This is a genomic window from Vibrio sp. T13N, assembly GCF_032970445.1.
Lineage (GTDB): Bacteria > Pseudomonadota > Gammaproteobacteria > Enterobacterales > Vibrionaceae > Vibrio > Vibrio diabolicus.
Window position 1 is genome coordinate 1 of sequence record NZ_JAWJYE010000003.1, and the last position, 57,671, is coordinate 57,671.

Consider the following 57,671-nt stretch of genomic DNA (forward strand, 5'->3'; position numbering starts at 1 on the left):
GTTTATCCAAGATTAACTTGTAAAATTTTCACTGGAATTCCAGTCAATTAATGTGGCCGTTATTATAAAGAAATCTTTCCACATCTAACATCACAACTCACGTACTATCCTTGCAATCTCAACTGTATGGTTGATAATTAACCACTCTCAAAGTTATGAAATTGAAAACAATTATTGAACAGAGCTTAGTGCTATCAAACTGTGTTTAAATGCCAATTAATCTTATAAAAACAGTATGGTAAGGAATGATGACTTTTGCCTGCAAAATTTTTTCTGTTTCAAGATAAGAAAATGCTTTAATTTCACAATTTTGGTGATTATGATGCGCGCCTCAAAAGTGAATGGCTAGTGTCACATCAGCTGGGATTATCCCAGCTTGAACGTGGGGGAAATACAGACGTTGAACGCAAAACCGCAAGCAGGAAAGCCAGTTATTCGTTTATCTGGTATTAGTAAAAGTTTCGATGGTAAGGAAATCATCGGTAATTTAAATCTGGATGTTAATCATGGTGAGTTTCTGACGATTCTTGGGCCTTCTGGTTGTGGTAAAACGACAGTTTTACGAATGATCGCTGGTTTTGAAGCGGCGGATAACGGTCAAATCATTTTGGATGACCAAGATGTAACACAGGTTCCTGCTGAGCAGAGACACGTCAACACGGTATTTCAAAGCTACGCACTGTTTCCACACATGACCGTTTTTGACAATGTCGCTTTTGGTCTTCGTATGCAGAAAACGCCTGCAGCAGAGATTGAACCAAGAGTAATGGAAGCATTACGCATGGTTCGTCTAGAAAAAATGGCACAGCGTAAACCGCACCAACTTTCTGGTGGCCAGCAACAGCGTATCGCAATTGCTCGTGCAGTTGTTAATAAACCAAAAGTACTTCTGCTCGATGAATCGCTATCGGCGCTGGACTACAAGTTGCGTAAACAAATGCAGATCGAGTTGAAGCAGCTTCAGCGTCAACTTGGTATTACCTTTATCTTTGTAACACACGATCAGGAAGAAGCCCTATCGATGTCAGACCGCATTATCGTGATGCGTGATGGCGTTATCGAACAAGATGGCTCTCCGCGTGAGATTTACGAAGAGCCTAAGAACCTGTTTGTTGCTCGCTTTATTGGTGAGATCAACGTATTCAATGCAACCATGCTAGAGCGCATCGATGACAAACGCATCCGCGCAGAAATTGAAGGTGTTGAATCCGTCGTTTACTACGATAAGGAAGCACAGAAAGGCGACAAACTACAAGTACTACTTCGCCCTGAAGACTTGCGTATCGAAGAAATCAAAGAGTCTGAAGAAAAAGGCATTGTTGGTCACGTAACTGAGCGTACTTATAAAGGTATGACGTTAGATTCTGTTATCCAATTGGATTCAGGTATGCGTGTAATGGTAAGCGAATTCTTTAACGAAGATGATCCTGATGTGGACCACTCACTTGGCCAGAAAGTCGCTATCACTTGGGTTGAGAGCTGGGAGGTAGTACTCAATGATAAGCAAGAAGATTAATCTTCAGAACGCGATCATTGCCTTAATCGTAGGCTGGCTAACACTGTTTGTGTTGGTACCAAACGTGATGATTATTGGTACCAGTTTCTTAACGCGTGATGAAGCAAACTTAATCGAAATGACATTCACTTTCGACAACTACTTGCGTCTGCTGGACCCACTGTATGCGAAAGTGCTGATGCACTCGTTCTACATGGCAATTGTGGCAACGTTGTTGTGTTTAGTCATTGGATACCCGTTTGCTTATATCGTAGCGAAAATGCCTGAAAAATGGCGTCCGTTTATGCTGTTTTTGGTGATCGTACCATTTTGGACGAACTCTTTGATTCGAACTTACGGACTGAAGATTGTTCTCGGTACACAGGGCATTTTGAACAAGTCGCTGATGGCAATGGAAATCATCGACAAGCCGTTGCGTATTATGTATACCGAAACGGCTGTAATGATTGGTCTTGTATACATCCTACTTCCTTTCATGATTCTGCCGCTTTACTCGGCAATCGAGAAGTTGGACAACACTTACATCGAGGCAGCAAAAGACCTCGGTGCGAACAAGCTCCAAACCATTACTAAAGTAATTCTACCTCTGACAATGCCTGGCATTATCGGTGGCTGTTTGTTGGTTCTACTGCCTGCCCTGGGTATGTTCTACATCTCAGATCTTCTAGGCGGTGCGAAGAATCTACTGATTGGTAACGTAATTAAGAGCCAAGTATTGAACGCTCGTGATTGGCCATTTGGTGCTGCGACCAGTATCGCCCTCACCTTCGCAATGGCGGTCATGCTTTACGCTTACTACCGAGCAGGAAAATTATTGAATAAGAAAGTGGAGCTAGACTAATGGGACGCACAGTTAGATTTAGCTTTATGGCGTTGGTTTATGCATTTTTGTATCTGCCAATCGTTGTACTAATCGTAAATTCATTTAACGCTAATAAATTTGGTATGAAATGGGGTGGTTTCACCACGAAATGGTATGAAACCCTAGTCAACAACGACAGCCTAATGCAGGCTGCATGGCACTCATTGAACGTGGCGGTATTTTCTGCAACAGCGGCTACTATTATTGGTAGCTTAACAGCTGTTGCCCTATTCCGTTACTCGTTCAAAGGCAAAGGTGCTGTAAACGGCATGCTGTTTGTCGTAATGATGTCTCCAGATATTGTCATGGCGATTTCATTACTTGCTCTGTTCCTAGTATTAGGCGCACAGCTGGGCTTCTTTACTCTATTGATTGCCCACATCACCTTCTGTTTGCCATTTGTGGTGGTAACCGTATACAGCCGCTTAAATGGCTTCGATGTGAAGATGTTGGAAGCAGCAAAAGATCTTGGCGCAAGTGAATGGGTTATCTTAAAGCAGATCATCCTTCCTCTTGCAAAACCAGCAGTTGCGGCAGGCTGGCTGCTTAGCTTTACCCTGTCTCTGGACGACGTAATTATTAGTTCGTTCGTAACAGGTCCAACGTATGAAATCCTACCATTGAAAATTTACTCGATGGTTAAGGTGGGTATTTCACCGGAAGTGAATGCTCTTGCAACGGTCATGTTGGTGGTTTCTTTAATTCTTGTCGTAATTTCTCAGTTGCTTGCAAGAGAAAAAGTAAAGTAAAATCCACATCCGTTAACATCACGAAACAGAATGGTTACATGCCATTCTGTTTTTCTATCTACCGTCCAAAATGATTTGGACAACGTTTGGTTTGGAGCTAACGTCAATGAAAAAATGGGCTACTCTATTAGCTGGTAGTGCATGTGCGCTTTCTCTGTTCTCAGGTTCAGCGGCAGCGGACGATAAAGAATTGGTATTTATGAACTGGGGGCCTTACATCAACAGTAATATCCTAGAGCAATTTACCAAAGAAACTGGTATCAAAGTGATCTACTCGACTTACGAGTCGAACGAAACTTTGTACGCAAAGCTAAAAACTCATAACCAAGGTTATGACCTAGTGGTACCTTCAACGTACTTCGTAGCAAAAATGCGCGATGAAGGTATGCTGCAAAAGCTCGATAAGACTAAGCTTAAAAACTTCGGCAACCTAGATAAGAACTATCTAGACAAGCCTTACGATCCAAATAACGACTACTCTATTCCACACGTTGTTGCGATTACAGGTCTAGCGGTTAACGCAGACATGTACGATCCAAACGACTTCCAAAGCTGGGCAGACCTATGGAAGCCTGAGCTTGAAGGTCAAGTAATGCTGATGGACGACACTCGTGAAGTCTTCCACATCGCACTTCGTAAACTCGGCTATTCAGGCAACTCAAAAGACCCTAAACAAATCGATGAAGCGTACGCTGAGCTACAAAAGTTGATGCCAAACGTTCTAGTTTTCAACTCTGACAACCCAGGTGCACCTTACATGTCTGGTGAAGTGGGCGTTGGTATGCTTTGGAACGGCAGCGCTGCAGCTGCTCAAAATGAAGGCCTAAATCTTAAACTCGTATTTCCTAAAGAAGGCGGTATCGGTTGGGTTGATAACTTCGCTATCTCTTCCGGTGCGAAGAACGTAGAAGCAGCTCACAAGATGATCGACTTCCTACTACGTCCAGAAATCGCAGAGCAAATCTCTCGTGATACTGGTTACTTAACAGCGGTAGAGGAATCGAACGCTAAGTTTAAAGATGTTGCACCGCTATTTCCTTCTCAAGAAGATCTTGATCGAGTGGAATGGCAAGATGCGGTTGGTGATCTAACCGTTAAGTACGAAGATTACTTCCTAAAGCTGAAAGCGGGACAGTAATCGAGCTTGTGTAACAAGTCATCGACTAAAAGAAAATAGGCAGCAATACGCTGCCTATTTTTGTAATTGACTGATATAATTATGCGTTGCTAGGTTTATCTGGCTCGATGTCTAGTTTTATCTTCTCACAAAGCGGAGATACAGCCCTCGAGCTAAATAAACAGATTTGTGCTTACTGCGATTTGGATCAACTTGATAACTCCAGCTAGTATTGACTTGTCCAATCGCGAAACAAAACGGAAAACAAATGAAAAGTAAATTCTACGCAAGCGCTCTATGTGCAGCGACGCTCATCGCTACCCCTGCAATGGCTGCTGATCAAGAACTGTATTTCTACAACTGGTCGGAATACATTCCAAACGAAGTTCTTGAAGACTTTACAAAAGAAACTGGAATCAAAGTTATTTACTCTACATATGAATCTAACGAGAGTATGTACGCAAAACTTAAAACCCAAGGTTCTGGTTACGACTTGGTAGTACCGTCTACCTATTTCGTCTCTAAAATGCGTAAAGAAAGCATGCTGCAACAGATCGACAAAGAGAAATTGTCTCATTTTGCCGATCTTGATACTAACTTCCTTAACAAGCCGTTCGATCCGAACAACAACTACTCTATCCCTTACATTTGGGGTGCGACAGGTATTGGTATCAATGCTGACATGCTAGACAAATCATCTGTTACTAAGTGGGATGATTTTTGGGATAGCAAGTGGGAAGGTCAACTAATGTTGATGGATGATTCTCGTGAAGTATTCCACATTGCATTGACTAAGCTTGGTTACTCACCAAACACGACTAACCCAGAAGAAATCAAAGCCGCTTACGAAGAACTGAAAAAGCTAATGCCAAACGTATTAGTATTTAACTCAGACTTTCCTGCAAACCCTTACCTAGCGGGTGAAGTTTCACTTGGTATGCTTTGGAATGGTTCTGCTTACATGGCTCGTCAAGAAGGCGCGAACATCGACATCATCTGGCCAGAAAAAGGAACGATCTTCTGGATGGACAGCCTGGCAATTCCAGCTGGCGCGAAGAACGTTGATGCGGCTCATAAGATGATTGACTTCTTACTGCGCCCAGAAAACGCAGCTAAGATCGCACTAGAGATTGGTTACCCTACTCCAGTGAAAACGGCACACGAACTGCTACCGAAAGAATTTGCTAACGATCCAAGCATCTTCCCACCACAAGAAGTGATGGACAGCGGTACTTGGCAAGATGAAGTTGGCGAAGCGAGCGTAATGTACGATGAGTACTTCCAAAAGCTAAAAGTGAACAACTAATTCGTTAGTTTTAAAGATATGAAAAAGCGGCTCATGAGCCGCTTTTTTTGTTCTTAATGACAAGACAAAAGCTCTCCTCTGTGAGAATTATTACGCTCTTTCTTTTCCTTCTAGAGCCAGTATCTCGTCAACTAATTTTGGAACCTCGACGCTTGCTTTTCCGTAGCGTTTTTCCTCAAATTCACTTTCTACCGCACTAGGCTCGAGGTTAATTTCGATGGTGTGCGCACCATGCATTTTTGCATCATGAACAAAACCTGCTGCGGGATATACGACGCCAGAAGTCCCGATAGAAATAAATAAATCTGCTTCTTCTAATGCTGCGTAGATATCCCCCATTCGTAGTGGCATTTCACCAAACCAAACAATATGTGGTCGCATTTGTGAAGGGATCTGACAGCAATGACAAAGCTCACCAGTCTTAATGTCTTCACTATGTTCTATAACTTGGTTTGATTCACTGCATCTCGCTTTTAAAAGCTCACCGTGCATATGAATGACGTTATGGCTGCCGCCTCTTTCGTGAAGGTTGTCTATATTTTGAGTGATGACCGTCACTTTACCTTCTAACTCGGTTTCTAGGCGGCCCAGTGCCTTATGCGCGGCATTCGGCTGTATCGCATTGTCTTGAAGTTTCTTGCGGCGTTGGTTGTAAAAGTCTTGAACAAGGTCCGGATCGCGAGCAAACCCTTCAGGTGTTGCTACATCTTCAATACGGTGATTCTCCCAAAGGCCATCTTGCGCACGAAATGTTTGAATACCAGATTCGGCCGAGATACCTGCACCAGTAAGTACTACAATATTTCTATAAGGGAAATTCATAACTCATCCTTGCTGTTTTTTCATTAGCTTAACACTGAAAGAATAGCAACAGTAGTAATATGGATTAGACCATGGTCGTAATGGTCACTATTAGAATTACAATTTAAGAGGAACAGCAATGAGACAAGTATCTCTAGCGCTTATATTACTTACGACTTTAGCAGGTTGCCAACTAACCAATGTTGAAGGCGAAGTGGACGACGTAAAAGTAAGAGTCAGCACCAATGACGATAACCATCGTGGTAATGGAGATTTCTGTCCCCCTGGCCAAGCAAAAAAAGGCAATTGCTAAAAGAGCGGCTTTACGCCGCTCCCACATTGGCCTCAATCCTCGTTGGTAGAAGATATTTTATGAATGGCTAGGTCAGCGCCATTGAATTCGTCTTCTTCCGAAAGCCTTAGTCCCATACTGGCATTGATCGCGCCGTAGACTGCAAGCGCCCCAATCACTGCGATAGAAATGCCCAAAAGCGTTCCTAGAAGCTGAACGAGAAAGCTCACGCCACCTAGCCCACCTAACGCGCTTTGACCAAAGATCCCTGCTGCAATCCCCCCCCAAGCACCACATAAACCGTGTAAAGGCCAGACACCTAGCACATCATCAATCTTGGTTTTGTTTTGTAGGTAGGTAAAAAGATAAACAAATAGAACGCCAGCAATCGCACCTGTCACTAAAGCACCGATAGGATGCATTAAGTCTGAACCCGCACATACAGCAACCAAGCCAGCTAGTGGGCCATTATGAATAAAGCCGGGGTCATTCTTACCAGCCAACAATGACGCGACAATGCCTCCGACCATTGCCATCAATGAGTTCATAGCCACCAAGCCACTTATGCCTGACACGGTTTGAGCTGACATGACGTTGAAGCCAAACCACCCCACACATAAGATCCAAGCTCCCAAAGCCAAAAACGGAATATTCGAAGGTGCAAAGTTGGTATGCTTTCCTGCTCGAACTCTGCCTTTTCTCATGCCCAAAAACACAACGGCAACCAACGCTATCCAGCCGCCAACACCATGTACAACGACTGAACCTGCAAAGTCGTGAAAGCCATAGCCAAAGGTATTTTCAAACCAAGCTTGAACACCAAAGTTTCCGTTCCAGATCATTCCCTCAAATAACGGGTATACGATGCCGACAGTGAAAAATGTTGCGATTAGAATCGGATAAAAACGAGCTCGCTCTGCGATACCACCAGAAACAATAGCAGGAATCGCTGCAGCGAAGGTCAGCAAGAAAAAGAACTTCACCAACTCGTAACCATTGCCTTGAGATAACGTCTCTGCATCAGCAAAGAAGGTGCCGCCATAAGCGACCCAGTATCCAATGAAAAAATACGCAATGGCGGAAATACCGAAATCGGCCAAGATTTTAACTAAAGCATTAACTTGGTTCTTTTGGCGCACGGTTCCTACTTCAAGAAAAGCAAAACCAGCATGCATCAAAAAAACCATGATTGCGCCAAGTAGTAAGAAAAGTGTGTCGGAACTTTGCGTGAGAGTTTGTACAGCGCCGTGTACCTGATTGGCAGTTACACTCATTATGATTGTCTCCGTTGATCTGTAGCGCACTTATCCTGTGCATCAAAGTTAGGCTCATCACCAATTTGGTGAACTTAATTTATAGAGCGTCTAACAGAGCAATTCTCATTCCATAATTTACATTTCTAACACTTACACTTTAATTTATTGTTTTGTATGAACTTTAATAAAATTAGGCATTCTTGAAATGGTGCTTAACACGCTAATAAATGCACCAATATGGTTTTAGTGCACCAACATAATGCGCACCATATAGCTCAACAAAACGTAAAAGCCACCTCATGAGAGGTGGCTTATATACTGAATTGCTAACTAAAGGAGTTTATCGAGTGATCTTCCCTGCTTTTACTTCTTCTAGCCAACGCCCCTCGACGAGATAAGGAGGAAGCCAACCGGTTTTAATAGATAAACGGTTGCCTTTGTCGTACCACATACAGGCCATGCCAAGAAGAGGGACAGATATGAAAGTTTCTATAGAAATCAAGTCCTCTGGTTTATCAAGCCTCATTTGGTATTGCTCTTGGAACTGTAGGTTCTTAACTAATACCTCTTCAAAGTCATAACCGATGTCAGTTGTCAGGGCAGCAAAAGTTTCCAAAATACCCATGGCGATTTCTAACGCCCAATCATCACCCTGAGCAACTGCCGCGTCCATCGCGGCCACCAGTTTATCAGGATAGTCCGATGTGCGATTATGAAACGACTGGATGACATCTACTAACATGTAAGACATCTCACCCGCTTTAGTAGAGCTCTGTCTCATCAAAGAAATCGGAAAATTCGCCAATGCGTCTAAACTTGGCCAGTCACGCACAATTGCCGATATAAAATACATATCAATCCATCTATTAGGATTTATGCACCCCGTTTTTAAAATACCTTCCCCGTCCCACTTTACTTCAGGATAGTCGAGAATCTTTATAGTTAATTCATCATTGGGATTCCTAGCAAGTCGATGATAACAAGCGCCCATTAGAGAAGTTTCGTAAAGACGCAAGGTACATATTTGCTCATCTTCATGTGAGGCTTGAAACCAGGTATACCAGCGAACCTGGTCAATGGCAAAATCACCAAGACTCACCAGGTTTTCCCGCCTGATTTTAAGACCTTCTTTTCTGTTATCTAAGACCCGGTTTATAAATTTTTTCCGATTCACAATGGCTTGAGTGTCAAGTTCAGGATTTGCTTTGCGCTCTACAATTTTGACCGATTCTTTACTTTGCATTTTACTTTGGTCCTTGGGAATCAATTTTAAACTCTGCCACTTCTAGTTTTACGTCCGAGGCCTTTCCACTTTCAAGGATGCTCGCTTCAGTATGTATATATCGAATAGGTCTGCCGGAGAAAGCGGCGTATTGAATTTCGTCGGCAGCTAATTTTTCAGTCGTTCCTTCTTTATTCTCTGACATTAGCTTAACTATTTCCGCCGCATATTTACTTGTCCCTTGCTGATATGCTTCATTGCCAATTTTACGACTGCCGAGTGGGCTGCTGCCACCCTTAGCCTCGACGATGATGATTTCTCCGGGATCGGGCTCCTCTACAAGGTACACCATATCGAAATCGCCCGGTTGTAAGAAACACGCAATTATTCTTTAGGGGACAACTCATGGTTTAGATGTCATGCCGTGGAATTCTGGTCACAAAAATGCCAAGCGTAACGCGACAAAGCCACCGATAATGATGACCTTTGTTTATAACGTTCCCTTTGAGCCCTATCGGGTAATCTTTCCGGCTTTCACATCCTCCAGCCAACGTCCTTCAACGAGATATGGAGGAAGCCAACCGGTTTCAACAGATAAACAGTTACCTTTGTCGTACCACATACAAGCCATGCCAAGCAGAGGGAAAGAGATGAAGGTTTCGATTGAAATCAATTTTTTAGGAGCATCCAAGCGCATTTGATATTGCTCCTGGAACTGCAGGTTCTTAATGAGTACCTCTTCAAAGTCATAACCAATATCAGTTGTCAGGGCGGCAAAGGTTTCTAAAATGCCCATGGCGATTTCTAATGCCCAGTCATCACCCTGAGCAATTGCAGCGTCCATTGCTGCAACTAGCTTATCAGGGTAATCCGATGTGCGGTTGTGGAATGACTGAATTACATCCACTAACATGTAAGAAAGCTCACCTGCCTTAGTGGCGCTTTGCTTCATTAGAGAAATCGGAAAGTTCGCCAACAGGTCCATACTGGGTTTGTCACGCACAATCACCGAAGTGAAATAAGCATCAAGCCATCGGTTAGGGTGTAAACACCCCGTTTTTAAAATACCTTCACCTTTCCAGGTTACTTCCGGGTATCCAGGTAATTGAATACTTTGAGGCTCGTCAGGTCTCATGGCGAGCTGATGATAAAAGGCACGCATTAATGATGCTTCATACAGACATAGTGTACCGGTTTGTTCGTTTTCGATTGAATGTGGAAGCCATGTATACCACCTCACCTGCTCAAACGCTTCATCGCTTAAAGCAACTAAGTTCTCTCTGCGAACATTGATTACGTCTTTACGCATATCAAGGTCTCGATTAATATCAGAGCTGTAACCTTGGACTAACTCTGGGGTCAGTTTCGGATTAGCATTTCGCTCAATTCTAACTTTTCTAGACATTTATAACTCCCCTAAATCTATTTTAAATTCTTTGCCTTTAACCTTTGAAACCTGTCCCGCGTCATAGATTGCCGTTTGAGTATGAATGTACCTAATAGGTCGCCCTCTCTTTAACGCTAGTTTTATTTCCGTTGCCGCTTCCCACTCTGTTGTACCTCGCTCATTCTTAGACATCTCACCAATAATTGCTGCTGCATATTCAGTTGTCCCTTGCTGATATGCCATATTTCCAATTTTACGGCTGCCCAGCGGGCTGCTGCCTCCCTTAGCCTCGACGATGATTATTTCTCCGGGATCGGGCTTCTCTACAAGGTACACCATATCGAAATCGCCCGGCTTCGAAATTGATGTTCCAATATCTTTGGGATGAAGCAACTTAGCATTAGGGCGTTTACTCCGGACAAAGTCATCCGCGGCCAACTCACCAATTTTTGCAGATTGTTGGTTAATATTGCCGATTTGAGCGTTATATCCCTCTTCGCCAGCTCGAGCGTCCATAGCCTTTTGACGCTCTTTCAAACATTCATCAATTTTTGCTTTGTTTCTTTCTGTTAGCTCATAACCACTCGTATTGAGTTCAGAGTTTTCTTTATACTTTGCTTTGTTCAGCACAAGATCTTCAGTGAAGATCGTGCAACCTTCTTCCCCACCAACTTTCTCTGAGTCAAAAACATGCGCATTTACAAATTCCTCAATCCCAACAACATACTGCACTTCGTGTCTGCTGCCATCTGAATGATTGATATGACGATAAAAAGTAATCTCGTTTCTCTCACAATCAATATGGTCTAAATCGTATTCATATCGAATATGATTTTTACCTTTGGGTTTGCGGATTTTGACTTGCGAGCGAACACCATCTTCTCCGACGGATGACTCTTTTGCAGCTTCTAAAATCTGATCGCAAACCTCTTGGGGAACGTTGTTTTGCGCCTGATACTCAGCCAGCATTTGTTGTAAGCGTTTTAGCCCTTCTTCACACAAGAAGCCTGTTGGGTCAATCCACTGGATAGGGTTGACTGCATATTGGTAATGATTAATACCACCAGCAATAGATATCGGATCTTGTTGGATGAAACGTCCTAGCTTAGGGTCGTAATACCGAGCGAGGTTGTAGTGTAAGTCGGTTTCTTGATCGAAATACTGCCCTTGAAAACGCAATGGATTTGCGACATTTTCAATATGTACATGAGCAAAGCCGTGACCATCGTAACTGGCACTCCATACAACATTCCCCTCGCAATCGATCAGTCGCTCTGGTTTACCAACTTGATCGCACTGGTACCAATAAATAACGCCATTTTCTAGCAGTGCCACTGGCGTGTAGGTTTCTGGTTGATATAGGTACCAACGGAAAGCACCTGAAGAGCGTTCACCAATTAAACGTTCACCTTCCCACAGGAACTCCGTAACGCCTTGTTGTGTAATTTTCTTCGTTCTGCGCCCTAATGCATCATATTCATATTGACTGATACCATCGTCGGTGTGAACTTCAATGAGCTGATTTAACGCATCAAATACGCGAGTCTGAACGTGTCCTTGCCCCTCACGTTTTGTCTGATTTCCTTGCGCGTCATATTTGAACCGGACATTATCGTGTACTTCAATACGATCAGCGAATACCTCTGAAGATGGCAAAGTAGGATTGCCAAAACTATCGTATTCAAACTTAGTCACTTCTCCGGAAGCATTGACTCGTTTCAGTTGCCCTAAAGCATCGTACTGATAATGCGTTGCTCCTGCCGTATTATCAATGATTGATGAAATACGGTTTTGCGCATTGTAAACGTACTTTTTCTCTCTATCAGGCCAATGTTGTTCGACCAAACGACCAACACCATCATAAATGATGCGCTCATTAAAATGTGCCGTTTCAATTTGGGAAACTCGTCCTATTTCATCGTAATGAAATTTGATTTGAGGTAAATCTAGGTTTCCAAACCGAATCGCTGAAAAACGCCCATATCGATCATAAGAGAAGTTCAGCTCCGTATTATCTGGCAGTACCTGAGATACGCGTTGGCCAACTCTGTTAAACTCCTGCGCTATCTCAAACTGACCTTGAATGCGCTTTGTTAAATGCCCGAATGAAGAGTATTGGTATTGCAATGTTTGATGGCGATTGGATGCGAAAGTAAGTCGCCCACCAAGCGTATAATTGAAGTGGTTCTCTACAATACTGCGACCATTTCCTGCTTTGACGTGCTTGAGATAACCCGCAGCGTCATATCGGTACAGCACAGTCCTATCGGCGACTTGCTTACGATGGATCCGCCCCATATCGTCATAATCAAATTGGCTGTATAGATTATCAAACCCGACAGTTCCTGATAGCTGGCCTTCATCGTCATACAGAAATTCGAATTCTAAGCCGTCACTCCGAACTAATTTAGTCAGGTTACGTTGTTGATCGTATTCGTAAGAAATGTGGCTGCCATCGGGAAAGATGACTGCTTCTTGTTGTGCGAGTGCTCCCCATTGATACGAGGTAATGCCTGTTGGAGTTCGAATCTGAGCAACACGGCTGTGCTCATCGTAAGAATATTCTTCGCTATAACCGACTTTGTCTTCGTCGTTAAAATAACGAACCGATGTACGCCTGCCAAATTGATCATAAGCGAGTTGAGCAATACACCCATCGGGATAAGCGACGCCATTCACTAGATCGTCTTCGTTGTAGCTGTAACGAAGTAATATACCATCTATTTCATTCGCGATAAGTCTTTGTTGTTCATCCCACCACCACTGACTTTTCTTACCATCTTCAGACTCTTTTTTGACGACTTGACCGTGTTTATCGTAATCATATTCCGTGACACAGCCGAACTGATCGGTATCCCAAACTCTTTGACCGAGGCTATTGTAGTAAGCCTTCTCGATATCCCCGTCAGGTGAAACCGTTTTAACTAACTTACCTAAGCCGTCATAACCATATTGAACTTCTTTGCCAGAGGAATGAAACTTAGAAACTAATTGACCATGCTGATTATATTGATAATTGACCGTTGACTGATCAGGATAGATAGCTTGTGCTTTTCGTCCTAATTCATCATATTGCCATCGCCAAGTTTTACCTGTGGGGCTTATTTTCTCGAGCAAGTTACCCTGCTCGTCATGCAAGAAAGACCATTGATGATCTAACGAGTCAGAATAAGAAGAATGATTTCCCTGATAATGGAAGCGATAGTCATAAATTCCTGCGTCCCCAACGTTCCTGATGCATTTCGCGTTAGCACCTTCGCCATCCCATTCAAAATAATGAGTAAAGCCAGTTGGTCGTACACGCTTAACAATTAAGTGGCCGCGGTATTGATACTGTTCCTTCAAGCCCAAATGATTAGTTGCACTGACCAAATCATCGTGCTCATCATAGGTATAAGTTGTCAGAACTTTTTGGGACTTTGCATTAAGCAGTTCTACAAGGCGTCCTTGCTTATCATATTGACATTCAAGAACCGGACGCTTGTTGTATGCAATCTCGATCAATCGATGGTTTCGAGAATACTGCAGTTGAAACGTTGAAAACGTGCCATTTCTGACTTGTTTAACAAGCCAACGATCATCTTTCTGTTCAAATCGATATTGATGCCCATTAGCGAGCGTCACGATCCGAGTTGCTGAATTTAGGAAATAACAGCTCGCACCAGCGTATATCTGGTAACTTGTTGCTCCAGTATCTACTGGCTCAAATTCTGTGATATCTGCCTTATCGTCAACAAACTCCCAAGCGATAACGTTGTCTTTCTCGTCCGTCTTCTCGTGCAATTCAAACTGAAATGCATGTCTCCAACCAAAGCCCATTCCATGATTTACATCCGACTGCGAAGAGCGATAAGTACGCTGCCAAGTAGTACCTTGTTGTAGCGCGATATCATAGAGTTCGAGAATTTCTTCACCCGTCACAAGTGATACAGGATCACCGGCTTTCTCATGTTTTTCGCTACTTTGTTGCTGAGGCTTAGCAGATGCGGCACTTCTTCCACTCTTTTTATTCGACTTCCCCTTCGATGGTTTTGCATTGACGGTATTTTGAGCCGGTGGAGGCGTAACCGCTGACGAGAGTGCGTAGTTTTCTCCAGTCGGTAAAATTCGAGCGACATGCAAGTCACCGTTCACCAAAGCATTGGCAAACGTTGAATTATAGTGTTGGGAAGTAAGCTCACCGTCAGGTATGTTTGGCTTGAATTGACCAATCAAATAGAACAAGTCTTCGACAGAGCGAAGGTCAAGCTCACCAAAGCTCTCAAGAAACTCTATTGCCTCTTGTTTGGTCACGAATGTTTTAGGTTCGCCGCTAGTAAGTAACTGACCTGAGAAGTGATAGCTTTCGCCAAAGCGATTCGTGATAGGAATGACGAATTGAGGGATCATAGCCGTAACGTGTTTGTCCTTTTCTTACCTTGCCGCATCATTTAGTGCTCGTTTCGCTCTTCTTATTTGTGAGAGCAAGATGCCTTAATCAAACATCCTCCGATAGAGATTCATCTGTATGCGTAGACTGAATGTATTGATGGCAATTTTCACGTATGCAACTCTTTGAATTTCTGAGCGCAGCGTACTTTAACGGGACGATGAATCCTGAGTAAATGAACAATAGCGTGAGTGAGACTAATGTCTCATCGCGACGCGATTTTTTTACATGTTTCTTACTTAACTATGATTTTCTGCCCAGTTACGTAAATTCACTCAATAAGTTGCATCAAGTATCACTTGTGGGACTCAGTGCTTCATATTTGAGACATGACAGCAACAAAAAAACCGCCTATTACGGCGGTTTTGCTTAAAGAATACTGATTAAAGGTTTGGACCTGTCGATGGTCTGTGTGGTTGGTTATTGCTCAGTTGCTGCATCCCTTGAAACATTCGCATAAACCACACCAAGATGGCTAATGCAGCAAACACCATCCCTACCCAAGGAATAAAGTAAGCGATGGTTTCAAGCAAAGTACTATGCAACCAATAATCACTCACGCCAACGAGTACACCGTTAGAAGTCGCGACGGTGACGATCAACACAACAAAAAACGTCAGGTAGAGGAAGAAGGTGCGAATTAAACCGTAGTAATGAGAAATCACTACGTCGCTGTCTTCTCCCTTATCTAATCGGTAACCCGCATAGATAATTGCGATAACGCCTGAGATCAGAAACGTAAACGGGGTCAGACAGCTCAGGATGTACGCAACCCAAATCCCGTTATGAGGTTTGTTCATTCGCTTTCGCTCCTTTTGCTTCCGTTTGTGCCGTATTTGATTCGCCCATTGCTTCTTTGGACTTCACTTCCTCATACCAAAGATCGTGGTGTTCTTTCGCCCATGTCTCGTCAACTTCACCAGTCACCATGCCTTCTAACGCACCTTCCATACCGAATAGACCAATATAGATGTGGAAGATAAAGCCACAGATTAGAATCAGTGCCGAAATCGCGTGAACTAAGTTAGAAAGCTCCATGTCACGGCGAGTTTGGCCAAAGATAGGAAAATCTAGAACTAAGCCACTCACTGCCGCGATAGCACCAAAGAAGATCAATAACCAATAGATTGCCTTCTCGCCACCGTTTGAGAAACCAGCTGACGGATGTGTGCCTTTGTGTTTACCAACCATACCGCCCATTTTCATGAACCAACGAACATCAGTCATGTTTGGAATCGACTTGCGCCACCATTTAAAGAGCACGAGCATCAGCAAAATGAAGAACAATGGCCCCATGTAATTGTGGTACTGCTTCGCCAACATGACGATAAAACCCCAGAACTCAGTAGGAACATACGGTTTTAAGAAGTGCTTACCGTAAACCAGCATCAAACCACTGAATGCCAACGTTAAGAATGTAAACGCCATACTCCAGTGAAGCGCGCGGTCTAAACGAGACCAACGTTTCATCTTTTTGCCAGTACGCGGCTTGCTTAGCATCAAAGGGCCAACGAATACGTAAGCCATGATTACCATTGCAATACTGCCGAAAATCGCGACAGCACCCGCAGGAGACATCCATTTCTCTTTTAGAATGTACCAAGTCTCACCAGGTTTACTGATTAATACGCCATGTTCTGGCGATTGAGACGTGGTATAACCCTCTTGCCCCTCTCTGACCTCGCGCCAATAGTCTGCCCCGGCGAGTTGCGTGATCTCCTGTTGAATAACTTTAGAAGATTGTTCCTCTGCTGAAGCAGGCATTGCGAAAGTCAGCAGCAATGCCGTCATCATTGACAGCATTGCTAGAGACGCACGTTTAAGCGTGTTTAACATGTGCCTCTCCTTACTTAGCTTTTCGTCGCATCGTAAGAAAGATCGTTTCCGTCTGTCCAACCTGCGTTTTTCGCGCCGCGTTCTACCACACGTTGACGGAAAATGTCAGAGACTTTCTCTGCGTCACCCGCAAGCAGCGCTTTGGTTGAACAAAGCGATGCACACATTGGTAACTTGCCTTCTGCGATACGGTTCGCACCGTATTTTTGGCGCTCTTCCTCAGAGCCAGGCTCTGTTTCTGGGCCGCCCGCACAGAAAGTACATTTATCCATTTTACCACGTTCACCAAACGCTTCTTGTTTAGGGAACTGAGGTGCGCCAAACGGACAAGCAAACAAACAGTAACCACAACCGATACACAGATCTTTATTGTGAAGAACGATCCCGTCTTCGGTATGTTCAAAACAGTCTGCTGGACAAACTGCCATACAAGGCGCATCGGTACAGTGCATACAAGCAACAGAGATGGAGTTTTCACCAGCTTCACCGTCGTTCAGTGTTACCACGCGGCGACGTTGAATGCCCCATTCAAGCGCATCGTCGTTTTCGTTCTTACATGCAGTAACACAGCCGTTACACTCGATACAGCGTTTGGTGTCACATAGGAATTTCATTCGTGCCATTGTCAGACTCCTTACGCTTTACGAATGTTACATAGGGTTACTTTGGTTTCCTGCATCAAAGTAACAGGGTCGTAACCGTAAGTGGTTGCCGTGTTGGCGGCTTCGCCAACAACATAAGGTTGAGTGCCTTCTGGGTATTTAGGACGTAGGTCTTCACCTTCGAACTTACCGCCAAAGTGGAACGGAATGAACGCCAAGCCAGGTTTCACACGACGTGTAACCATCGCTTTCACTTTGATGCGTCCCTTCTCTGCACCTTCAACCCAAACATCATCACCATCTCTAAAGCCAAGATCGTTCGCGTCTTTCGGGTTCACTTCGACAAACATTTCTTGTTGAAGCTCGGCAAGCCATGGGTTTGAACGCGTCTCTTCACCACCACCTTCGTATTCAACCAGACGGCCAGAAGTCAGAACGATTGGGTACTCGCCCGATTTGTCTTGCTCTTGAATTGATTTATACAACGTAGGAACACGGAAGATTGCATCTTTGTCATCCCAAGTTGGGTAATCCGTTACAAGGTCACGACGTGGTGTGTACAGTGGTTCACGATGCAGTGGTACGCGGTCTGGGAACGTCCAAACAATCGCACGCGCTTTCGCATTACCAAATGGAATACAACCGTGCTTGATCGCGACACGCTGAATACCGCCAGAAAGGTCAGTCTTCCAGTTTTTACCCTCTGCTGCCGCTTTCTCTTCAGCAGTTAGATCGTCCCACCAACCAAGTTGTTTCAACAACTTGTCAGTGAACTCTGGGTAACCGTCTTTGATTTCACAGCCCTTAGAATAGCTGTCTTCAGCAAGTAGGTTCTTGCCTTCAAATTCCACACCAAAGCGCGTACGGAAGTTACCGCCACCTTCTGCAACCGTCTTAGACGTATCGTACAGAATGTGCGTGCCTGGGTGTTTCATTTCCGGTGTACCCCAACATGGCCAAGGCAGACCGTAGGTTTCACCGTTTACAGGGCCACCTTCCGCTTCCAATGTGGTTTTGTGGAACGTATGCCAGTTTTGTTGGTGCGCTTTCAAACGCTCTGGGCTTTGGCCTGTGTAACCAATCGTCCACATGCCTTTGTTGAATTCACGCGTTAGGTCTTCAATCACCGGCTGGTTGTTTTCAACACGGATATTTTTGAACAGAAGATCTGAATAGCCCAGTTTCTTCGAAAGCAGGTACATGATTTCATGGTCAGGTTTTGATTCGAACAAAGGTTCAATCACCTGATCACGCCATTGTAGAGAGCGGTTAGAAGCGGTAACACTGCCGTATGTTTCAAACTGTGTTGTTGCAGGAAGCAAGTAAACGCCGTCGGTACGGTCGTTCATTACCGCAGCAACAGTTGGGTATGGGTCCACAATCACCATCATGTCCAACTTCTGCATCGCTTTTTTCATCTCAACACCACGTGTTTGAGAATTCACTGCGTGACCCCAGTAGAACATTGCACGGATGTTTTCGCGTTGACGAATGTTGTCTTTGTTTTCCAGTACGCCATCCACCCAACGAGATACAGGAATACCTGCACTGTGCATTGGTTTTTGACCACCGTAAGCGTTGTCATCGAAACGACCTTTAATCCATTCGTAATCGATTTCCCACACTTTTGACCAATGACGCCAAGCACCTTCAGAAAGGCCGTAGTAGCCCGGTAGCGTGTCAGAAAGTACGCCAAGGTCGGTTGCGCCTTGTACGTTATCGTGACCACGGAAGATGTTTGCGCCGCCGCCTGATTTACCAATGTTACCAAGTGCTAGCTCAAGCACACAGTAAGCACGTGTGTTGTTGTTACCGGTAGTATGCTGAGTACCACCCATACACCAAACGATACAGCCTGGGCGATTTTCAGAAAGCAGTTTTGCTGTTTGGTAAACGTCTTCTTCGCTTACGCCTGTTACACGCTCAACTTCTGCTGGCGTCCACTTCGCTACTTCAGCACGGATTTCATCCATACCGAATACACGTTGACGGATGAACTCTTTATCTTCCCATTGGTTTTCGAAGATGTGCCACAACACACCCCAAATGAATGCTACGTCAGAACCAGGACGAAGTGATACATAGTGATCAGATTTCGCCGCCGTACGAGTACGACGAGGATCCGCTACGACGATCTTACAGTTGTTCTTCTCTTTCGCGATCAGAATGTGCTGCATCGCTACTGGGTGTGCTTCAGCTGGGTTTGAACCAATGAACAGCATCGACTTACAGTTGTGCATGTCATTGAAAGAGTTGGTCATCGCACCGTAACCCCAAGTGTTCGCTACACCCGCCACGGTTGTTGAGTGACAAATACGCGCTTGGTGGTCAACGTTGTTAGTGCCCCAAAGTGATGCCATTTTGCGGAACAAGTACGCTTGTTCGTTGCTGTGCTTTGCGCTTCCCAAGAAGTAAACCGAATCAGGACCCGACTCTTTGCGGATGTCCATCACCTTGTTACCGATTTCTTCGATCGCTTGATCCCAAGAAAGCTTTTTCCACTTACCGTTTTCAAGCTTCATTGGGTATTTAAGACGGCGCTCACCGTGGCCATGTTCACGTAGTGCTGCGCCTTTTGCACAGTGACCACCGGCGTTAAATGGGTGGTCGAATGCAGGCTCTTGACCCGTCCAAACACCATTTTGAACTTCTGCGTAAATACCACAACCCACTGAACAGTGAGAACAGATAGTACGTTTCACTTCTGTTTTCGCTTCTGGATCGACGGATTTTGCTTGCGCTTTTTTCATCATCCCCGGTGCGAATAGACTAGCACCAACCACTGCGCCACCAGCGGCAAGCGAAGTGTTTTTCATGAATGCACGACGAGATACGCCAAGCTGGTTTGTTTCTTTGCTCACACTGTCGGAGCGTTTGACAAGTTTCATCCGTTATCTCCTAAAGTGTGTCGTAGTAATCGCGAATGTGTTGAGTTTCACGATACCCTTTCTTCTTCACGTCTTTTTCAGAAGGCTCAACCGTTTCTGAAGCAACGGCCACTTTCGTGGTTCCCGCAACAACAGCACCAGCAACGGCAGCGGTTGTGAAGCCTTTTAGGAGATCCCTACGGCTTGTGTTTATTTCTTTATTATCTTTCATCATTGCTTCCTTACCTTACGGTAGATCTTTGGAGACTCATGCCTCTCTATCGATATGACCAAGTACTGCTCGATTACTCGTAATCAGTGACGTTTTTCACATCAATTTTTAATTTGCTCTTACTGCTTTTGGTGTTCACGCTAAAGCGCACTTGCTCTAACGTTAAAAACGCATCGCAAAGCTGTGCAGCTGGCTTGTAGAAGTTCACGCTTTCTGCGTTCTCTAGTTGGCGCGTAAAAGATTGGAACCAAGGGGCGATGTGTTTATTAAACACCGCTTGTTGAAGTTCTTCCTCTTCACCCGTCAGCATTGCCATCACTTCGCACAGTGCAGAAATATGGTCTTCAGGCTCTTTCACGTTCTCTTCTCGTTCGATGCCTAAAAGATCCAAATCGCGACGAATTTCCGCTAACGGTTTTTCCATCATCGAGCCAGTGCGATGCCAAGATCCGAATGGCACAACTTCACCACGTCCAATGCCAATAAACAGATCTTGATATTCTTCTTCTAACGCTTCTCGCTGCGCTTCGTTCGCGGCTTGTTGCAGTGCGAGCCAAGCTTTTTGCATCGCGCTCTCAGACGGTTCAATTTCTAGCGATTTCAGGAACGCCAGCATTTCATCACTTGGCGCACTACGAAAAAGTGCGGATAGAACGAGATAAATGTCTGTTCTCAGTGTTTGTTCTTGTTGTGTATCCACTGCGAGCTCCTAGTATTTCAATTGATTCATTGGATCAGCAGCCATCGATTCAAACATGTCGATCACACGACAGTCCTCACACATGGCGATGCGATTAATGGCGGCTTCATCAGAGAAATGAGAATGACCACGAAGCTTGTTTTGCAGCATGTCGATCATCGATTGCGGAGCAAAAGGCTTGTGACAGCGAATGCACTCGGCTGCCTTTTCTTCATGAATCACAACCGCTTTCTGGCGTTCTTCTTTCACCCAGTTCATACGAGGAGTAAGCGTCAGCACTTTCTCTGGACACGCTTTCTCGCACAGCCCACATTGAATGCAGTCTTGCTCGACGAATTTAAGCGACGGAGATTGGCCGTCCGTATGCAATGCACGTGTTGGACACACCGCCACACAGCTCATGCACAACGTACAATCTTTGCTTTCACAAGAAACCGTGCCGTAAGGTGCATTCGCTGGCAGTTCAACAATGTTCTCAACTGGAATACGCGATGCTGACAACGCATCCAACGCCGTAAATAGACGCTGACGTTTGTTACCTTGCAAATCACCTAATGCCAAATCAAAAGGCTCGGTACAAAGTGTCGGAGCACCTTCACGTAGTGATTCTAGATACAGAATGTCGATGGTTTCTTTGGCGATACCAAGCTGGTCGAGCAGCTCTTGAGCAATACCTACTTCGCTATTCAGCACACGAATAATGGTTTGAGGCATAAAACGCGAAGCCGCAAACAGCACCTGAGTGGCACCGTTCACAAGCGCGGCAAACCAAGTATCTATACCAACCGAAGGCAGTTCTTCCACCACAATGGGAATCACATTATCTGGCAGTGCTTTTAGTGCCATCACGTTGTAGCTCTCGTGGCGAGAACTACAAATCAATACGATAGGATCTAAACCACCCGCTTGCTCATAGTTGGCTAGCGTACGTTCAATAAACTTTTGCGTATCTTCGGGGTTTGGCAATGTGTAATGAATCGCTTCTGTCGGACACGCTGTAGCACAAGTACCGACGCCTTGACATAGGTATGGGTTGATCTCGATGCGATGGCCCGTTTTGTCGCTGCCTTCACTAGATAGTGCCCCTGCCGGACAAGCATCCACACACCGTTCGCAACCTTTTACGCCACGAGAGCTGTGTGCACATAAATCGGTATCTAAACGGAAGAATTTCGGTTTATCGAACGTCCCCATTAAGGTTGGAATCTCTTCCAACGCTTCAGCCAGTTTCGGATAGCCACGACCTACTGGGTAGTAGCCCGGTACTGGGACTTCTTCCGACATGCAGCTGTTAAGGCAAAGATCGAGTACGATATCGAAACAATCGCTATTGATCGCGACCTTGGCAAGATTGTTGGTCGAACCATGATTTTCAATCAGAACTTCAAACGTACCTAAGAACCCTGAAACCTGAACCGAATTGGCGTAATAAAGCTCGGGATTTGTGCCCTTTTCGCCATCGGTAGAAAGCAGCGTTAGGCTGTTCATTTGCGACAATTGCGCTGCCGCACTTTCGATGATTGCCGTTGGGCCCACAATCAAAGTATTACCGCCGCTTTCATAGCTTACGGTTGGTGGAATAAGATTGGTCAACTCTACGGTATTTTCGAAAGCGTACAGCCTCGCTTTACCGTTATTGGAAGTTGCTTGTTCTAATAATTGTTTCAGCATTGCTCAATTCCATTTATGAACATGGATAGTCTTTTCCATCTCTTAGTGTAGTTAGCGCCGGAGATTCTGCTGATTAACTTATCAATGAGCATTCTTATTCCGCCATCTATAGGCGATGAATACTACGCAGTGCGTCCGTGCTAACTTCAACCAGATTGGTATTGAGCAACAAAAAGCAAATGTCATGCCAATAAAATATCAATTAAAATTCAATCACTTAGATATTTTACCGACAAATAGTAGGGATAAAAAAACCGGTTGAGACATTTTGTCCCAGCCGGTTCATTGAGTGTTTAGTCAAAATGTACCTATTCTTTGTGTGGTATATTTTGTCTCACCTCGTTAGGCGGTGATTCCTCAGCAAAAGTATCACTTTCACCAGATACTGTATTTATATACAGTTCATTTTCATCTTGGGTAATTCCGGCACTTTTTTCGGCGTTTAGTTCTGAGTCTTCAACCACCTCAGATGCGATATCGTCAGCGTTAAGTTCAGATCCTTGCGCCGTTTCAGTGTCTGGTTCTTCTTCCACTTTTTCTTTAACCCAATCACGCAGCGTCTCTGCGACGTCTTTAGAAAGTGACTTTAAGTTACTGTAATCATCATCGTAATCGTCTAGGCCATCACGCACGTTAAATTCTTCGGACAAGAACATTTTGCGCAGCGCGGCTTTCTTAACACTTTCTGAAGCTTCAGAAACCAGCAGTTGCGCCACAGACATTTCTTCGGGCTTTTCAGTCTCTACACTCGCGGTAATGTCTGGTGACTGACTAACCTCGTTGACGTTCAAAGCGTCTGAGCTTTCGTCAGCGTTTGAAAGCGCTGTGACACTATCTTCGGATTGCTCCGTCTCTGCTATCGGCGTGATCTCTTCATCATGTTGGGAAGATTCTTCTAATTTACGTTTCGACCAACGGCTTAAAAAACTAGTTGCCATTTGCTCTGCCCGCTCCTTTGCGTTTCTTACGTCTTACTTCTAACAACTCACCGTGGCGACCGATGAAGGCTTCCATCCAAGCCTGAACGGCTAACGGCATATCGTTGGATAGTACAAGGTTGTCGCCATCCATATATTGCGCCGCGACAGATTGTGAAGCCGTTAGTAGCTGTATCGCTGGTTTTTCACCAGACTCGACGTTATCCATCACTAAAAAAAGTTTAGGTTGCTGAGAGCTTAAGTTAAAGCGGTAGTCTGTACGCTCGTCTTTGTGCAATTGCAACAGACAAACATCTGGAGTCTCTTCCGTCGGATTTAGCGCAAATCCCGTCAACTGCCATTGGGTTGTTACCCAAATCCCTGTACTGATCTCATGCTCAACAAGCTCTACGCCAATTGGCCATGCGTCTTCGGTCTTCTCGTAATTGTTCTCGAAATCTTTCTTATCCGACATAACTCACCCAGTTTTTCTATTTTGGTCTGAAAGCAATCAGGACACTTTGACCTTACTTTCGACCATTTTATTGACTTATAAGCAATAAACGAGCCACACTGATAAAGCTTAGCCTATTCATGTCCTCTGGCTATAAGTACCAAACTAGCCGAAACTCAAATGTACTGATGTGTCATTACTGCGAACTCGCAGTTTTAATGCATTGTTGACATAAAACCTCGCAATTTTTGTGGGAACCGCTATTTTGGAACGAGATTTGCTTTGCTAACCACTTAGCAAGCTAAATGCGTAGCAACCTAACGCTCTTAATCACTAGGACACGACTGTGCTGAAACCAAATATTATTAAAACCAGTGAAAATCCCCTGCAAACCATTGAAGTCGATGTGTACGACGAGTACGGCGAAAAGCTCACAAAGCAAATCGCTTGCGAGCGTCCTCTTACGGTCATGCTGAACTGGAAAGAAGTGGTCACGCTCATGACGCTAGGTTCGCGTCCAGAAGCGCTAGTACTGGGTTATTTAAAAAACCAAAGCTTCCTGTCCGATCCAGCCGCAATTGAATCCGTCATTATTGACTGGGAAACGCATTCCGCAGCGGTGATTACTAAAGAAAATACCGAACATTTAGAAGGCGCTCTGAAAAAGAAAACCGTCACATCTGGCTGTGGTCAAGGCACCATGTATGGCAACGTGATGAAACAACTTGAGAATTACCAAGTGCCTCAAGTTCCGCTTAAACAATCAGAAATCTATTCCGCATTGGAAGCGTTGACTCATTACAACGACACCTACAAAAAAGCAGGTGCGGTGCATGGCTGTGCGGTTTGCAAAGGCAATGAGGTATTATCATTTGTGGAAGATGTCGGCCGCCACAATGCAGTGGATACGCTTGCAGGTGAGATGTGGCTCAAAGAAGAAACAGGTGAAGATAAAATTTTCTACACAACTGGTCGCCTTACTTCAGAGATGGTGATTAAAGTGGCTCAAATGGGCATTCCTGTTCTGCTTTCTCGCTCTGGCGTTACTCAAATGGGGTTAGATCTTGCGAAACAATTTGGTATTACGACCATTGCGCGTGCGAAAGGTTTACGCTTCCAAGTATTTACCGGAGCCGACAAAATTGAGTTTGATGTGAAAGGCGAAAGTGCATCTCGTTAACGAGAAAATAATACAAAACCGTCGATTCGTGTAAACTTATAACAATTGGGATAAGTAAATCATCACGTTATGAAGGCTTAATTAAACGATATAAGTCAGAAATAGCAACATGTGTTGTAGCAATACAACGCTTGCTTTAATTGATGCTAACTACAGCTCATTCACAAAGGATGTGAACTATGGACAATGACCAACTGTGGAATTTTTTGCTCACGCCCAGTGGCATCATGCTCTCAATGATCATTACATTTGGTGTCGTCGGCATATATGCGTATATAACCGGTCAGTTTAAGGATTAAGACCAATATAAAAAGCCTCGCTAAATAGCGAGGCTTTTGCTTTTTAAACACTTCGCGAGTAATTACGCGTCAACGCCACGAGATTTTAGGAACTCAGAGTACGTGCCTTTGAAGTCCGTGATCTTGCCATCGCGGATTTCGATAATACGCGTTGCTAGCGAGTCTACGAATACACGGTCGTGAGATACGAAGAACAACGTGCCTTTGTATTGCTCAAGCGCGGTGTTCAAAGATTCAATCGATTCCATGTCCATGTGGTTGGTTGGTTCGTCCATTAGCAGCATGTTTGGCTTGTGCATCATCAGCTTACCAAGCAACATACGACCTTGCTCACCACCAGACAGTACTTTTACTGACTTCTTAATGTCGTCTTGACCAAACAGCATACGACCAAGGAAACCACGAACGACTTGCTCGTCATCACCTTCTTGACGCCATTGACCCATCCAATCCGTTAGGTTCATGTCTTCTGCAAAGTCATGCGCGTGGTCTTGCGCGTAGTAACCGATATTTGAGTTTTCAGACCATTTGTACTCACCTGCACGCGGTTCAAGCACACCAGCAAGCGTGTTTAGAAGTGTTGTTTTACCCACACCGTTCTCACCGATGATCGCAACGCGCTCACCCACTTCAAAAATTGCATTGAAGTCTGAGAACAAGTCCTCTTCGAAACCTTGGCTTAGGTTTTCAACAATCAGAGCGTTACGGAACAGCTCTTTCGACTGTTCGAAACGAATGAATGGGTTTTGACGGCTAGACGCTTTAACTTCATCCAGTTTGATCTTGTCGATTTGCTTAGCACGAGATGTCGCTTGTTTTGCTTTCGATGCGTTTGCTGAGAAACGTGCAACGAACGTTTGTAGCTCAGCAATTTGTGCTTTCTTCTTCGCGTTGTCGTTTAATAGACGTTCACGAGCTTGAGAAGCTGCTGTCATGTACTCATCATAGTTACCTGGGTAAATGCGCAGTTCACCGTAATCCAAGTCAGCCATGTGCGTACATACTGAGTTTAGGAAGTGGCGGTCGTGCGAGATGATGATCATCGTGCAGTTACGCGCGTTTAGCGTGTCTTCCAACCAACGGATCGTATCCATGTCCAAGTTGTTGGTAGGTTCGTCAAGCAGCATAACGTCTGGGTCTGCGAATAGAACTTGCGCTAGAAGCACACGAAGTTTCCAGCCCGGCGCCACTTCGCTCATCAAACCGAAGTGTTGTTCCATTGGAATACCCACCGCAAGAAGAAGCTCGCCCGCTTTTGCTTCTGCCATGTAGCCGTCCATTTCCGCAAACTGAACTTCTAGGTCAGCCACTTTCATGCCGTCTTCTTCACTCATTTCAGCAAGTGAGTAGATACGGTCACGCTCTTTCTTCACTTCCCATAGCTCTTTATGACCCATGATAACGGTATCGATTACCGTAAATTCTTCGTAAGCGAACTGGTCCTGGTTTAGTTTTGCAACGCGCTCGTTTGGATCGTAACTCACGTTACCGCTGGTTTGCTCAAGCTCGCCGCTGAGGATCTTCATAAAGGTTGATTTACCACAACCGTTAGCTCCAATTAAGCCGTAGCGATTACCTTCGCCGAACTTAACTGAAATGTTTTCGAATAGCGGCTTAGCGCCGAATTGTTGAGTAATATTCGCTGTGGAGATCAAAACCTTTACCTTAGCAATTGGGGTGTATTTAGAAAAACCGGGCAACGGTACTTGTTCATGCTACATACTGCAAGTGTTGTTTTTATTAATTCATCGCTAGTGAAACCATCGCAGTGCTTCTTCAAAGCAAAAAGCTTGAGCACAAATGCGTCATTGAATACAAAAAAGAGCCAGTATTATAACTGGCTCTTTCTTCCGTAATGCTTACAACAAGTGACTAAGCGATATTCGTCACCTCTAGGATCAGTTCGGCTTTTTTAGGTAAATAAATACTGAATTTACTGCCCTTTCCCCATTCCGACTCGGCTTTTAGCTCACCACCCGTTTGGCTGAGGATACTTTGAGAGACCGACAGCCCTAACCCTGTACCTTCTCGCTTCGTTGTGTAAAATGGTGAGAAGATTCGACTCAAGTTTTCTGGTTTAATACCGCAACCCTCGTCGATAACATGAATCGCAGCTCCTTTCACTTCGCCCTCGTCAATCCAGTCTTCACTGACTACTGTTAACGTGCCTTTGCCGTTCATTGCGTGAATGGCATTCATTTGCAAATTAACTAAGATTTGTAGCAAGTGGTGACGGTTTATCTCAACGGACGTATGCGCTTGTAGATCAGTCACAAACTCGACGTCTCGTTTCTTGGTGCCCGTTTTAACCAAGGTGATGCTTTCATCAATGATAGGATTGACATGTTGCCAAGTGATTTCATCTTGAACACCACCTTGGCGACTGTATTGCAATAAACTGCGCGTGATATTGCGAATACGATCGATTTGCGCGTGAATCGCATCAATCTCTTCTTGTACTCGACTTGCATCGTCACCCAATTCAAAATGGATCAATTCTACGTTGCCAAGGATCACGGCGGTTGGGTTATTAATTTCGTGAGCAATCCCCGCGGTGAGTTCTCCCAGTGCTGCCAGTTTTTCATGAACAACGAGTTTGTCGCGAGTTTGGTTGAGCAATTGAATATGCAGCTCTAGATCTTGGGTTTTTTCTCTAAGGCTTGCTGTGCGCTCTTGAACTTTGCATTCAAGTTGCGCTGCGGAGTTTTTCAGTTCAATTTTGCGCTCTTCTAGCGCGTCTAACATATCATCAAACTGTCTGGCTAACTGCGCAAGTTCATGATCTGCATCTAAGCCCAACGGACCAATCCGTTTTTCTTTTCCTTGTTGGACCTGCTTCACCACTTTATGGATGCGTTCGATCGGTCGAAACAGATCATAAGAACCGCGATATACCATCACGCCGGAAACCAGCAATAACATAACCGTAATCAAGCTAATTTCTGCAATGTTGGTCATGTAGGCTTTAACGAATGGCCACATTAGGTAACCGGTATAAAGCATACCAATGACGTTGTCGTATTGGTCTTTGATCGGTTGATACGCCGTAATATACCAAGCGTCATACACATAGGCTCGGTCAACCCACTGCTCACCTTTTGAAAGTACTTTGTTATACACTTCTGCGCTCACGCGAGTGCCTATGGCGCGCCCTAACCTATGCTCGCTGTCTAGAGGAACGTTGGTGCTCACACGCAAATCATCAAGAAATACGGTCAATGTGCCAACCGGACGAAGGCGATCATTATCGCTGAGATAGATTAAGTCGCGAATTTGATCTACCAATACAGTGCTGTTATTGAGAAGCAAACCACCATCAAGAAAGCCGATCAAATCATTCGTTTGGCTATGCACAGGAATCACGGTTCGACTGACTAGCCCACGTGCTTCCATGCCCCCATCGGCAAGAATAGGCACTTCCGCTCGTTTAGCGAGTTCAGGATCGAGGCGTTCGAGTTCTTCTTTATTGAGTACATCAAAAAACGATTCTCGCTTAGTGAGATCCATAAAGCGGAATTTGTTTTCCATCGAGTTGACGCGTTGGAAAGAGAGAAAATCTAAAGCATATCGTTTCTTCTGCTCAGTGACCCACTTTTGCAGCTCATCTTGCGGTATCCCTTGATTGATGCGAATACGAAAATCGTATGAGTCAGCAAACGCACGTACGTAATTCGATTGCTTTTGCTGTAACAACGTTACGCTGTTATTCGCAACACCAAGACGTTCAGAGACATCCAGCAGTGCATTCTGCCACGTATAATGGATGGACCAATAAATGGTAATCCCGATCAGGGCTATCAAAGTGAGGAAGATAGGTGCGGAGGTTAAAAATAATAAGCGATAACGCACCATGGTTTTAAAACGGTGCGTCCATTTCGACAATCCTTTGTGCTGTGGGCCGTTAGTCGGCATATTCCTCATCCTCAGAATCCCATTCTTTATACTTACGTTCTAAGGTCTTACGCGCAACGCCTAAGTCACGAGCAGCGGCTGATTTGTTGCCTTCGTGCAAGTTAACGACCTGTTTTATATGGGCTTTTTCGACTTCTTTCAATGTCCAGTTGTTCGGGTACCCCTCACCTGTGAACTCTCTACCTTCTTTAAATGTCGGTAGTTCAGCAGAATGAGAAACAGTAATCGACACATTAGGCAATGAGTGTCCACCATTTAGCTCCCGCCAATAATGCGCAGGCGGTTTCCCAAGCAAAATGCATCGCTCAATCAAGTTTTTCAGTTCACGAATATTGCCTGGCCAATCGTATTCGCTCATCGCTTCCATATCTTCATGTGCCCATTTGGGCGCAGGCATACCAAGCTCCCGCGTCAGCATATTGCTGAAAAATGGCACGAGCTCAAACAAATCGGTTTTGCGCTCACGCAGAGGACACACTTCAATTTTCAGAACGTTTAAACGGTAATACAGGTCACTGCGGAAGTTGCCTTGATTGACCTCTTCTTGCAGGTTTCGGTTGGTTGCTGCAACAATACGGACATCAATGCTGATTTCTTTTTCTGAACCAACAGGACGGATAGTACGCTGCTCCAAAACGCGTAACAGCGACGCTTGCATTGCAAGTGGCATTTCCCCGATTTCATCGAGGAACAAGGTGCCACCGTTCGCAACACGGAACAAACCTTCACGAGATTTTTTCGCACCGGTAAACGCCCCCGATGTATGACCAAATAACTCACTTTCAAGTAGCTCTGGCGCAATGGCGCCACAGTTGATTGGCACAAATGGGCCCGTTCGCCCACTCGCTTGGTGAATACCTCGCGCAACCAGCTCTTTACCCGTACCCGACTCACCTTCCACCAAAACAGAAGCACGCGACGGTGCAAACTGGTTAATCAGCTGCTTAAGCTGACGCGTTTTTTCTGAGCCACCGATGATCTCGGAGGTATTGTGACGTTGGTAATCGCGCTTCATGGCGTACTGCATGCGCTCGTTCAAGCGACGATCCATGCAGCGACTGACCGCTTTTAGCATTTGTTCTAGGTTGAAGGGCTTGAGGATAAAGTCAGAAGCACCAAGTTGAAGTGCGCGAATAGCAATCTCTAAATCCGCATAGCCCGTCATGAAGATCACATCGGCACGTTTGTCGTCATCTTCAAACGCTTCTTCCCACTCAATCCCAGAGCGCCCCGGCAGATTAATATCCAGTAAAATCAGATCATAATGTCGAGAATTACGCAGTTGCTCTGCTTCTTCGATGCTGCCAGCAGTGTCGACATGTGAGAAAAGCTTCCCCAATGCCTTTTTCAAAATGGCTTGCATGCCCAATTCATCATCAACGACCAGTACGGAAAAGGCATTATATTGTTGGTTTGTACTAATATGGGATTGAGTAGACATATTTACCCCAGATGGCTTCGGATGGGACAGAGTGTACCAAGTTTAAACAGAGATACCCTACAAAAAGTGCGACATTTTGTACCAACGCAAACTTTTGTGCAAATAACCCCATGATTTAGTGCATAAATCGAGCACTTTTCGCTTGTAAAAGGTTGGCATCTTGTTTGCTATAAGGTAGCTACAGGGCGTATTCAAGTGATCTCAGGATGTTGGTGTTTGTTATTCCAACACCCTAAGACAACTTGCACTTTGAACTAATCGCTCTCGCCCAAGAGGCCTCTCCCAATGCATCGGGAGAAAAGCCAAAGAATCATTGGAAAGGAACACATAAAAATGAAAAAAATTGCGCTAACTCTGGCTGCGACGTCAATCACGCTTGTAAGTTACTCTGCGTTTTCCGCTCAAGATGGCGAGCACGTTCGCCTAGCAACCACTACCAGTACTTACCATTCAGGGTTACTTGATTACCTGCTTCCACAATTTGAGAAAGACACGGGCTACAAAGTCGATGTTATCGCTGCGGGTACTGGCAAGGCCTTAAAAATGGGCGAAAACGGTGACGTAGATTTGGTGATGACACACGCACCAAAAGCCGAAGGCGCATTCGTTGAGAAAGGCTACGGCGTTCTACCTCGTAAACTGATGTATAACGACTTTGTAATTGTTGGCCCGAAAGCTGACCCAGCAAAAATCAAAAATGACGAAGGCGTGTTAGATGTATTCAAAGAGATCGCAAACAAAAACGCAACGTTCATCTCTCGCGGCGATGATTCTGGTACGCACAAAAAAGAAATGGGCTTCTGGGCTCAAACTAAAATCGAACCAAACTTTGGCGGTTACCGCAGCGTAGGTCAAGGTATGGGCCCAACTCTGAACATGGCGTCTGAAATGCAAGGCTACACCATGACAGACCGCGGCACATGGTTGGCTTATCAAAACAAATTGGATCTAGAAATTCTGTTCCAAGGCGATGAAAAACTGTTTAACCCGTACCAAGTTATTCTTGTTAATCCTGAGCGTTACCCAACAATCAACTACCAAGGCGCGAAAGCATTCAGTGATTGGTTGGTGAACCCTCGCGGACAGGAACTTATCAATGGTTTCCGCCTAAACGGTAAACAACTGTTTGTTGCGAATGCTGAGAGCAAATAACGCAATATGAATCTTGCTGATACAACACTGGAAGCGCTTCGCTTACTGGTGAATTTTGATGCAGACTTATGGGAGATCGTTGCGGTCTCCTTTAGTGTTTCTATCACGGCAATATCCTTAGTGGTATTGCCGGCTATTTTGATGTCATTTGTACTGGCGTATACCGACTTTCGCGGTAAATGGTTTTTGCTGTCGATCGTGAATACGCTGCAAGCGGTCCCTACCGTCGTGATTGGCCTGTTGCTGTACATGTTGCTATCACGCGCTGGCCCTTGGGGAGACTGGCAAATGCTGTTCACTCAGAAGGCGATGATCTTCGGCCAAATGGTGATCTGTTTCCCTGTTTTGGTATCGATGATGCATGGTGCATTGCAATCTAGCGACCGTCGTGCAGTGGAAACCGCCATCACCCTAGGCGTCTCCATTCCGCGCGTGGCCGCTACGATGATTTGGGAAACCCGCTTTCCTCTACTTGCAGCTATCATTGCAGGGTTCTCTCGTATCGTAACCGAGGTGGGCTGCTCAATGATGGTAGGCGGAAACATTATGGGCGTGACGCGAAATATTCCCACTGCTATCGCAATGGAAAGCAGCAAAGGTGCTTTTGCGCAAGGAGTTGCATTAGGAATTGTATTACTATCTTTAGCGTTGGCACTAAACTTCTTCTTATCAAGCATGAGAGGCAAAGGCTACCTCAGAACATAGAACATGAAGCAAACAAACGACTCACCATTAACCCCATGTAGAGGCGCATTATGACTATAAAAATCACCGCCGAACAGTTATCCATGCGCTTTAAAGAGCGTGTGCTTTTCCACATCCCTGAGTTAGCCATCGGCCCAAATGATGCCATTTATCTCAAGGGGGACAATGGTGTGGGCAAAACTACCCTACTCAAAATCCTTGCCGGCTTGCTCAAACCTTCTACTGGCGATGTTGTTGCGCCAAAAGATACGTGGCTGAAAAGACTGACGCGTCGCAATGGTCGTGTCGATGTGATTTATCTCCATCAATCTCCTTACCTTTTTGACGGCACTGTTTATGAGAACGTAGTTTATGGAGTGAAATATCAACAAGACACACCAAAAGATAAGCGAGCTCAAGTTATTCACGCGCTGCGCATGGTAGGTTTAGAAACCTTAGCGGACGAACATATTTCCGTGTTGTCCGGCGGTGAAAAACAGCGCGTTGCCATGGCAAGGGCTTGGATCTTAAAACCGTCGATTTTATTGATGGATGAGCCAAGTGCGTCTTTAGACCAAGAATCCATTGAACGATTGGTGGTGATGGCGAAAGATCTTTTGGATCGTGGTTCCAGTATCGTGGTGACAAGCCATCAAACCAACGCACTGACCGACTTATGTAAAAAACAGTGGTGGATTAAAGACAAGACTTTGATAGAGTCTCCTCTGTTGTATGTCATACCAAAAGAAACATCCCAAGAGAATGCATATGCTTCAACCAACACAAACTAGTTGGGTCATTTTGGCTGGTGGCCAAGCCAGCCGTATGGGTGGAAAAGATAAAGGTCTGATTGAATTAAATCAGAAGCCACTCATCGAACACGTTATTGAACGTTTATCTCCACAAACACCACGCATTTTAATTAATGCCAACCGAAACCAAGATGCGTACAGCAAATTTGGTTTCGTATTTAGTGATCAATTCAAAGATTTCCCTGGACCTATGGGCGGTATTCACGCGGGTTTGATGCATGCTGAAACTGACTGGGTTGGATTTGTACCTTGCGATAGCCCACAAATTAACACCGACCTTGTCGAGCGTTTCTGCCAAGCCGCCAAAGAAGACAGCGATATTTTGGTCGCTCATGATGGTGACCATCAGCAACCTGTTTTCACGCTCTACCACAAGCGCGTACTGCCAAAACTCACTGCATTTTTAGAACGTGGCGACCGCAAAATCATTCTGCTCTACAAAGAGTGCAACACCAGTTACGTTGACTTTAGCGACTCACCAAACTGTTTCGTCAACTTGAACACTCCGGAAGAACTGGCGCAATTTGGACAATTAGAATCATGAAACACACGCTAAACATTCCTATTCTTGGTTTTGCAGCTTATTCAGGCACAGGCAAAACCACGCTACTTGAAGCCCTATTGCCAAAGCTGACTGAAGCAGGTTTACGCATTGGCATGCTAAAACATGCGCACCACAACTTCGATGTCGATAAGCCGGGTAAAGACAGCTACCGTTTACGCAAAGCCGGCGCGTCTCAAATGCTGATTGCTTCTCGCAACCGTTTTGCGTTAATGACAGAAACGCCAGAAGCCGAAGCAGAGTTTGAATACCTATTAACACGTTTTGATGAAGACAAGCTCGATGTAGTTTTGGTCGAAGGCTGTAAAAACATCGCGTTTCCTAAAATTGAATTGCACCGTGAAGAAGTGGGTAAACCTTGGCTTTACCCTCAGGATGAAAACATCATTGCTATCGCTTCCGACAGTGCGGAGTTAGATTCTGAGCTCCCTCAAATGAACATCAATGATTTGGATGCCATCGCTCAATTTGTTCTTCAATACGTTCAAGATGCAAAAGCACCAAAATCTAAAGAGAAAGACGCCGCATGTTGCGACACACTTTCTCCGGCTTTCCTTTCTGTGGTTCAAGGCCAAGAAAAAATCCTTTCTTTGGTGAACACGGTTTCGGAAATAGAAGCATGCAAGATTGAAAACGCCTATGGCCGAGTTCTCGCGGAACATATCATTTCACCAGTAAACGTGCCGCAGTACACCAACTCCGCGATGGACGGTTATGCCATCCGCAGTGATGATGTTGACCGCGATAGCTACCAAATTGTCGCAGAAGTGATGGCTGGCCATGCCTATGATAAAGCTTTAGAAGTCGGCCAAGCGGTGAAGATCATGACCGGCGCACCAACACCACTTAACGGCGACACAGTGGTCATGCGTGAGCAAGCCTCTCAAGAGGGTGACAATGTCACCTTTAACGGTGCGAATATCAAAGCAGGCCAAAACGTTCGTCAAGCAGGTGAAGATCTCGCTATCGGCAGTGACGTCTTTACCGCAGGCACTCGCCTAGCCTCTCCAGAAATGGGCATGATCGCTTCTCTTGGTTTTGGCGAAGCGAATGTGTTCCGCAAATTGAAAGTTGCCGTGTTCTCCACCGGTGACGAAGTACAAGCACCGGGAACAGAGCAAAAAGCGAATTCTATCTACGATTCCAACCGTTTTACCATCATGGGCATGCTTGAAAAGCTCGGCTGCGAGATTTTGGATTTCGGTATTCTGGAAGACAACGAACAGTTAATGATTGAAGCGTTGGAAAACGCATCGGCGCAAGCGGACGTGGTTATGACTTCTGGTGGCGTATCCGTTGGTGATGCGGATTACATCAAACTTGCCTTGGATAAACTTGGTCAAATCGATTTTTGGCGAATCAACATGCGTCCGGGACGCCCACTCGCGTTTGGTCAAATCAACAACAAGCCGTTCTTTGGTCTGCCGGGCAACCCTGTTGCCGTGATGGTCTCTTTCATTAATTTTGTTGAGCCTGCACTGCGTAAGATGCAAGGCGAACAAGGCTGGAAGCCTCTGAAAGTGAATGCCATCGCGACTGAGAATCTTCGCTCTCGACAAGGTCGTACCGAGTTTAGTCGAGGAGTCTATGAACTGGATGACACTGGCCGTTTAACCGTTCGTACAACAGGCAAGCAAGGCTCTGGCATTTTGCGCTCAATGAGTGAAGCAAACTGTTTAATCGAAATCTCCCCAGCTATTGATACAGTAAAAGCGGGAGAAAGCGTGACAATTATCCCACTTCAAGGCAGAATCTAGCCCAAACTAGAAATTCAAAGGTCAGCGAGTCTGGCCTTTTTGTTTAATACAGAAACCTTTCAGAGAGACAGCTATGGCTCGCACCATTCTTTACACTTACAAAGACCAAGACAAAGAACTGACGTTCTCATACCAGCAGCACCGCAACATTCAAGAAGCGGTTGCAGAAGCAGAAGGTATCGATATCACTGAGTTCCTAAAGATGGAGCAACAAATCGAAGCAGTGTCTGACACTAAAGCAGTGCGCAACTATCGCGATAACTACTTCAGAAAATTAGGCTTTAGCAAAATCACCCTAGCTCAAAAAGAAAACCTGGGCGTAGGCAAAAAGAACAAATAAGCTTAGCTGAAAACAGAAAACTCGCGACAAATCGCGAGTTTTTTTATGCATGTTGCCGATTCTTGATTTAGACCCACTAGTTCTTTAAATCGCCGCCTCGTCTACAAACCAAGTTATTTTCGCTGACCCAAGCATATCGAAATTACTTGGGTATATAAGTAAAACGCCCCGTTTTTACCTTGATGGTCTAAACGGGGCGTAGATTTCTTCTTACTTTATATCGAGTAACGTTTCAGTCACTACTTGATGTTTAGGAACGCAGCACCGCGTACACCGCCTGAATCACCGTGTTTTGCTTTGATGATCTTAGGACACTTAGCCACAGACAATAAGTGTTTAGGGATGCGTTTTGGCATCTCTTCATAAATCAATTCGAAGTTTGAAAGACCACCACCCAGCACAACAACATGTGGGTCAGTCGCTGTAAAGATGTTTGCAAAACAGATAGCCAGCAACTCCATAAAACGCTCAACGTGTTCAACAGCTTTCGCCTCACCTTCTGCGTGCGCTTTAATGATGTCGATCGCTTTCTTCTCTTCACCGTAGTAATGGGCGTAGAGCAGCTCGAAGCCTCGACCAGAAAGGTAACTGTCTAAACAACCTTTCTTGTCACAACCACAGCCCAACAGAGGTGCGTTTTCGCCTAAGTGGAACCAAGCATCGATAGGTAAACGAGTATGGCCCACCTCACCTGCTACGTGGTTACGGCCAGAGAAAACTTTACCATCGTAGATAAAACCGCCACCAAAGCCAGTACCTAGGATCAAACCAAGTACAGAAGGCTCATCTTGAAGCTCTTCGTCCCATGCTTCTGATAGCGCAAAACAGTTCGCATCGTTTTCAATCTTTACGCTGCGACCGATTTTCGCTTCAAGGTCCGCGCGCAGTGGTTTGCCTTTCGCCGCAGGAACGTTAACCGTTAATACCGTTGCATCGTCTGCGTCTTCCATGCCTGGTAGGCCAAGACCAATTGTGCCTTCGCAACCAAACTCTGCATCGTATTTGTTAACCAATTCCGCAATGGTATCAACCAGCAGCTCGTAGTTGTCTGTTGGTGTAGGTACACGTTCCGTCGCTACACGCTCAAGCTTCTCGTTAAATGCACCAAATTCAATTTTAGTGCCACCGACATCAAAGCCGTAATACATGTATTTCTCTCCTAAAAAATGCTTAAACGACTCCAAAAATGGCTGGAGTCAAAAGTATAAACTAGTGGCATTATCCATATCTGTACGCCTGCAAACCGTGACCGAATGCAGATTTATCCCCTCACCGCAGCCAGTTGAACAACATGCCATCAACAAAAGTTCATTCCTTAGAGTCAGCTCTCGGTTTTCACCCACTCTTTGAAACGTTTTAAATGCGGTCGGTTGGGATCGTTTTTGACTCGGGTCTTGGTCAACATGTAGGTTTCTCTAAAGGCTTCAAACCACAACTGAAGGCATTCCGATGCTTTATTCTCACCGGCTTGTTTCAAAACTAACGTCGCGACTTCGGCGGTTGAAAGATGCTGCTCATTCTCAGAACGGCGCATGATGTATTCAGACAGAGATTCTGGCTCAATAGAAAGCACAGGCAAAGATTTAAGAAAGTCAGAACGACGGAATATCTTTCGTGCCTCACGCCAGCTACCATCAATAAAGATCAGCAACCATTTTTTGTTCTGAGCCTCTTCGTTTATTAATCGCGCAGGCTCCAGATCTTCAATTAAACGAGATGGGTCATCCACATAGTCTGCAGGAAATACAATCACTGGTCGGTAGTTGTCATCCTGTAGTAGCTCCAGCATCTCCTCAGACGGTTCTGTTCGGTTCCATTGATACACGTAAGTCTCTTGAATCGTATCAGCAATTAGGCGACCGGTATTACTTGGTTTAAATACTTCGTTTTCAGAAACAATCAACATACATGCAATATTAGCCTTGATGTTTGGCTGAAGATCGCACAAACAGTGTTGCTCAGAAACCTGGCAATATTGGCAACGAACCACTTTACATCCACGCGCGTTGAARGGCTTGGTTGAGATAGATTGTCGGTACTGATATAAACGGTGGAAAGCGTGAATTCTCATGGTAAGTAATGCCAAGTAAAAAGTAGAGCGCGATTCTACTGACATTATGGTTTCGCCTCAAGATAAGCCCTTCAACGCACCTTACTGTTTCACCCTTATCTCGGTCATAGATAAAGTAATAAATAAGGAAATGACAGTGACAGAAACGACGTTTCAAGATCCCTCGTGGATAAGATTAGGCTTTTTTCTCGGCGTATTATTACTTTGTGCCCTTTGGGAAAACAAACTGCCGAGAAAAACACTTACCGCTTCACGCGGGTTTCGCTGGGTCAATAACTTATCACTGGTTGCTGTGAATAGCTTGATTGTTGCGTTAGTCATGCCTATCGCCGCCTTTCAAGCTGCAATTATCGCTCAGGAGCAACAATGGGGACTATTTAATTTGCTCTCCCTGCCCGCTTGGTTAAACGTGCTTCTAGCGGTTATTCTGCTTGATTTCGTCATTTACGTTCAGCATGTGGTCTTTCACTATGTAAAGCCACTGTGGAAGCTTCATCGAATGCACCATGCCGATCTCGACATTGATGTCACTACTGGCGCACGTTTTCATCCCATCGAAATCATCATCTCGATGGGTGTCAAAATTGCCACTGTATTTATCTTAGGCGTTTCTCCTATCGCTATCGTGGTATTCGAAATAGTGCTCAATGCCAGTGCGATGTTTAATCACAGTAATGCAAAACTGGCTTTATCAGCGGATCAGAAACTGCGAAACGTCATAGTGACGCCAGACATGCATCGCGTTCATCATTCCGTGATAGCAAAAGAAACCAACTCGAATTTCGGTTTCTTCCTTTCTGTTTGGGACCGACTTTTTGGGACATATCGAGCTCAGCCTGAACTTGGCCATGATGATGTCGTAATTGGTATACCGGAAATTAGGAATGAAGCAGAACAACGATTAGACAAGCTGTTAACTCAACCTTTTCGCTATAACCGAAGAAGACGCAACAGTTGAAGAAAAGTTTTTGTGGATGAAGTGCGTAAACAAAGCGAATAGACTAAACCTAAACACCAACCAGTTAAACACCACTTCATCCTTGCGATGCTAGCTAGTGGATTCACTCTCCGTTAGTTGACGTTTTTTGTTTAACTGAGTAATACCAACAAATAAACCAACCACACCAAGCACCGTGCACACCAAAGCATTAGTATTCATTGCTTGTTGTGCTTCTATTGAGCTGTATAGAAAAGCCAGACTGAAGAAAGTGGTACCAAAGCTTAAACCTGTCAGTACGCTGAAACCAGCGAAACTGGCCAAGTCTTTAAAATCGTTCATAACGAATCCCTGTTTACTATCCTTAATTGAGTGATGAAAAGTGAAAGTTAACGAAATATCTGGCGTGATTGTCGATGTTTACGCGCGTTCCATAACCAGATAGATACGCCGAATGTAAAACCTAAAAAGAGTGTTTTCATTTGAAGTGCGGCATTGTTGTCCAATATTTCTAATGTATAGTGAGCGTGCGAGCTAAAAATAACATTGGTCGTCAGAATCAATAGCATAAGTACTAATCCGGAACGACGGTGCTTCACCAACAGATACACCGCTAGTAAGTCTAACAGCCCCAACGAGCTCCAATAAATATTCAACCAGCGTGGCGCAAAATCATAAGGCAAAAAACCGTTAGCAATGTTGTCATAAAGATGAACCACACCGCCAACTGTCATAAAAAGGCATAAGAGAAACACGACGAATTTATCCATTATCGTTTCCTTATCTGAATGAATGCGCAAAGCATATAGAAGTCAGTTAAACATTTGTAATCTCATAGCCATTTTTGAGATCGACAGTGCCTTTAAACAGTACGTGAGGCGTGCGAAAGAAATTTATTCGCTCCTGATAGAAGCATAGTGTTAGCTTTGGCATTTCGCTCAAATACACCAATGTTAGAACAGAAGTCTCATTCAAACCGCTCCTTGGTCTATCAGTTTTCGAACTTTTTCCAGTGCGTTCTGAAAAACGGTATGCGCTTGTGAGGAAATATCGCTCCCTATATCGTGCCAAAAGAACGCAAAATCATGTCCGCCATCGTCTTGCGTATGAAACGTCCATGAATCCGCTAGGTCAGCACACTCGCACGAAACAAAGTGCCATACTTGATTTTGAAAGCCACTGTCCCATGAGCATAAATACCGAGCGGAGATAACGTGCGTAATTCCAGACTCTTCAGCAAGCTCCCGCTTTGCAGCCGTTATGTAACTTTCATCAAACGTCTCAATAGTGCCCTTGACGAGCTGAATACCCGCCAACGGATGTTTAAAAAGTAGGATCTCTTGGTTTTGCTTACGCAGAACGACGGGACAAACTTTATCGATGATCACAAAACCACTCCTCGTTGTTTAAGCAGAAAGCTTTGGCTTGTTCTGGATATAAAGGAATCGCATGAAGTTGCTCTACACGCACCCACTTTAAATGGTACTGATTAGCATCTGATTTTCTGATTTGCTCTGGCCCAGCCCCCAGTTTCACTTTTGAGTTCCCGACATAAGAGAGAAAATAGGTTTCTAAGCGCCCTTGATTTTCGAGTTCAAAAGCCTTCTCAACCCAATTGAGTTTCAATGAGGTTTCTTCCAGCGCTTCTCTTTTCGCGGCTTCAACAGGCTGCTCTCCTACCTCAACACTGCCACCGGGGAAAACCCAATAGTGTCTATCGTTTTGAAAACGCTGAATAAGCAAAAGTTCTTGCTGATGATTAACCAGTATAAGGCTAGCTCTTTGTAATAATTGCATGATTCATTCCTTTGAATTCGGACAACATTCTAGTCATCTTGTTTCACCGAGATACCATTAACACCACGTAGTGATAACTCAGCCCTTAAGAAATGAGCAAGATGCGATATAACTCACTTTTGCGATTTGAATAGCAATCAGAGGGTACGTAGAAGCAACAAAAAAGCAGAACCGAAGTTCTGCTTTTAGAAGATGAAAACATGTCACTTATGCGGACTGATGTAGCTCGTATTTATGCAACATCGCTTGTTGATGCCCTGCAATTTCCGCCACTTGCTCAGAACTCTCAACCATAGACTCAAGCTGCAGCTTTGTACGTTCGCCAAGGTCAGAAATATGGGTAATGGATTGAGATACATCTGCCGTCGCACGTTCTTGCTCTTCCGTGGCAACAGAGATCTGCTCAACACGCTCTTGAATGTGCTTAACCGCGAGGTTGATATCAGAGAATGTCGATTTCACTTCATTGCTGGACTGCAGTGCGTGGGCCATTTCTTCTCTTGAATCATTAACTGCTTGGCGCGAACGCTCTGCGGCAGTAATAAGCTCGCTCATCATTTCTCGGATGTTCGTAGTTTGTTGAGAGGTATCACTTGCAAGTTTGCGAACTTCATCAGCGACAACCGCAAATCCACGCCCTTGCTCACCAGCACGGGCAGCTTCTATTGCCGCGTTGAGAGCAAGTAAGTTGGTGTTGTCCGCGATCCCACTGATCATATCCACCATTTCACGAATCTGTTTAACACGCTGGTCTAGCTCTAACATTGACTGTTCATTTACATCCAAAGAGCTTTCTAATGACTCCAAACGTTCGCGGTTTTGTTCCACGACTTGAACCCCTTTTTCAGTGTGTTGGGTTGCAAGGAGCGAGTCCTGTGAAGATGCATTTGTCACCATTGCTATTTCACGAATAGAGGCTTCAAGCTGCGTTATGGTCGTGATCATACTCGACAACGCTTCATTTTGTGTTGCCAACCCATCACTTGTTTGTTCGGCTGCACTGTGACTTACTTCTGCCGTCTGATAAAGCGTTTCACAATTGCGCGTCACCGTTTGAATGGAGTCATGTGTGGAATCGATTACTTGATTCAACTTTCGTGCTACTTCTTTCAGCTCATAAGGGCCGACTTCTTCTGCCTTGTCACGAAAATCATGTTCAGTAAGTGCTGAAAGACGCGTTAGTACATTCCTTAACCCTCGGTTTGTCCATGACTTGAGACTAAACCAAGTAACCAGAATAATGAAAGAAATCACACACGCAGCAAAAACGATCATAACACTCACTGACTCAATGGTCTCATTGACCACCCGCTCTTTTTCATCGATCAACTGACCAGCGGTTTGGGAGATTTGATCAAGTAACTGCATGGTTTCATCCGCAAGAATCGAAGCCTGTTTAAACTCTGAACGTTGCAGTTCCCCTTGTTCTAGTTTGGCGAGGATCAAACGCAGCACGCCCTTTTCACTAAAGCCTTGCTTCACCATCTCGTACGGTGCCGTTAGGCTTGCGTATTCGCTTACTTCTGGATGTAAAGACTGGAAATCTTCATAGGCGAGATTAATACCTGCAATACGGTTACGCATTTCTCGGTATTCTTTTTCGGCTTTGCTCAGTTCAGAATGCATCATCATTACTAAGAACGTGCTTTCCATTGAGCTCGCTGAGGCAATAAATCGGTTGGCGGCATCACTCGATTCAGGATTTTCGGCACTAAGAAACGAGCTAATTCGATTCATTTCCGGGCCGATAGAGCTGAGTCCATAGCGGAACCCACCAACTCCTGCATCAATATCCATTTGAATTTTTATCACTGAAGATTGCTTCAGTAAAATGGACTGCGTGATGTTATGTAAACGCGCTAAATTTGTATCTAACTCCTCAGAGAGTTGCTCAGCAACACCAGAAGCTTCTCCAACCAAACTTTTACTTTGAGTCGCAAGTGAATCGATTTGCTCTTTTATTAGAGGCAACTCTTTTGGCTCAGTAATTTGCATACCATGGTTGAGTAGCTTAACCATCTCCAATACATTCCTGGTTAACTTTGCGTTCGCCATCGCGATTGGTAACGCTTTTTGCGACAAATCTTCAAATTGCTCTCCTACCTGTTCCATTCCTTTGAAACTTGAGACAGAAAGGGCTATAACAAGAGCTATGATAGTTAAAAATGTTGCACTAACAGCCTGAATCAGTGAAAGTGATGTGCGTGAGCGTTTTCGCTTTGCCATAATCAATTTTTATTCTTTCTTAAGGTTGAATCGGTTTTGCAGTGATTCCGTCACATTTGTGAGACAAAACCGTGATTTGCAGCCCATACTATGGATTGGTTATGACACTAATATTTCAGTTGTGAGTCGTAGAGATGACAGGTGGTGATTTGCGTCGAGTATATTTTCCTTTGATAATCAGTGTGCTACTAAGCGCCTGCTCTTCTGGGCCTGAACCTAGCGAGCAAGTGCAAGTGACAACACCTACAAATCAGTTATTGGACAATAACCCTGACTTGTTCCAGTTTTATACAGAATGGCATGGCACACCTTATCGCTTAGGCGGCACACAAAAATCTGGTATTGATTGCTCGGCATTTGTGCAAAAAGCCTTTGTCGAGGCTTATCAGCTATCGTTACCCAGGACAACGAGACAACAATCGAAACAAGGTGTGGAATTAAATTGGACGGACGCCAAACAAGGAGATTTGGTGTTTTTTAAGACAAGACGGACGACCTATCATGTAGGGATTTACTTGGGTAACAAGCAGTTCATGCATGCGTCAACGTCTAAAGGTGTGATCATTTCAAGAATCGACAACCCATACTGGGCATCTAAGTTTTGGCAAGTAAGAAGAGTTACAATGTAACTCTTCTTACTTTTAGAATTGGAGATGACTGGTATCAAACAATATCAATCGTAAGTAGCAACGGCAGTATCGAATAGGTTTTTAACCAAAGCGATGTATTCATCAAGGAACGTGATCTGTTCATTAGTCGCTTTTTTATGCCATACACCAGCCAATATCTCACCAAGATCTTCAACAACCGCATCCGCTTCTTTTAGTAATTTGAAGCGTACGCTTGAGTGAAGCTCTGGGTTTTGCTCAAAGATCGCCATGATGTTTGAAGCCACCATATCGGTGACGACATCTTCGATGCTTTCGGATCCAGTGTCGCCAATTTCAGTCGTGAAAATATCTAGATTTAGCGACAAGTGCTCGATAAGAGCGAGATATCCATCGGTTTCTAAAACCACTGTTTTTCTCCGTTTATTGCAAGCCTTCGAAGCTGAAAGCGGAATAGTTTCAATAGTAAGACATGCCGAGAAAATTTCATTAACTTATTTCATATTAACAAACATTCACGAACCAACTGGATGTTTTTCAAACAATTGCGCTTTGCCTCACTGCGTTCGGATACAGGGTTTCTTCAAACCTTTTTGTATTTCAGTCATTTTCATGCAAACAAGTTTGGTTACGACCGTTTTCTTTTGCACGATACAACGCAGCATCGGCACTCTTTAACCATTGAGTGTGAGTTTCAAAATAAGGTTTATACTCGCAAACACCAATACTTATCGTGTAATTAATCAAAAAATCTTCCACTTTCACGATCTCTTGCTCAATTCTTTTACGTAAACGCTCCGCGAAATAGCAAGCTTGTTCTTGATTCGTATGAGGAAGCAATACCGTAAACTCTTCTCCGCCAAAACGACCGCACACATCACTGCTTCTTGCTGTCTTTCTTAATAACGAAGAAGTACGACGAATGACTTCATCTCCCGTCGGGTGACCATAGGTATCATTCACTTTTTTAAAGTGGTCGATATCAAATATTACTAACGAGCATGGTCCGTCGATAACTTTTAGGTGAGCAAACTCTTCTTTCAGCGATTGCTCCCAATAAGCACGATTAAATAAACCTGTTAAACCATCTTTGCGACTGATTTCAGACAAATGTTGATTTGTTTCTTTCAAATGAATGCGATTTCTTGCCGTTTCAGAGACATCATTCACTTGAATAGCAATGTGGCTGACCTCTCCTGAGAGCCCGATTAACGGGGTGATTACGATGTCTTGATACATGAAATCACTGCTGTTTGAAACCGGAGAAAAATTGTTGAATTTAAAAAGGTACGGTCGGTTTTCCCAGCTAGAGAAGGAACGAGTTTCCAGATCGGCGGCGGTTTTTATCTTGGTTTCTAGCCAAGTTTTTGGCAGCTCTTCAAAATGATCAAATAAACATTGGCCAAGGATTTCTTGTGACAGAACGCCACTGTATGACTGCATAAAACTGTTCCACACACAGACCTTATACTCTTGATCCAACACGATAAGCCCTGAGTCCATCGTATCGAGAATTTGTGTGACCCAATGAAAGTCTGCTATGTCCAGCGTAATATCGGACATTAGATTAGCTCCATGATTTCATAAATAATTTCTACGGATGGTTTATCAATTAAAAACAGTACCTCACACTCAAAATCAAGCGCTTCTGCCATGTAGGTGTATTCGATAGTAAACAGCTCACCTAATTCACCCTGCTCTTCACAGTAAGGCGTTAACGTATCCACAATGCCTGGCTGACGAAGTGAGAATTGCTTGTCGAGCTGATCCCCTAACGATGTGAGAAATGACGAAACCAGTAAGTTCGAGATATTCAAAATGATTTCATTATGAGGTGTAAACTCAAGCAGATAGCCTAACTTCTCGCCAATTTGATTGATGTCTCTACCTCGTAGACACACCAGAGCTTCACCATGAATACCGCCACCAACAAACCTCTGCGCAACCGCGACGGAGCCATCACGCCCAACAACGTCGACAAGCGTCATATGAAGTTCGCCATAGGATAACGGACCAACATGTGGAACAGGAAGTTGGATGAACTCGTGTAAGTGGTCTGCCATAATCGCAGCCCCTTTACCAAGTGCAATGTTTGCAATCTCGCGGAATTTGGCTAATGAGGAGAACTCCTCGCAAATCTGGCTTTTAGGATCAATCGAATGGCTAGGCTTGAACGCATAGTGCAGCCCCAATTGTTCATAGAGCGGTATCACCTGCTCTTCTGTCAGAGGCTTAGCGATAAAAGCTTGAGCACCTAGCTCTATGCAGCGCTGTTTTGCCTCTTGTTGAACATCTCCAGAAATAATGACGATTTTAGTCTGGTAGTGACTAACAGGTAATGACTCGAGGACTTCAAAACCGTCCATGATCGGCATCGTTAAATCGAGAAACAAAATATCGATATTTTGCTCCGCAAGAATATTTAGCGCCTCATACCCATCTTGAGCTTCGATCAGGTGCAATGATGTATCTTGTACGATGGAGCGCGCAATGAGCTTTCTTGCAACCGCTGAGTCATCACATATCAGTATTTTCATGTCACCAATGGAACTAACGTCAAAAAAATAATAATACCTGTTGTATACGTTCATCTCCATATGCTATGCCGACAAATCAGAGGCTTATAAGCGATTTGATTCACATTTATACAAATTGACTACACTGAGAGGAAGGTTTCTTTACGAAGTATGCTCAACGTAGCGCCAACACCTTGCTTTTTATCCTAAACTGTTGGTGGTCAAATAGATTCGCGAGGTTTTGTATGTGGCAAGCAATATCGCAACAGCTTTCTGATACTTTATTATTCGAGTACCAGATCACGGAAAAAGTAAGACTGTCTGGTGGGGATATCAGTGAAAGCTACATGATCAATGACGGCGAACAGCGCTATTTCGTGAAAATTAACGATCGCGAGTTTTTGTCTAAGTTTGAAGTTGAGGCAGAAAGTCTGCATCTTTTGCGTGAGACATCTACCCTATTTGTTCCAGAGGTTGTGTTGGTTGGTAAAACCAAAAATGCCTCATTCCTAATTCTTAACTACCTTCCAACAAAGCCATTAGAAGATGGCCCAAACAGCTTTAAATTAGGACAGCAATTAGCTCACCTTCATCAATGGGGCGAGCAAAAGGAATTTGGTTTTGATACGGATAACTATCTCGGATCCACTCTACAACCCAATAAGTGGCACAAGAAGTGGTGTGTCTTCTTTGCTGAACAACGCATAGGATGGCAATTACAGCTCCTTAAAGAAAAAGGCGTCACTTTAGTTGATATCGACGACTTTATAGATGTCGTAAAACAACTGCTAGCAAACCATGCTCCAGAGCCTTCCTTGCTGCATGGCGATTTATGGAATGGGAATGCGGCTCTCACGGCATGTGGCCCTATCTGTTACGACCCCGCCTGCTACTGGGGTGACAGGGAGTGTGATATTGCGATGACTGAGCTGTTTGGTGGATTTCAGCCGGAATTTTATCAAGGTTATGAATCTGTTATGCCACTTTCTGCTGGTTATCAAGAGCGTAAAGATATCTATAACCTTTACCATGTTCTCAACCATTGCAATTTATTTGGCGGCCATTACTTGGAGCAGGCTCAACAAGTTATTAATAAAATTATTTCTTATTAATTTGGAAGCCACTACATATTTCAAAATGTAAAACCTCGAGGCACATCACTACAGAAAATGACCCTAAGCTCAAGGTTGAGTTTGGGGTCAAGTTTTATACTTATTTCGACTCAATTAGCAACAACTCCACCTAATATCAAAGGAGACTTAACTTTGGATTGTGCCTATTTTCCTTGTAGGCAAAGTAAGTGAAGGGCTGTACTTCCTTAAAGAATAGAGTGTTTAAAAGCCCTGCGATATTAGGAGTTGTTGTATGAAAAATTATACCGAAAGGCATGTCAAATGCCCCCATTGTGGACATTCAATCGGCATTACACTAGATGCAAGTAATGGTGACCAAGAGTTTTATGATGATTGCCCAGCTTGTTGCCATGCCATTCACTTAAATATGCGAGTAGATGAGTTGCAAGATAAAGTCGAACTGTTTATCGATGACAATTACGAATAACAACTCGAGCATGTAAGCGTTGGAAACACAAAGTCACTTGAATTAAAAAGGAGCGCTTGGCTCCTTTTTATCATTCTAAAGCTGTTTTGCTGCGAGAACTCGCTCAACAGTATCAACTATGGCTTGAGTCTGAGGGTCAAACTCAATATTAACGCGGTCCCCTACTTGTCTTACTCCAAAGAGTGTTCGTTGCAAGGTTTCTGGAATTAGATGTACTGAAAAACGACACGCTTCAACCTCACCAATCGTCAAAGAACAACCATCCAAGCCGATATAGCCTTTCGCTAACACATATTTCATTGATTCTTGCGGCAGTTGGAACCAAATAGTGCGGTTATTAGGCGTATCGATGATCTCGACAATGTCAGCCATCAAACTAATATGGCCAGACATGCTGTGTCCGCCAATTTCATCACCAAACTTGGCAGCTCGCTCAATGTTTACGCTGTCACCTTCAACTAGCTCGCCTAAGTTGGTGAGAGCCAATGTCGCTTGCATTAAATCAAAGCTGATAAGGTTGCCATTAATATTGGTCACGGTCAGGCAGCAGCCATTGTGAGCGACAGATGCCCCTATTTCTAATCCTTTACAAAGCTCATCGCTTAACTCGACAACATGCGTTTGAAAGCGTTCTTTTTTATCAATTTTAACGACCTTAGCCGTACCCTGAACTATTCCTGTAAACATTCTTTTTACCTATTGATTTCATACAAGCTGCAATCGATGACAGAGCCTTAAGCACAGCACTGTGTATCGAGATCAAACCTGTAGATTATAGAGCAACGACCTATTGAAAAATGGAGCCTTGTTCTCATACATGCCTCTAACATTAACATGATTTATTACAGCTCTCAGTATTAGCGTATCCTGAGCTTAGCAAGCATTAAGTTAGTGTTATCCACTATTCTCAACCTAACTATGGAATATAAACATACAATTGTTTATCATTTGCGCGGAGTTTCTCCGAGGCATTTTTTCACCTTATCGTGACTAAAATCAACCATCAGATCAGTTCACCACATCTTTTGTCCTCGAGCGCTCTCATTCTTTCAACTTATTGTTCCGCTCTGGAGTATTTTTCGTGCATCGCTATAAAGAAGAAGCATCAAGTCTCATCAAATTGGCGACCCCGGTATTGATCGCATCTGTTGCTCAAACTGGTATGGGGTTTGTTGATACCGTTATGGCCGGAGGCGTTAGTGCCACCGACATGGCTGCGGTTTCTGTCGCTTCAAGTATTTGGCTTCCATCCATTTTATTTGGTGTGGGTTTGTTAATGGCGTTAGTCCCTGTTGTCGCACAGTTAAATGGCTCTGGTCGTCGAGTAAAAATCCCGTTTGAAATTCAACAAGGCGTCGTTTTGGCATTGTTGATCAGTGTGCCGATTATTGCAGTGCTGCTTCAAACCCAATTTATTCTCGGATTTATGGATGTTGAAACGCTGATGGCAGAAAAAACAGTGGGGTACATTCATGCTGTTATCTTAGCAGTCCCTGCCTTCTTGCTTTTTCAAACGCTTAGAAGCTTTACGGATGGTATGTCATTGACGAAACCAGCAATGGTCATTGGCTTTATCGGTTTACTGCTCAACATTCCCCTAAACTGGATTTTCGTGTATGGCAAGTTTGGAGCACCTGAATTAGGCGGTATTGGCTGTGGTGTCGCAACCACGATTGTTTACTGGGTCATGTTTGCCCTACTATTGCTTTATGTAATGACATCAGATCGACTTAAAAGCATCAACTTATTTGGTGAATGGCATCGACCACAATGGAAAGCGCAAGTTCGTCTGTTCAGACTCGGCTTTCCTGTTGCAGCAGCGCTGTTTTTTGAAGTGACACTATTTGCTGTCGTTGCACTATTGGTCTCACCACTAGGACCAATCATCGTTGCGGCGCACCAGGTTGCGATTAACTTCTCGTCGCTAGTATTTATGCTTCCAATGAGTATCGGTGCGGCAGTAAGTATTCGTGTTGGACACCGACTTGGCGAAGAAAACGTTGATGGCGCTCGCGTTGCTTCACGAGTGGGCATAATGGTTGGTCTAGGTTTATCTGTTCTTACAGCGATATTAACCGTATTGTCTCGTGAATGGATTGCCGAACTTTACACTAGCAACCCAGAGGTCATCACTCTAGCGATGCAACTGCTCGTATTTGCTGCTGTTTATCAATGTACGGACGCAGTTCAGGTAATCGCGGCAGGTGCACTGCGTGGCTATAAAGATATGCGAGCCATCTTCAACCGTACTTTTATCGCCTACTGGATTCTTGGTTTACCAATGGGTTACGTCCTTGGCCGCACAGACTGGATCGTCGAGCCAATGGGTGCGCAAGGTTTCTGGCTAGGCTTTATCATCGGCCTTTCTTCTGCCGCACTTATGTTAGGGGTAAGAATGCGCTGGATGCACCGCCAAGAACCAGAGGTGCAATTGAACTTTTCAGTTCAGTGATAATAAGAAAAAAGCCAGCACACGCTGGCTTTTTTGATCGAATAATAACGCTGTTGAGTATACTTATAACAAGCTTGTGAGCCAGTTCAGCCTGCTCTTTTGGTGACGAATACGAAGTTATAAAAAGGATATTTGTGCGGTCTATTTTATTGTTTTTAGTCTTGTTTCTTAACGGTTGCGATAACTGGTTCAACCCAGAAAGAGCAATGTTTGACAAGTATCACCAACGTGTCGCCAATGTGTTGGACGCTCCTACTCTTCCAATCGAATCGCAACCTACGGTGACCATACCTGCAAAACGCGACTTATTCGAGCCACTTCCCAGGCTATCGATTGGTTTACTAGAAAGCTACCAATTACGCCAGTGTGGATTATTCAATCTACTTGCCGAGAAAAACTCGCAACTTGGTAAGGTGCAGGATGCATTTCATGATTTTGATTACCAAACTTCACTGTTACGAGTCATGAATCGATGTCTATCCGAATTTCAGCTCAGCGATGAAGAACGTACTACATTGACAGAGCTTTATTCGACTAAGTGGCAACATTTAGACATTCATCTCGACAACTTACTACTCGCGAGTGATGCAATGCAAAAGCAGCTAACGGCGTCGGATTGGCTATCTCAAGAAACGACGAATGATATTGCACGTCTTAATGACGTCTATCGCCTTTTCAGTGAAATGTACGGCTTGCCTCATCGCGCCATTTCACGTCTGCCCGATATTGAGATTGTGCAGTATCAAGAAGAGCTAGAGAAATCTCGTTTAATCGGACGGCTTTACTATTCGATGATAAACGCTTCTCACTGGCTAAAAGCTACGACTCAGTTACTTGAACAACATCAGAATAATGTATTGTGCGGGCCAAACCGAGACACCACCCAGTTCCGCTACCTAAGAAATGTCTTCCAATCTATTTACGTTGAAGAAGTGCAACCTTACTTAGCCTATTTAGACAGTACCTATCAGCAACTTCATGATGGCGCCACCTTGATAGAAAAGCGTATGCAACTTCATGGTCATCAATATGGCATAAAAGAAGCACACAAAACCTTTAGACAAGAAACCCTAAACCACGTTCAGTTTTGGCAGGGTCTCTTCAAGCGGTGCGGCGTAACCGTTGGCAACTAGTAAGTGCAGAGCGTTCTATTCCTTCAGCCTCTCACGCAAAAATCGGGCAAAACGTGGTTTACCAGTATGAGTAAAACCATTGTACCTGAACGTGACGGTTGAACCTATTTTCGGGGGCTGACGGCGTACTTCATCGGTAAACCCACTACCGATGTAAAACTCTGTACCATCTGGTAAGCGAACTAACATCGCCCCCATCATACCCAATAAACGCCCCGTGCCTGGTTTATAGCCCACGACTAGCGCTTCATCATCCGCGTATCGTTTCAGTTTAAGTAAATCACTACCACGTCCAGCTTGATAACGGCTTGATACCTTACGTAGCATCACCCCTTCACCATCGGATATTGAAATCTTATCCAATTGCGCAAACAGGTGAGCTTCATTTTGGATCGCTCGGTGTTCGACATATTTGATATGAGGTTGGTCTACTTCGAGCACTAAGTCTTTGATGTTGTAATAACGCTTCCGGTAATCACCAGCAGAATACGGCATATCAAAGATCATAAAATCAATGTTTCGCCAAGCTGACTCCACAGGCGTTTTATCCAAAACCGTTTGTTGTACGAGATGAAAATTGCCTCGTCCCGCCCATAGCTCACCATCTAACGGATAGTCAGGGAGTGAATCTATAAACCAATCTGGAGCGTAGATTCGGTTACCATTTCTCGTCACGAGATGTTGTCCGGTCCAATAGGCGCGAATGCCGTCGAGTTTTTCGCTATACCAATATTCAGATACATCGATACCATCTTGATAGCTTTGCGCAAGAGAAACTGGAGGTGTGAGAGAAGTATCAGCTTGAAGCTGCGAAGACGCTGTCATAACAGCCAGCGCGATTAATGTCATTTTTAATGGCATAAGAAGACCTTGTACAAAAAATCGCCTTTATTGAACCGTAACTCCTCTCGATGACCTATTTATTACTAGTCATTCTTCGACTCAGAACAATCAACTTAAGTAATGATTTGCAAGGACAATCATAAACTTTAGACAGATTTTGCATTTAATATTTACACATTGTTCACAATAGGATGAGTGAGTCTCAAATCAAGTCGCAACCTAATCTCGATGAGACTCTTGCTTTAGCGAACGATCTTAATTCGACACCTCTCCTGAACAAGCCGTTTGTCTATGCGTTTTTGATTCTCAAATTGAGAACCTATTCCTTCTCAATTTGAATGACATCAACAAAAAATCATAACCATTTGATTTTATTTGCATTTAAATCTGGCACGTTACCTGCTCTATATCCAAGTAGAGAAAACAAACGGAGATAGAGTCATGGAATTACGCAAACTAGAAATTAATCAAGACAAATTAGCCATTGAGTTTTTTGGTGACTTAGACGCAAGTGGCTGTCGACAAGCACAACATCACATTGATGAAGTAATTCACGACAATCATCACAAAGAAGTCGAAATTAACCTACAGCACGTCCAATTTCTTGATTCTTCAGGGATTGGTGCCATTGTTTACTTATATAAGCGTCTAGTTGAACGTGAAAGAAGCATGAGTATTGAAAACGTATCAGGCCAACCTTTAGAAATCATGAGCTTGCTTCGTATTAACCATGCTATTCCCGTTAACTCAAAAGGACACTAAAAATACCGGTTTAAACGGAGGTTGGCATGGTAAATCTTATACGACGATATGTAGTAAGCGGTCTTGTTGTCGGCATGTTTGGTTGTTCGTCGTTTGACTACCCAGACCACGGAAAAGGTGGCTTGGCGGAAAACTATCAAGATATCTCAATTGAAAATTATCAGTTTTCCCCAGTCATGCCCGATGAACCGTTAGGTCCAGAGCATGGGTTGAGGTTTGATTGGCAACTCACCAAGCTACACCTAGACGCGTTGATTCAAGAAGGCGCACGCTGGTGCTTTCCTGCAGCAGTCGTGCAAGCGCTTGAGAAGCAAAGCAGAATCGCACGTGAGCTCGAAGGCGGACTTCTACTCGATGCAGCTAACGATCTGGTGATTCAGCGTCGACGTTTAAACCAACTTGAACAGCAACTCGACTATGTATTAAGCCAAACCACTTGTACGCCACCCGATGATATTGAAGCATTGCGTAGCGATTTGAACGTCGTCGCTGAAATTTATGCACTCCTCAATATTGATAATCAATTTGCTGTCGATTCAGCAGAAATTAATCCAAAGTACATGGGACATTTGGCAGAAGCTGCCTACATTTTACGTGACCACCCTAACCTAACTCTTGTGGTGACTGGGCATGCAGATGTCACTGGAGCACCAGATTACAACCAGAAACTCGCTCAAGTGCGTGCAGAACAAGTGAAGCGTTACCTGACTGTATTTGGCATCACTTCAGAACGCGTAACCACCAAATCTGTGGGAGATAGCCTACCGCTTTATGAAGGTGAAACACCTGCCGTGCGTTTAACCAACCGCCGCGTAAGCATCGAGGTTATTAGCCCTAATTCAGATAGCGATACCTCAGTAAATCGCAATCTATCTGCAGGAGGTACGCTATGAACACGATGAAACCATTTATCACCTTCGTTCTTTTGTGCTTGGTCGCTTGGGTACCTACTTCGTCTGCTGATGAAAACAATACTGTTAAGGTCGGCGATTTAATTCAGATTAACCTACCTGGAGAAGCTTCTTTAAATAAAGGGTTTCAAGTCGATCGCCGTGGGCGTATTAACTTACCAGAAGTCGGCCCTGTATTTGTTGCTGGATATAATGAGCAACAACTCCAAGACGTGATTATCGAAACGCTAAAAACCGTGTATCGTGACGTAAACAACGCTCGAGTCTTTATCAAACAACAACAGTTATTAGTGTCAGTCCAAGGCTACGTGGTCAAACCCGGGGAATATACCTTACCTTCAGGTTCCAACATTCAAATGTTTGTATACGAAGCTGGCGGCCTTCGCGCTGGTGCTCAGCTCGATAAAATGATCGTTAAACGCGGCGACAAAAATATCGAGTTTGACTACAAACGTTTCCTTGATACTGGTGACAATAGCCAGCTCCCGAAATTGGAATCGCTGGACGTACTGTTTGTTCCAGCATCTCCACTCGTTGGGAATATTGAGCAGGAATTTGATGCAGCAAAACTCGCGAATTCAGGCGATAGCGCAGACTCCGCTCGTGCCATAAAAGTCTTTGGTGAAGTGAATGCACCCGGCTCATTCTCTTACAAACCGAACACCACGCTCGTTGATGTCGTGATGAGAGCTGGCGGCGTAACACGATATGCCAGTGTTGAGCAAATTCGCGTGATCACAAATAACAACCCAACCATGTTTAATCTGAAAAAGTATCTAGATACGGGTGATCAAAGCTTACTACCAGAAATCCTACCGGGTGCCACCATCTTTGTTCCAAAACAGGAAGAAGAAATCAAAGCGGGTGCAAATGTGGTTTATGTCATGGGTGAAGTTGCCCACCCTGGCGCGTATGAAGGAAAGCAAGACGCTAGCTTCATGGATATTCTCGCCAATGCAGGCGGGCCTACTCGCTATGCAGAATCTCGCCAAATTCGTGTCATAAAAGCCGATGGTAAGGTCATCAAATTCGACCTAACCGCGCATACCGAGGGGCTGTCTTCGGTTAGACCACCGAATGTCGGACCTGGCGACGCGATTTTCGTCCCTGAGAAAACCGATTTCAACGAGAAGTCATGGCTAAAAGTGGCGCCAAGTCGAGCGGTCGCTGTGATGGGAGAAGTCGTGCGCCCGGGACGTATTGAATGGTCAGACGAAATGGATTTAATTGATCTGCTTGCGCATGTTGGCGGCCCAACACGTAGAGCTGACACCACCAAAATTGAAGTCGCCAATAATGGTCAAATGACACAGTTCGATTTAGATCAATACATTTTAGATGGCTCACCAACATCGAATCTGCCCCGAGTTTCTGCTGGCACGGTAGTAAGAGTCCATGCATTACCTGACGATCCATCAGACAACAAATCGCAATGGGTAAGCCAGAGCTCTGATGCCTCGATATATGTTTTCGGTCAAATCAATGCCCCAGGCCGCTATCGCTTTACCGAAGAGATGCACTTTCTGGATATTTTATCTGCCGCCGATGGACCAACAATGGATGCCGATATTCACAATATTCGTGTGACGCACCGTGGCCTAGGCTATGCCAAAGTGAGTAAATTGAATTTGTCGATGTACTTTGAAACGGGCGATGAGTCTATTCTGCCCCACGTTCGTCCCGGCGATACCATTTACATTCCGGAAAAAAACAAAAACTGGTTGGATCGCTCCAAAGAATCCACCGTGCGTGTATTAGGTGAAGTAAGAGACCCTGGGCGCTATGTATTTAATGACAACATGACGGTACTTGACTTGCTGGCCGAAGCAGGAGGCCCGACAAACAATGCGTATCTTGAAAAAATCAGTGTGGTCAACATGTCTTGCTGTCAGGGCCAAGCTCGAACATTTGATTTGGTGAACTTTAGCAAAACCGCCAACATTTATGATTTACCAGTCATCCGTGCAGGCGACACTATTTACATTCCACATAAAGACGAAAGCTTTGCTGAAAAAGCAAGAGCCGGATTAAGAGATATTTTACAAATCACCACAACCATCGTGTTAATAGGAGCGTTGTAATGACTATTCCTGCCACTCACGCTGAGATTGAGCAAATTTATCTTCAGAGTGAACAGAAAGGCCACAAAACGATTTGTGTTGTGGGTTGTAAGTCTGAAGACGGCGTCACTTCCGTGGCTTCATCTCTAGCAGAGCGTCTGGTTTTAGCTGGACACAATACTTTGTATGTGGATCTTAACCTGTTCAAGCCCGCGTATCGCACCATTCACGAGTTTGATGATACAGAAAAAGTTGGCCACCTGATCACAAGAGAAAATACGCATCAAACCTTAGTCGGTCTCCCTGCTCCATCTCTCGCCAGCACTCAATTGGCGTACCGAGACCCGACGATGCTGAAGCGCAATATTGCAGAGTGGTTAACGCAGTACGAGCGCGTCGTGATAGACACATCTCCACTTCTGAGTGTCAACCGAAGCAATATTGCCCCTCAAGTGATTGCGGGCGTATGTGATGCCACCTTATTAGTCGCACATTATGGCTCTACGACGGCAACCCAACTCGAACAAGCCAAAAAACTACTTGATGCTAGCGATGCGAATTTGATTGGGTCCGTGCTGAATATGAAGCATACACCTAGCCTGAAAGATGAGTTGATCCGCCAAGTTTCCAAGCTACGCTTTTTACCCAAAAAGTGGAAAGAAAAGATATCTCAACAAATTAAGAAAAGTGAACTGTTTATGTTATAGGGAGCGCCAATATGACTGCAAATAACACACCGACTATCGAACAGGAATTGGTGGATGAACACATTCTCCAGCAAATGATCAAAGATACGTGCGCCGAAATCATCCCTACTCTGATTGAACACTATATTGAAGAGTCACGAGAGCGCATGGAGAAAATAGAGCAAGCATTAAGCGCGAAAGACCTCCAAACATTAGAGTTCGAAGTTCATACACTCGGCAGCTCTGCCCTTGCTTTAGGTAACCGAACGCTTTCCAGACAAGCAAGAATGATTGAGAAATATTGTGTGGAAGGGAAAACACTAGAAGCATTGGCTCTCTGTGAGTCTCTTTCCCAGCTGGCAATTGAATCGTTTGACGCGCTAGAAAAGCGAAAAGATCAAGGGTTCGAGTAACCGTTTCAATAATAAATTATCTTATGAATCATCGCACTTATTAAAGTGCGATGCCGATATCATCTAAGACATTTACAATTTAACTTAATCAATTAAAAAGTATGGATTTTTCGCAAATTTCCCACCTTGTGCTAATACTTAGATAACGCTTTTCTCAAATTGAGAATATTCAGCACTAGAGAGCACTAAGCCATATAACTCGCTCATCACGCTAAATACAAATAATAGTGCTGACAAAAATCATAAAAATGAAACGAACTACGTTGGGATAGGACTATGAGACCAAGGGTGTTACTGGTAGAAGACTCTACTTCACTAGCCATACTTTATAAGCAGTATGT

The 57,671-nt window shown here is 44.4% G+C and carries 54 protein-coding genes and 1 pseudogene (1 of these 55 running past the window's edge); 25 read left to right on the top strand and 30 right to left on the bottom strand.

Annotated features, from left to right (window positions below; genetic code table 11):
• Positions 1–400 precede the first annotated feature (400 nt).
• From potA to R2S67_RS05500, 5 genes are all read left to right on the top strand, one after another.
• Entirely contained in the window at positions 401–1,516 is a 1,116-nt protein-coding gene (gene potA, locus R2S67_RS05480) for a spermidine/putrescine ABC transporter ATP-binding protein PotA (protein WP_005396475.1), read from the top strand.
• A complete protein-coding gene (potB, locus tag R2S67_RS05485) occupies positions 1,497–2,357 on the top strand; it encodes a spermidine/putrescine ABC transporter permease PotB (protein WP_012841831.1) in 861 nt (286 codons plus the stop codon). Before potA ends, potB begins: the two co-directional genes overlap by 20 nt.
• Positions 2,357–3,127, top strand: a complete 771-nt coding sequence (potC, locus tag R2S67_RS05490) for a spermidine/putrescine ABC transporter permease PotC (RefSeq protein WP_005396472.1) — start codon at positions 2,357–2,359, stop codon at positions 3,125–3,127. Before potB ends, potC begins: the two co-directional genes overlap by 1 nt.
• Positions 3,128–3,233: 106 nt before the next feature.
• Positions 3,234–4,265 carry an extracellular solute-binding protein gene (locus tag R2S67_RS05495; RefSeq protein WP_048626389.1) on the top strand — a complete coding sequence of 344 codons (1,032 nt, stop codon included), beginning with the start codon at positions 3,234–3,236 and terminating at the stop codon, positions 4,263–4,265.
• Positions 4,266–4,512: 247 nt separating this feature from the next.
• Entirely contained in the window at positions 4,513–5,550 is a 1,038-nt protein-coding gene (locus R2S67_RS05500; RefSeq protein WP_005396470.1) for an extracellular solute-binding protein, read from the top strand.
• Between the two features lie 90 nt (positions 5,551–5,640).
• Here R2S67_RS05500 and cobB read toward each other — a convergent pair whose 3' ends face one another.
• Positions 5,641–6,372 carry a Sir2 family NAD+-dependent deacetylase gene (cobB, locus tag R2S67_RS05505; RefSeq protein WP_005396469.1) on the bottom strand — a complete coding sequence of 244 codons (732 nt, stop codon included), beginning with the start codon at positions 6,370–6,372 and terminating at the stop codon, positions 5,641–5,643.
• Positions 6,373–6,490: 118 nt separating this feature from the next.
• Here cobB and R2S67_RS05510 point away from each other — a divergent pair, with 118 nt between their 5' ends.
• Positions 6,491–6,664 (top strand): hypothetical protein, encoded by a 174-nt coding sequence (locus R2S67_RS05510; RefSeq protein ID WP_012841833.1) that lies wholly within the window; start codon positions 6,491–6,493, stop codon positions 6,662–6,664.
• A 32-nt stretch (positions 6,665–6,696) separates the two neighbouring features.
• On the opposite strand, the gene R2S67_RS05515 is transcribed toward R2S67_RS05510, so the two are convergent.
• The 14 genes and pseudogenes from R2S67_RS05515 to R2S67_RS05580 form a co-directional block, all read right to left on the bottom strand.
• On the bottom strand, positions 6,697–7,917 hold the full coding sequence (locus R2S67_RS05515) for an ammonium transporter (RefSeq protein WP_114322338.1): 1,221 nt from the start codon (positions 7,915–7,917) through the stop codon (positions 6,697–6,699).
• Positions 7,918–8,239: 322 nt separating this feature from the next.
• Positions 8,240–9,142, bottom strand: a complete 903-nt coding sequence (locus R2S67_RS05520) for an immunity 49 family protein (protein WP_317342740.1) — start codon at positions 9,140–9,142, stop codon at positions 8,240–8,242.
• A gap of 1 nt (position 9,143) precedes the next feature.
• Positions 9,144–9,491, bottom strand: a pseudogene (locus R2S67_RS05525) (hypothetical protein); the annotation flags it as partial.
• A gap of 141 nt (positions 9,492–9,632) precedes the next feature.
• Positions 9,633–10,526, bottom strand: coding sequence for an immunity 49 family protein (locus R2S67_RS05530; protein ID WP_317342743.1), 894 nt, complete (start codon positions 10,524–10,526; stop codon positions 9,633–9,635).
• Positions 10,527–14,897, bottom strand: a complete 4,371-nt coding sequence (locus R2S67_RS05535; RefSeq protein WP_317342745.1) for an RHS repeat-associated core domain-containing protein — start codon at positions 14,895–14,897, stop codon at positions 10,527–10,529.
• A 423-nt stretch (positions 14,898–15,320) separates the two neighbouring features.
• A complete protein-coding gene (locus R2S67_RS05540; RefSeq protein ID WP_053807413.1) occupies positions 15,321–15,737 on the bottom strand; it encodes a hypothetical protein in 417 nt (138 codons plus the stop codon).
• Positions 15,721–16,773, bottom strand: a complete 1,053-nt coding sequence (locus tag R2S67_RS05545) for a formate dehydrogenase subunit gamma (RefSeq protein ID WP_317342746.1) — start codon at positions 16,771–16,773, stop codon at positions 15,721–15,723. Before R2S67_RS05545 ends, R2S67_RS05540 begins: the two co-directional genes overlap by 17 nt.
• 14 nt (positions 16,774–16,787) lie before the next feature.
• On the bottom strand, positions 16,788–17,396 hold the full coding sequence (gene fdh3B / locus R2S67_RS05550; RefSeq protein ID WP_005377536.1) for a formate dehydrogenase FDH3 subunit beta: 609 nt from the start codon (positions 17,394–17,396) through the stop codon (positions 16,788–16,790).
• Positions 17,397–17,407: 11 nt separating this feature from the next.
• The gene (locus tag R2S67_RS05555; RefSeq protein WP_317342748.1) at positions 17,408–20,263 is read right to left on the bottom strand and encodes a formate dehydrogenase subunit alpha; all 2,856 of its coding nucleotides are present in this window, start codon (positions 20,261–20,263) and stop codon (positions 17,408–17,410) included.
• Between the two features lie 10 nt (positions 20,264–20,273).
• Positions 20,274–20,474 (bottom strand): twin-arginine translocation signal domain-containing protein, encoded by a 201-nt coding sequence (locus R2S67_RS05560; RefSeq protein ID WP_005396171.1) that lies wholly within the window; start codon positions 20,472–20,474, stop codon positions 20,274–20,276.
• 73 nt (positions 20,475–20,547) lie between these two features.
• On the bottom strand, positions 20,548–21,174 hold the full coding sequence (locus R2S67_RS05565; RefSeq protein WP_005495048.1) for a molecular chaperone: 627 nt from the start codon (positions 21,172–21,174) through the stop codon (positions 20,548–20,550).
• Positions 21,175–21,183: 9 nt separating this feature from the next.
• Positions 21,184–22,845, bottom strand: a complete 1,662-nt coding sequence (locus R2S67_RS05570) for a 4Fe-4S dicluster domain-containing protein (protein WP_218743269.1) — start codon at positions 22,843–22,845, stop codon at positions 21,184–21,186.
• A gap of 308 nt (positions 22,846–23,153) precedes the next feature.
• Entirely contained in the window at positions 23,154–23,783 is a 630-nt protein-coding gene (locus R2S67_RS05575; protein WP_317342750.1) for a DUF3306 domain-containing protein, read from the bottom strand.
• On the bottom strand, positions 23,773–24,237 hold the full coding sequence (locus R2S67_RS05580) for a DUF3305 domain-containing protein (protein WP_005396177.1): 465 nt from the start codon (positions 24,235–24,237) through the stop codon (positions 23,773–23,775). The genes R2S67_RS05575 and R2S67_RS05580 overlap by 11 nt, the downstream gene beginning before the upstream one ends.
• 325 nt (positions 24,238–24,562) lie before the next feature.
• Between R2S67_RS05580 and R2S67_RS05585 the strand changes: the two genes are divergently transcribed.
• A complete protein-coding gene (locus tag R2S67_RS05585; RefSeq protein ID WP_005396179.1) occupies positions 24,563–25,396 on the top strand; it encodes a formate dehydrogenase accessory sulfurtransferase FdhD in 834 nt (277 codons plus the stop codon).
• Between the two features lie 361 nt (positions 25,397–25,757).
• Here the strand turns inward: R2S67_RS05585 and R2S67_RS05590 are convergent, their stop codons facing one another.
• From R2S67_RS05590 to R2S67_RS05600, 3 genes are all read right to left on the bottom strand, one after another.
• The gene (locus R2S67_RS05590; RefSeq protein ID WP_012841837.1) at positions 25,758–27,350 is read right to left on the bottom strand and encodes an ABC-F family ATPase; all 1,593 of its coding nucleotides are present in this window, start codon (positions 27,348–27,350) and stop codon (positions 25,758–25,760) included.
• A gap of 217 nt (positions 27,351–27,567) precedes the next feature.
• Positions 27,568–29,607, bottom strand: a complete 2,040-nt coding sequence (locus R2S67_RS05595; RefSeq protein WP_317342760.1) for a cache domain-containing protein — start codon at positions 29,605–29,607, stop codon at positions 27,568–27,570.
• On the bottom strand, positions 29,597–31,048 hold the full coding sequence (locus tag R2S67_RS05600) for a sigma-54-dependent transcriptional regulator (protein WP_005396186.1): 1,452 nt from the start codon (positions 31,046–31,048) through the stop codon (positions 29,597–29,599). The genes R2S67_RS05595 and R2S67_RS05600 overlap by 11 nt, the downstream gene beginning before the upstream one ends.
• Positions 31,049–31,381: 333 nt before the next feature.
• Between R2S67_RS05600 and R2S67_RS05605 the strand changes: the two genes are divergently transcribed.
• The 6 genes from R2S67_RS05605 to R2S67_RS05630 all read left to right on the top strand — a co-directional run bounded on the left by R2S67_RS05605 (position 31,382) and on the right by R2S67_RS05630 (position 36,355).
• Positions 31,382–32,200 carry a substrate-binding domain-containing protein gene (locus R2S67_RS05605; protein WP_054867071.1) on the top strand — a complete coding sequence of 273 codons (819 nt, stop codon included), beginning with the start codon at positions 31,382–31,384 and terminating at the stop codon, positions 32,198–32,200.
• Positions 32,201–32,206: 6 nt separating this feature from the next.
• Positions 32,207–32,905 (top strand): ABC transporter permease, encoded by a 699-nt coding sequence (locus R2S67_RS05610; protein WP_005396188.1) that lies wholly within the window; start codon positions 32,207–32,209, stop codon positions 32,903–32,905.
• A 50-nt stretch (positions 32,906–32,955) separates the two neighbouring features.
• A complete protein-coding gene (locus tag R2S67_RS05615) occupies positions 32,956–33,675 on the top strand; it encodes an energy-coupling factor ABC transporter ATP-binding protein (protein WP_005396189.1) in 720 nt (239 codons plus the stop codon).
• Positions 33,653–34,240: a molybdenum cofactor guanylyltransferase MobA gene (gene mobA, locus R2S67_RS05620; RefSeq protein ID WP_025534433.1), complete on the top strand. Its 588-nt coding sequence runs from the start codon at positions 33,653–33,655 to the stop codon at positions 34,238–34,240. The genes R2S67_RS05615 and mobA overlap by 23 nt, the downstream gene beginning before the upstream one ends.
• The gene (locus R2S67_RS05625; RefSeq protein ID WP_317342763.1) at positions 34,237–36,015 is read left to right on the top strand and encodes a bifunctional molybdopterin-guanine dinucleotide biosynthesis adaptor protein MobB/molybdopterin molybdotransferase MoeA; all 1,779 of its coding nucleotides are present in this window, start codon (positions 34,237–34,239) and stop codon (positions 36,013–36,015) included. Before mobA ends, R2S67_RS05625 begins: the two co-directional genes overlap by 4 nt.
• 73 nt (positions 36,016–36,088) lie before the next feature.
• Complete coding sequence (locus tag R2S67_RS05630; RefSeq protein WP_005377584.1) at positions 36,089–36,355, top strand: DUF2960 domain-containing protein; 267 nt, start codon at positions 36,089–36,091, stop codon at positions 36,353–36,355.
• Positions 36,356–36,594: 239 nt separating this feature from the next.
• On the opposite strand, the gene nagK is transcribed toward R2S67_RS05630, so the two are convergent.
• Together nagK and R2S67_RS05640 are read right to left on the bottom strand one after the other, a co-directional pair.
• Positions 36,595–37,503 carry an N-acetylglucosamine kinase gene (gene nagK, locus R2S67_RS05635; RefSeq protein WP_006742573.1) on the bottom strand — a complete coding sequence of 303 codons (909 nt, stop codon included), beginning with the start codon at positions 37,501–37,503 and terminating at the stop codon, positions 36,595–36,597.
• A 173-nt stretch (positions 37,504–37,676) separates the two neighbouring features.
• Positions 37,677–38,426 (bottom strand): tRNA-uridine aminocarboxypropyltransferase, encoded by a 750-nt coding sequence (locus tag R2S67_RS05640; RefSeq protein WP_301612342.1) that lies wholly within the window; start codon positions 38,424–38,426, stop codon positions 37,677–37,679.
• A gap of 136 nt (positions 38,427–38,562) precedes the next feature.
• Here R2S67_RS05640 and R2S67_RS05645 point away from each other — a divergent pair, with 136 nt between their 5' ends.
• The gene (locus R2S67_RS05645) at positions 38,563–39,384 is read left to right on the top strand and encodes a sterol desaturase family protein (RefSeq protein ID WP_012841839.1); all 822 of its coding nucleotides are present in this window, start codon (positions 38,563–38,565) and stop codon (positions 39,382–39,384) included.
• A 90-nt stretch (positions 39,385–39,474) separates the two neighbouring features.
• Here the strand turns inward: R2S67_RS05645 and R2S67_RS05650 are convergent, their stop codons facing one another.
• The 5 genes from R2S67_RS05650 to R2S67_RS05670 all read right to left on the bottom strand — a co-directional run bounded on the left by R2S67_RS05650 (position 39,475) and on the right by R2S67_RS05670 (position 43,386).
• Positions 39,475–39,705: a hypothetical protein gene (locus tag R2S67_RS05650; RefSeq protein ID WP_170902029.1), complete on the bottom strand. Its 231-nt coding sequence runs from the start codon at positions 39,703–39,705 to the stop codon at positions 39,475–39,477.
• Positions 39,706–39,752: 47 nt separating this feature from the next.
• A complete protein-coding gene (locus R2S67_RS05655) occupies positions 39,753–40,133 on the bottom strand; it encodes a hypothetical protein (RefSeq protein WP_301612279.1) in 381 nt (126 codons plus the stop codon).
• Between the two features lie 201 nt (positions 40,134–40,334).
• Positions 40,335–40,748, bottom strand: coding sequence for an NUDIX hydrolase (locus R2S67_RS05660; RefSeq protein ID WP_301612341.1), 414 nt, complete (start codon positions 40,746–40,748; stop codon positions 40,335–40,337).
• Positions 40,738–41,160: an NUDIX domain-containing protein gene (locus tag R2S67_RS05665; protein ID WP_301612278.1), complete on the bottom strand. Its 423-nt coding sequence runs from the start codon at positions 41,158–41,160 to the stop codon at positions 40,738–40,740. Before R2S67_RS05665 ends, R2S67_RS05660 begins: the two co-directional genes overlap by 11 nt.
• A gap of 207 nt (positions 41,161–41,367) precedes the next feature.
• Positions 41,368–43,386, bottom strand: a complete 2,019-nt coding sequence (locus R2S67_RS05670; RefSeq protein ID WP_301612277.1) for a methyl-accepting chemotaxis protein — start codon at positions 43,384–43,386, stop codon at positions 41,368–41,370.
• A gap of 134 nt (positions 43,387–43,520) precedes the next feature.
• Between R2S67_RS05670 and R2S67_RS05675 the strand changes: the two genes are divergently transcribed.
• Positions 43,521–44,015: an NlpC/P60 family protein gene (locus R2S67_RS05675; RefSeq protein WP_005396208.1), complete on the top strand. Its 495-nt coding sequence runs from the start codon at positions 43,521–43,523 to the stop codon at positions 44,013–44,015.
• A 44-nt stretch (positions 44,016–44,059) separates the two neighbouring features.
• On the opposite strand, the gene R2S67_RS05680 is transcribed toward R2S67_RS05675, so the two are convergent.
• The 3 genes from R2S67_RS05680 to R2S67_RS05690 all read right to left on the bottom strand — a co-directional run bounded on the left by R2S67_RS05680 (position 44,060) and on the right by R2S67_RS05690 (position 46,531).
• The gene (locus tag R2S67_RS05680) at positions 44,060–44,404 is read right to left on the bottom strand and encodes a DUF3802 family protein (RefSeq protein WP_005396212.1); all 345 of its coding nucleotides are present in this window, start codon (positions 44,402–44,404) and stop codon (positions 44,060–44,062) included.
• A gap of 190 nt (positions 44,405–44,594) precedes the next feature.
• The gene (locus tag R2S67_RS05685; protein WP_005396213.1) at positions 44,595–45,557 is read right to left on the bottom strand and encodes a GGDEF domain-containing protein; all 963 of its coding nucleotides are present in this window, start codon (positions 45,555–45,557) and stop codon (positions 44,595–44,597) included.
• Complete coding sequence (locus R2S67_RS05690) at positions 45,557–46,531, bottom strand: response regulator (protein ID WP_005396215.1); 975 nt, start codon at positions 46,529–46,531, stop codon at positions 45,557–45,559. Before R2S67_RS05690 ends, R2S67_RS05685 begins: the two co-directional genes overlap by 1 nt.
• A gap of 224 nt (positions 46,532–46,755) precedes the next feature.
• On the opposite strand from R2S67_RS05690, the gene R2S67_RS05695 reads away from it, so the two are divergent.
• Together R2S67_RS05695 and R2S67_RS05700 are read left to right on the top strand one after the other, a co-directional pair.
• Positions 46,756–47,622 carry a fructosamine kinase family protein gene (locus R2S67_RS05695; RefSeq protein ID WP_005396217.1) on the top strand — a complete coding sequence of 289 codons (867 nt, stop codon included), beginning with the start codon at positions 46,756–46,758 and terminating at the stop codon, positions 47,620–47,622.
• Positions 47,623–47,875: 253 nt separating this feature from the next.
• Positions 47,876–48,070, top strand: a complete 195-nt coding sequence (locus R2S67_RS05700) for a CPXCG motif-containing cysteine-rich protein (protein ID WP_005396219.1) — start codon at positions 47,876–47,878, stop codon at positions 48,068–48,070.
• A gap of 75 nt (positions 48,071–48,145) precedes the next feature.
• Here the strand turns inward: R2S67_RS05700 and R2S67_RS05705 are convergent, their stop codons facing one another.
• A complete protein-coding gene (locus tag R2S67_RS05705) occupies positions 48,146–48,757 on the bottom strand; it encodes a riboflavin synthase (protein WP_054867079.1) in 612 nt (203 codons plus the stop codon).
• Positions 48,758–49,151: 394 nt separating this feature from the next.
• Here R2S67_RS05705 and R2S67_RS05710 point away from each other — a divergent pair, with 394 nt between their 5' ends.
• Both R2S67_RS05710 and R2S67_RS05715 read left to right on the top strand, forming a co-directional pair.
• A complete protein-coding gene (locus R2S67_RS05710) occupies positions 49,152–50,522 on the top strand; it encodes an MATE family efflux transporter (RefSeq protein WP_065646737.1) in 1,371 nt (456 codons plus the stop codon).
• A gap of 134 nt (positions 50,523–50,656) precedes the next feature.
• Positions 50,657–51,655, top strand: coding sequence for a DUF3080 domain-containing protein (locus R2S67_RS05715; protein ID WP_257897424.1), 999 nt, complete (start codon positions 50,657–50,659; stop codon positions 51,653–51,655).
• Between the two features lie 15 nt (positions 51,656–51,670).
• On the opposite strand, the gene R2S67_RS05720 is transcribed toward R2S67_RS05715, so the two are convergent.
• Entirely contained in the window at positions 51,671–52,516 is an 846-nt protein-coding gene (locus R2S67_RS05720; RefSeq protein ID WP_046875255.1) for a DNA ligase, read from the bottom strand.
• A gap of 423 nt (positions 52,517–52,939) precedes the next feature.
• Between R2S67_RS05720 and R2S67_RS05725 the strand changes: the two genes are divergently transcribed.
• The 6 genes from R2S67_RS05725 to R2S67_RS05750 form a co-directional block, all read left to right on the top strand.
• Positions 52,940–53,260 carry an STAS domain-containing protein gene (locus tag R2S67_RS05725; RefSeq protein ID WP_005394270.1) on the top strand — a complete coding sequence of 107 codons (321 nt, stop codon included), beginning with the start codon at positions 52,940–52,942 and terminating at the stop codon, positions 53,258–53,260.
• Positions 53,261–53,286: 26 nt separating this feature from the next.
• Entirely contained in the window at positions 53,287–54,153 is an 867-nt protein-coding gene (locus tag R2S67_RS05730) for an OmpA family protein (RefSeq protein ID WP_317342769.1), read from the top strand.
• Positions 54,150–56,252, top strand: a complete 2,103-nt coding sequence (locus R2S67_RS05735) for an SLBB domain-containing protein (protein ID WP_005394266.1) — start codon at positions 54,150–54,152, stop codon at positions 56,250–56,252. Before R2S67_RS05730 ends, R2S67_RS05735 begins: the two co-directional genes overlap by 4 nt.
• Positions 56,252–56,938: an AAA family ATPase gene (locus R2S67_RS05740; protein WP_047008761.1), complete on the top strand. Its 687-nt coding sequence runs from the start codon at positions 56,252–56,254 to the stop codon at positions 56,936–56,938. The genes R2S67_RS05735 and R2S67_RS05740 overlap by 1 nt, the downstream gene beginning before the upstream one ends.
• An 11-nt stretch (positions 56,939–56,949) precedes the next feature.
• A complete protein-coding gene (locus R2S67_RS05745; RefSeq protein ID WP_012841848.1) occupies positions 56,950–57,330 on the top strand; it encodes an Hpt domain-containing protein in 381 nt (126 codons plus the stop codon).
• Positions 57,331–57,606: 276 nt separating this feature from the next.
• Positions 57,607–57,671 carry the start of a sigma-54-dependent transcriptional regulator gene (locus R2S67_RS05750; protein ID WP_053807394.1) on the top strand. It continues 1,459 nt past the right edge of the window, so 65 of the gene's 1,524 nt are visible here — the first part of the coding sequence; the start codon lies at positions 57,607–57,609; the stop codon falls past the right edge of the window.

Excerpts from the sequence above, each read along its gene's own strand:
- potB (WP_012841831.1), top strand. The coding sequence starts at position 1,497 with ATGATAAGCAAGAAGATTAATCTTCAGAACGCGATCATTGCCTTAATC.
- potC (WP_005396472.1), top strand. The coding sequence starts at position 2,357 with ATGGGACGCACAGTTAGATTTAGCTTTATGGCGTTGGTTTATGCATTT.
- R2S67_RS05495 (WP_048626389.1), top strand. The coding sequence starts at position 3,234 with ATGAAAAAATGGGCTACTCTATTAGCTGGTAGTGCATGTGCGCTTTCT.
- R2S67_RS05500 (WP_005396470.1), top strand. The coding sequence starts at position 4,513 with ATGAAAAGTAAATTCTACGCAAGCGCTCTATGTGCAGCGACGCTCATC.
- cobB (WP_005396469.1), bottom strand. The coding sequence starts at position 6,372 with ATGAATTTCCCTTATAGAAATATTGTAGTACTTACTGGTGCAGGTATC.
- R2S67_RS05510 (WP_012841833.1), top strand. The coding sequence starts at position 6,491 with ATGAGACAAGTATCTCTAGCGCTTATATTACTTACGACTTTAGCAGGT.
- R2S67_RS05515 (WP_114322338.1), bottom strand. The coding sequence starts at position 7,917 with ATGAGTGTAACTGCCAATCAGGTACACGGCGCTGTACAAACTCTCACG.
- R2S67_RS05520 (WP_317342740.1), bottom strand. The coding sequence starts at position 9,142 with ATGCAAAGTAAAGAATCGGTCAAAATTGTAGAGCGCAAAGCAAATCCT.
- R2S67_RS05530 (WP_317342743.1), bottom strand. The coding sequence starts at position 10,526 with ATGTCTAGAAAAGTTAGAATTGAGCGAAATGCTAATCCGAAACTGACC.
- R2S67_RS05535 (WP_317342745.1), bottom strand. The coding sequence starts at position 14,897 with ATGATCCCTCAATTCGTCATTCCTATCACGAATCGCTTTGGCGAAAGC.
- R2S67_RS05540 (WP_053807413.1), bottom strand. The coding sequence starts at position 15,737 with ATGAACAAACCTCATAACGGGATTTGGGTTGCGTACATCCTGAGCTGT.
- R2S67_RS05545 (WP_317342746.1), bottom strand. The coding sequence starts at position 16,773 with ATGTTAAACACGCTTAAACGTGCGTCTCTAGCAATGCTGTCAATGATG.
- fdh3B (WP_005377536.1), bottom strand. The coding sequence starts at position 17,396 with ATGGCACGAATGAAATTCCTATGTGACACCAAACGCTGTATCGAGTGT.
- R2S67_RS05555 (WP_317342748.1), bottom strand. The coding sequence starts at position 20,263 with ATGAAACTTGTCAAACGCTCCGACAGTGTGAGCAAAGAAACAAACCAG.
- R2S67_RS05560 (WP_005396171.1), bottom strand. The coding sequence starts at position 20,474 with ATGAAAGATAATAAAGAAATAAACACAAGCCGTAGGGATCTCCTAAAA.
- R2S67_RS05570 (WP_218743269.1), bottom strand. The coding sequence starts at position 22,845 with ATGCTGAAACAATTATTAGAACAAGCAACTTCCAATAACGGTAAAGCG.
- R2S67_RS05575 (WP_317342750.1), bottom strand. The coding sequence starts at position 23,783 with ATGGCAACTAGTTTTTTAAGCCGTTGGTCGAAACGTAAATTAGAAGAA.
- R2S67_RS05580 (WP_005396177.1), bottom strand. The coding sequence starts at position 24,237 with ATGTCGGATAAGAAAGATTTCGAGAACAATTACGAGAAGACCGAAGAC.
- R2S67_RS05595 (WP_317342760.1), bottom strand. The coding sequence starts at position 29,607 with ATGCCGACTAACGGCCCACAGCACAAAGGATTGTCGAAATGGACGCAC.
- R2S67_RS05600 (WP_005396186.1), bottom strand. The coding sequence starts at position 31,048 with ATGTCTACTCAATCCCATATTAGTACAAACCAACAATATAATGCCTTT.
- R2S67_RS05605 (WP_054867071.1), top strand. The coding sequence starts at position 31,382 with ATGAAAAAAATTGCGCTAACTCTGGCTGCGACGTCAATCACGCTTGTA.
- R2S67_RS05610 (WP_005396188.1), top strand. The coding sequence starts at position 32,207 with ATGAATCTTGCTGATACAACACTGGAAGCGCTTCGCTTACTGGTGAAT.
- R2S67_RS05615 (WP_005396189.1), top strand. The coding sequence starts at position 32,956 with ATGACTATAAAAATCACCGCCGAACAGTTATCCATGCGCTTTAAAGAG.
- mobA (WP_025534433.1), top strand. The coding sequence starts at position 33,653 with ATGCTTCAACCAACACAAACTAGTTGGGTCATTTTGGCTGGTGGCCAA.
- R2S67_RS05625 (WP_317342763.1), top strand. The coding sequence starts at position 34,237 with ATGAAACACACGCTAAACATTCCTATTCTTGGTTTTGCAGCTTATTCA.
- R2S67_RS05630 (WP_005377584.1), top strand. The coding sequence starts at position 36,089 with ATGGCTCGCACCATTCTTTACACTTACAAAGACCAAGACAAAGAACTG.
- nagK (WP_006742573.1), bottom strand. The coding sequence starts at position 37,503 with ATGTATTACGGCTTTGATGTCGGTGGCACTAAAATTGAATTTGGTGCA.
- R2S67_RS05650 (WP_170902029.1), bottom strand. The coding sequence starts at position 39,705 with ATGAACGATTTTAAAGACTTGGCCAGTTTCGCTGGTTTCAGCGTACTG.
- R2S67_RS05655 (WP_301612279.1), bottom strand. The coding sequence starts at position 40,133 with ATGGATAAATTCGTCGTGTTTCTCTTATGCCTTTTTATGACAGTTGGC.
- R2S67_RS05665 (WP_301612278.1), bottom strand. The coding sequence starts at position 41,160 with ATGCAATTATTACAAAGAGCTAGCCTTATACTGGTTAATCATCAGCAA.
- R2S67_RS05670 (WP_301612277.1), bottom strand. The coding sequence starts at position 43,386 with ATGGCAAAGCGAAAACGCTCACGCACATCACTTTCACTGATTCAGGCT.
- R2S67_RS05675 (WP_005396208.1), top strand. The coding sequence starts at position 43,521 with ATGACAGGTGGTGATTTGCGTCGAGTATATTTTCCTTTGATAATCAGT.
- R2S67_RS05685 (WP_005396213.1), bottom strand. The coding sequence starts at position 45,557 with ATGTCCGATATTACGCTGGACATAGCAGACTTTCATTGGGTCACACAA.
- R2S67_RS05690 (WP_005396215.1), bottom strand. The coding sequence starts at position 46,531 with ATGAAAATACTGATATGTGATGACTCAGCGGTTGCAAGAAAGCTCATT.
- R2S67_RS05695 (WP_005396217.1), top strand. The coding sequence starts at position 46,756 with ATGTGGCAAGCAATATCGCAACAGCTTTCTGATACTTTATTATTCGAG.
- R2S67_RS05700 (WP_005396219.1), top strand. The coding sequence starts at position 47,876 with ATGAAAAATTATACCGAAAGGCATGTCAAATGCCCCCATTGTGGACAT.
- R2S67_RS05705 (WP_054867079.1), bottom strand. The coding sequence starts at position 48,757 with ATGTTTACAGGAATAGTTCAGGGTACGGCTAAGGTCGTTAAAATTGAT.
- R2S67_RS05720 (WP_046875255.1), bottom strand. The coding sequence starts at position 52,516 with ATGCCATTAAAAATGACATTAATCGCGCTGGCTGTTATGACAGCGTCT.
- R2S67_RS05725 (WP_005394270.1), top strand. The coding sequence starts at position 52,940 with ATGGAATTACGCAAACTAGAAATTAATCAAGACAAATTAGCCATTGAG.
- R2S67_RS05730 (WP_317342769.1), top strand. The coding sequence starts at position 53,287 with ATGGTAAATCTTATACGACGATATGTAGTAAGCGGTCTTGTTGTCGGC.
- R2S67_RS05735 (WP_005394266.1), top strand. The coding sequence starts at position 54,150 with ATGAACACGATGAAACCATTTATCACCTTCGTTCTTTTGTGCTTGGTC.
- R2S67_RS05740 (WP_047008761.1), top strand. The coding sequence starts at position 56,252 with ATGACTATTCCTGCCACTCACGCTGAGATTGAGCAAATTTATCTTCAG.
- R2S67_RS05745 (WP_012841848.1), top strand. The coding sequence starts at position 56,950 with ATGACTGCAAATAACACACCGACTATCGAACAGGAATTGGTGGATGAA.